This is a genomic window from Pseudoalteromonas sp. C2R02 (assembly GCF_018860845.1).
GTDB lineage: Bacteria > Pseudomonadota > Gammaproteobacteria > Enterobacterales > Alteromonadaceae > Pseudoalteromonas.
The window spans coordinates 1-57671 of record NZ_JAHKQC010000020.1 but is presented as its reverse complement, the minus strand read 5'-3'; the positions used below and the strand labels follow the sequence as shown (position 1 = coordinate 57671).

Below are 57671 nucleotides of genomic sequence, written 5' to 3'. Positions count from 1 at the left end.
TATTTATCAACTTTTTTCGAAATGACAATACACCTTGCAGTTCATTAAATCCTTGCTGTCTTAACTTGGCAAAGTCCTTCGCCGACACTGTATTACCACGCTTTGGCACAATATACTGCGCGACTGGGCTTTGAAGTTGGCTATTTGCTTGTTGGTATTGCTGTTTACTTGCGTGATTTAAAATTAAAATACTTAACAGAGTACTTGTGGCTATTGCTAGGCTAAAAATAAAGCCAATATTGAGTAGTGCATTTTGCTTATATTCCGCAAATTGAACCTGAAATATGAGCGCCAGTTGCTTCATAAAATTAAGCCTTCTTTGCTTCTAAGGCATGTACCTGTAATAGTTTACCACTGACCAAGCGGTACATAACATCCATTTTTTGTGCGACTTGTTGGCTATGCGTTACGACTAATAGCGCAGTATTATAGGTTTTTGCCAAATTAACTAATAAATCCACCACAATGTTACTATTTTTAATATCGAGATTGCCTGTTGGTTCGTCCGCTAATAACAGTTTTGGTTTCGCAGCCAATGCACGGGCGATTGCCACTCTTTGGATTTCGCCGCCAGATAAAGTTGCAGGGTATTTTTCTAGTAAGTGATCTATAGATAAAGACTCAGTTAATTTTGTAATATGTTGTTGATCAAATTTATTAGCTAACTTGGCACTAAAAGCAATATTATCTTTTACATTTAAGCCTGTTAGTAAATTAAATTGCTGAAAAATAATGCCTAATTCATTTTTACGGATCAAACTTAATTTTTTATCTGAAAGGTTTTTAATATTAGTATCAGATAAATAAATATCGCCCTGCTGAATTGGTTCTAAAGCACAAATTAAATTTAAAAGGCTCGTTTTACCACTACCGCTGTCACCCATTAATGCAAGAGACTGCCCTTGCGCTAACTTTAGATTAATATCAGACAATATCTCTCTTTCATTGGTACCGTCATTCACTGAGTGATTAAGATTTTTGATATCTAGCATCGTACTAATTCCTTTTATATCAGCTTTAATTTAAGCCTAATGCATATTGCTCTGTTTCAAGGTTCATAAATAATACCAATTCTATTAAGTTAGTGATCTAATATAAATTAGGATAAATTTTCAAGAGCAAGGCGCTTGATTGACCAATAGCTGGCTATTGGGATTGAAAGCAACGCGGCTATTGTATATTTAGACCATTTAAATTGCTCACATATTTATTGGAATTGGTATAAACATATCTTCTAAAGACACTTTAAATACAGCTGATATTTTAAAGGCGACTTCTAAAGATGGAGAATACTTAGCAGATTCAATTGCTATTACAGTTCGACGACTGACACCTATGACATCAGCTAATGCCTGTTGAGTCATTTCATTATGATGAAACCTAAGCTGGCGTATATTATTTCTAATACATAACTTTGCCATCATCAAACTCCTTTACGAAATAGCCTAACTTGTTTAACACAGCTTATAAATTCTGATAATAAAAACGCTAAAACTAAAATATGAAGTGGCAAAAAAGGTATGTTTTGATGCAAACCTATTGCCCATGCATTTGACTCTAAAGCATACTGCGCAACGGCTATTACAACGCCAACCTTTAAAATCCAATTGCTATAATAACTGCCTCTTAACTCTATTAAGGCTTCTCGTTCATCAAGCGATTTTTTTGCATTTTTGTAGTTGATAATTGTCAGTATCGCAAAAGAAACCGACATAAGTATTACTGAGAACATAACCACTTTAAATAATAAACTAATGATCACTGTACTATCTGCTAGCTGAAAACGCGTAAACCGAGAAGTTGTTCCAAGTAATAAGAAAAAATAAGCACAGTTGCAGTTAGCTCTAACCATAAGTTTTTCTCTTGAAAACTGCTATTCATAAGATTTATTCCATTACCTATCAAATGTTAAATGTACCTAATTTGATGTTAAGTTTACTTTACATGGAAATATATTCCTAGAGCTAATAAATATCAAATATTTTGACCATTTATATATTGATTAGGATTAGCATAAAACTTTTAATCATTTGAAATTGATAGAAATAATATAAAAGGAAGAATTTAGCTTAATATAGTTAAATTTTTGGATTAAGAATATATAAATAGATTTTTCAAGATATTGATAAATTGAGTTTTAGATTTAAACGAGGAATTTGACTTTAACTTAAAATAAATGGCGGAGTGGACGGGACTCGAACCCGCGACCCCCGGCGTGACAGGCCGGTATTCTAACCAACTGAACTACCACTCCGCAGTGGTATTTATTTTTGAATATGATTGGTTTTATTCATCTTAAGACAAATGGCGGAGTGGACGGGACTCGAACCCGCGACCCCCGGCGTGACAGGCCGGTATTCTAACCAACTGAACTACCACTCCGCAGTGGTATCATATTCAAGTAATGTAAGTAAATGGCGGAGTGGACGGGACTCGAACCCGCGACCCCCGGCGTGACAGGCCGGTATTCTAACCAACTGAACTACCACTCCGCAAAATCTTACTTTACTTTTAAATTTAGTTATATCAAATGGCGGAGTGGACGGGACTCGAACCCGCGACCCCCGGCGTGACAGGCCGGTATTCTAACCAACTGAACTACCACTCCGCTGAGATATAAACAAATTTAATGTCTTTCGACATTTGATAAACCGAAGTTTATCACTCTACCAATTAACTAAGTTAATCATCACGCTGTAGAGTAAAACTTAACATTGTAGATAATGGCGGAGTGGACGGGACTCGAACCCGCGACCCCCGGCGTGACAGGCCGGTATTCTAACCAACTGAACTACCACTCCGCAAAATCTTACGATGTTATATTTATTATTCTATCCTATTGGCGGAGTGGACGGGACTCGAACCCGCGACCCCCGGCGTGACAGGCCGGTATTCTAACCAACTGAACTACCACTCCGCAAAGGAATAAAATAAATGCCTTTCGGCGTTGTAACAATAAGTGTTGGCGGAGTGGACGGGACTCGAACCCGCGACCCCCGGCGTGACAGGCCGGTATTCTAACCAACTGAACTACCACTCCAGCTTATTCTTAATTTGTTACAGTGCAAATGTTGGCGGAGTGGACGGGACTCGAACCCGCGACCCCCGGCGTGACAGGCCGGTATTCTAACCAACTGAACTACCACTCCGCTATATTTGCTTTCCGACTTGGTCTCCCTTGCCAGCGGCGTGAATAATACGAATGAGGCCCTTTAGAGTCAACACTTATTTTCAATTTTCTGCATTTTTTAGTCATCTGAGATAGAAAGGTTTAAAATTTCATCGCTATCGTTTGATTTGCGACCATTTTTTGATTTTTCATTTGAATCATCAAAACTAAACTCTTCCTCTGCTGTGCTTTTTTTACTTTTAAATTTGAAGTTAAACTTAAATAAAGGCTTCTTTTGCACCACTAATCGAAAAAATAACCCACCAAGTATTAAAATAACCACATTTCCTATTATGATTATTGAAATTAACTTACTGGTTTCTATTTCTGACGCTTGTTGCTGCTCAATTAATTCATTATTTATTTCATCAAGTTTCAAATCACTTTGGGTTGGAGGGATTATTTCAGCTTTTTGTTCTTCTTCTTCAATTGGTGGCTCAATTCTAAAAGTATAGTTTTCTAGTGTTGTCATAAACTCTCGACCATTTATATTTGTACCAAAAGCCGACAGCTCTACCGAGTAATTCCCCCAATCATAATTCATTAATCTAATTTCTCTGTTAGCGGTATCATTTGCATCAATTGAAAAAGCCTGCTCTTCATTATTAGGGTAAAAGATTTTCCCTTGGAATAAGACAGTGTTTGGATCAACCTGAGTATTATCGATCTTTATTTTTAGTACATGTTCTGATTTTTCTTCTTTTGCGAGCTCAAGTTCATAGGTAAACGGTGCTTCCTCAAGCATGACTGACTCATGCACTAAGCGTCTTTCGACTAAAGGTGTAATTAAATAAAATTCAGGGCGCCATTGGCCACTTGCAAAGTTTAGTTTGAACTCCCCAGTAAATACCGCATCTCCTGGGTACTCATCAAACCCTTTACCATCATCTTTAAATTCCGCAACCCTAACGGTTTTAGCACCAAAGTTTTTATACTCACTATTATTAGTACTGACAAAATCAACATCAAGGGTAACAACGTCTCTAAAATGCCCTGAAGTGATAGGCGCACCGCCATTTGTTAGTTTCCCTGTTAGTTTAATCGTCTCGCCTTTAAACATCAGTTCAGGTAGGGGATCAACATGAAGTTCTATTTCACTTAATACAAGAATTTTACTTTCGGGAAGAATATCGCCAACAGCCTGCCATGGCCCTGGCATAGGTTTTTTTATTTTAATAATGTCGTAGGTTAAATCATCATACCATTCAATTTCACCTGTCACGCCTTGAGTCGCATACATTTTACTGCCGTCAGGGCGAATTAGAATAACGGGTGAAGAACCGCGTTTTCTAAAAAAGAGCAAAGTAATCTCATCAACTTTATGATCTATTCTAAAGCGGTTATTAAAGAGTTTAACCTCATTTTCACCGGCATCTCTTTGAATTACTTCTAAAGCCTCTTCGGGCTCAACAGCAAATACAAATGGGCTAATTAAACATATTAATAAACTCATTATCGCTTTCATACACACTTCCTTATAGGCGCCATAACAACCATTTGTTTTTTAATGCTATATGATATTTTTAATACTCATACCTTTATGACGCCATATCTTTAATAATCTATTACACGGTTTTCTAAGTTTTATTGACGCCAAAGACAGGCATCACCTACTACATCTAATCTTGACTCATGCTCAATTAATTCTTCTGCTGAAGCTCTTATTATATTTAATGGTGCTCTATCAGCAGATAAACGAATGATTTCACCCTCTTTACCTTTTTTAGCACCATCCATACCATAGTTAATATTTACCTGACCACCTGTCATGGCTAAATATACATCGGTTAGAATTTCAGAATCCAGTAAAGCCCCATGCATGGTACGTTTTGAATTATTGATATCGTAACGACGACATAAGGCATCCAAGTTATTCTTTTGCCCTGGATGTAAATCACGTGCCATTTTCAGGGTATCAATTATTTTGCAATACTCTGCCGTTTTGGGGTAACGGGTATTAAGCATAGCAAATTCATGTTCCATAAATCCGACATCGAACGCTGCATTATGGATCACTAACTCCGAACCTTTTATATAATCAAAAAACTCCTGGGCGACTTGGTGATAGCGTGGTTTATCACGCAGAAATTCATTAGTAATACCATGTACATCTATAGCTTCATCTTCAATTGGGCGATCAGGATTAATATAAACGTGAAAGTTATTCCCCGTCATACGTCGATTGATAAGCTCTACACAACCAATTTCAATGATCCTATGACCTTGTTTTGGATCTATTCCTGTGGTTTCTGTATCAAGAACTATTTGTCTGTGGTCCATATCGCCTATTACTTCATTTATGTTATTTTACAACTTATAAGTATTCTATACCCAAACACGCTTAATATGCGAATTTCAGTATGGTTAAACTTAAATATAATCAAACAAAAATAATAGGTATTGTGTGCAAAAAAATGTAGAAATTTATACCGATGGCTCTTGCTTAGGCAATCCTGGGCCAGGCGGTTATGGTGCCATCCTGATTTATAAAGGCCATATTAAAGAATTAAGCCAAGGATATACCTTAACTACCAATAATAGAATGGAGCTATTAGCCGCGATTGTCGGACTTGAAGCTCTGACAAAACCTTGTGTTGTATCATTAACCACAGATAGTCAGTATGTAAAACAAGGTATAGAGTCTTGGATGCAAGGCTGGAAAAAACGAAATTGGCAAACGTCAAATAAAACACCGGTAAAAAATGTTGATTTATGGCAGAGATTAGATCAAGTTAATAGCCAGCATGATGTTTCTTGGCATTGGGTTAAAGGTCATACTGGCCATGAACAAAATGAGCGTTGTGATGATTTAGCAAGAGATGCAGCTAATAGCAAAACATTATTAGCCGATTTAGGATACCAACCAAGTTAACATTTAAACCGAGTTACGGCTCACTATAAAGTAGAAAATTATGAGTATAAATATAGAGGCTTTTTTTCATCAAGATACCGCAACCCTTTCTTATGTGGTATTTGATACAAGATCACTAAAAGGCATGATCATTGATCCTGTGCTTGATTTTGATATTTATTCAGGCAGTTTGAGTTATACTACAGCCAACCTGATGCTTGATTATATTGATTCCCATCATCTGGATATCGACTGGGTAATAGAGACCCATACTCATGCAGATCATGTCACATCTTCACAGTTTTTTAAAAATAAACTAGGTGCTAAAATTGCGGTCAGTGATGCTGTAACACAAGTACAACACACTTTTAATGAAAAAATGGATTTAAAAGTACAGTGTAATGGCAGTCAATTTGATCACCTTTTTGTAGATAATGAAGTTTTTAATCTAGGTGATATACCGGTTCGTATTTTAGCAACACCAGGGCATACTCCCGATAGCATTTGTATATTAGTTGATGGCAATGTGTTTGTTGGCGATACTTTATTTATGCCAGATGGCGGTACTGCAAGGTGTGACTTCCCTGATGGCAATGCGAGTCAGCTTTATCACTCTATACAAAGAATATTTGAACTTGGCGACGATTTACAGTTGTGGATGTGCCACGACTACCAGCCTCATGGCCGTGAACTTGTATATAAAACCACAGTCTCAGAGCAAAAAAAATATAACGTACATTTAAAACATAATACCAGCCAGCACGACTATGTATCATTAAGAGAGCAAAGAGATAATACCCTAAGCGCCCCCAAATTATTACTCAGCGCCATTCAAATCAATGTTAATGCAGGCATATTACCTGTGGATGAAAATAATAAGCTTAGCTTTATAAAAATCCCTTTAACAATTGCTTAAAGTGCTTTTATAAATGAATCAAACCACACTAGAGCGGGTTTTTCTGGCTCAAAGTCTTCACACGCATCTATTTCTAAGTTTTTAATACATGCTTTAGCTTGCAACTCTTGCAACAAGACATCTATTTTTTTTCCTGCGCCACAAAAAGTATCGTCATAACTACTATCGCCTAATGTAATAATGCCATAAGGGATATCTGTTAATAACGGGAATTGATGCTTTAATTCTAAATATAAAGCTTCTAATTCTGCAGGGATATCTCCCGCTCCTGTAGTTGAAGTCACAAACAGTATATGGGAAGCATTTTTCACATCATTTATTGTGCCCGGTAAAAATACCTCAGATTGATGCTTTGTAGACTTTAATGAATCAGCTAAAGTAAAAGCGAGCTCTTGCGCACCGCCATAAACTGAACCAACAAAAATACTAATTTGTGACATATCATTATCCTTTTTTACTTTTGGCGATAATCCAGCTCTGAGTCAGACCAATTTAATTGTTTGAAAATTGATAATACCTCTTCCCCTAAGCTAGCTTCAATATTTATCTGAACATCTGTATAGGGATGTTTAAAACTTAAATTTGTAGCAAATAACATTAAACGTCTTAGTTCAAAGTGCTCTCTAAAAAAGTGGTTATGACGATTATCGCCATGATTTACATCCCCGATTATAGGATGCGTCAAGTGGTTTAAATGCCTTCTGATCTGATGTTTACGCCCTGTTTTAGGGTAACATTCAACCAGTGAATAACGAATACTTGGGTATTTGCCAAAAGGAATATCTAAACTCGCTTGTTTTAAGCATTTAAAATCAGTAATCGCGCTTTGTGCTGGTTTATCTTGGTTTGCATGTTTATCTGCTATTTTATCTAGTTGCTCTTTTAATGGCTTATCTAGCAGTCTATGTTCAGGCGCAAAACCTCTTACCAGTGCTAAATAGCGTTTTTGTACTTGATGCGCGATAAATATTTCATTCATCTTACGTGCTGACTCAGAACTTAAGGCAAATAAAAGTACACCTGAAGTAGGACGGTCTAATCTATGAACAGGATATACATGTTGCCCAATTTGATCGCGTAACATTTGCATTGCAAATTGCGTTTCATGTTTATCTAAAAAAGATCGGTGAACTAATAAACCTGCAGGTTTATCTATTGCTACAAAATATTCATCTTGATACAAGATAGTTAACTTTGGTATCTCCACTTCTTCTTGTATCATTTCTTTATTTATCACTTCACTCATGTTTACTACTTTTATTTAATGGCTAAGTATTATCTTTGCTGATTATAACAAGTTATTGGCACGATCAAACAAACTCATTATAATTGCAATCAGTTTATATTTTTAAGGTTAAGTAATGGATAGCAATATATCAACATTGGCAGATTTATTAGATGCAGCTGGTACACAATGGCGTGCGTATGACATTGGTCGCCGTATCACTAAAATTAATAAAGAAACTTTTTCAAAAATTGAAAATGCCCAAATCCCTTATCCTACTCCATTACAAAAACATGCATTAATCGCCATTCTATTTTGGGATAAAAAAGAAACTGAAGAACCCTATATTTGGTTTTTAAAACTGCCTTTGGATGAAGAAAGTAAATTAGTTCAAGCCAGCAGAGATCACTTTGCGAGCATGGTACTTGAGGCCTTAGGTACACAGTTGACCGGTCAGCAAGATGGCCAACAACTCAATAATAATCCATATGTATTTACGCCAAATGCCAATAAACGTGCCGCATTTAATGCTTTAATGAAAGTAGAAACAAATAAACCTGCCTCTATTTATTATGAACCAGCACAGCTTTACTTTAGTGGTAAGTTAGGGTTTACAGACTGGGAATCGCTTTCTCTTCAAGGTATTGCTGACTTTGCCTTTAGACTAGATAAAACAGAAAACCTAACAAGTCTCATTAATACGTTTGCAGATTTACCTGTAGAGGTATGCTCTCCTCTTGCGTCTATGTTAGAAAATGTTGAAATTTCAACAGCGCTTACTGAAAAGTTGGTTGAACTGGCTCATATCGCAATCGAAAATAAAGATGTACCTGCATTAGTAAACTACCTAAGATGTTTATCTCATACTAAGGCACAAGCATTATTAAACGGTTTAATTGATACCATTTTAAACTCAGAGTTAGCTACTAACCTTGATATCATTTTGACTATTACAGGTCGTACTTGGCAATGTCTTAGCGAGCCAAAACGTTTGCATTTATTTATGGATGCAGTGGCACATATAGCAGACTACCCAGAATTATTTTCAGGTATTTTTGCTGATTTAGTTGCTATTCCAACGGTTCGCCCTCAGTTATTAGCATTATTGAGAGTTGAAAATCGAAGTGATGCGTTAGCACATGCAATTGGTAAACTTTTTTCATAAGTTAAAAAAATAGGATTTTTTATGGCGTCACTTTGGTTAATTATGACAGTATCAGCTGTTATTTATTTTTTTTGGTTAAATCGAAAAATAGCAGAGGCTGCTCAAGCTCATGCAAAAAATCAGGCTGAAAAACTGCAAGTTCAACTATTAGATGTCGCTTGTAAAAAGCAAAGACTAGGACTATTACGCACAGGAAAGCCAGGACTAAAAAGTATTTTTATTTTTGATTTTTCAAGTGATGGGCAAAGCCGCTATCAAGCAGAATTAACAATGGAAGATATTAAGCTTGTTGATGTATTAGTACCACCTCATAAAATTTAAATCTTTTTAGAAGCGTAAATGATTTATTTTTCTACAAAAAGAACTAAGGCGTAGCTTAATGCTACGCCCCAATCTTATTTTTCCATCCATGTATAAGGTTTTCCACTCACCTTTGGCGATTGCCTTCCCTTAAGTATCCATAACAAAGGTTTTATCCATAAAACCTATCTAAGTCATCCAGACTCTATTCCTTGCCTCATCCTGAGGTGTCCTAACCTTCCATGCCTATCCCTGATATTTTGAGTCTTCCTAACTCATCCTAATTGCATCATGCAAATATCCATAACATCCTGTTAAGTGTTAAATCATTTAACACAAAGTACGTCCTTAAATCCCTTTCCTTTATATCCCTGTGACATCATCCTGATATCTGTCTTTAATCCTTTCCATGACATTGGCTAATCCAATTAACCGAGTATTAAATCATTTAATACTTTACCATCCTGGTATTCCCTATCCTTCTCCTTTGTTTCCCTGTGACATCATCCTGATATCTGTCTTAGTTCCTTTCCATGACATTGACTAATCCAATTAACCGAGTATTAAGTCATTTAATACTTTACCATCCTGGTATTCCCTATCCTTCTCCTTTATTTCCCTGTGACATCATCTTGATATCTGTCTTTAATCCTTTCCATGACATTGGCTAATCCAATTAACCGAGTATTAAATCATTTAATACTTTACCATCCTAGTATTCCCTATCCTTCTCCTTTATTTCCCTGTGACATCATCTTGATATCTGTCTTAAATCCCTTCCCTGACACTTCAGTCATTTCCTATGACCTGCTTGCTTCCTACAGGACTAATATTAAGTGAAATATGAAATAAAATTAGCTTAAAAAGCTAATTTTATTTTTGTCTTAACATTGTAAAAAATAATAAGAGACTAACTATCAACAACTTAACCTAAAAACATCAGTGAAAGATACGGAAACAAACGTCCTAACCTACGTTAATGTAGGATATATCTCACACTGAAACTTCCTTTATGCCTAAAGCGTGAAATTATATTAAATGCTCGATTTTAGTTTGAATAACAAATCACCACTGATATTGCTGAACTCAAGCTGTTTAATTTGCTTAAAGCCATCAGTTATAAACAAAGCCTTTAAGTCATCACGAGTCACATAAACTGCCAGTCCTAAAGTATCCTCATCTGTTTTAACGAGATCATCTAGCGCGCGTAATAAAAAACTACCAAACCCTTGTTTTTGCATACTTGGTGCTACTGCTATAAATGCAAGGAAATGATAACAATCATATTCATCCAGTGATTGTCTAATAACTTTTTCTTTCTCAATAAGCTGTTGGGTCGTTAAATAACCTGCGCTCAGCATCAATTTTAATCGCCAATGCCACACTCTTTGTGCTTTCATTTTACTTCCTGATTTAAAAACACAGGCTACCGCTTTTAAAGTATCTCCTTTAAATAAACCCACTAAAGGTTCATGGCTCTGCCAAAAGCTGTTGAGCTCTTCTCTGATCAACGCTCTTAATTTTTTTTCATATGTTGCAGGCGTGCTTGTAGATGAGTTTAAAATCTCCATTAATAGCGGATCATCATGATATGCCTGATAAAGTAAACTCGCTGCGAGACTTAAGTCTTGCGCTGTAAGATAAATTGCTTTTAGAGATTCATTTGGTGTATGTATTGTTGCCACTGTATCCATGATTGATTCCATTGTTATTATTATGTTCTATATTTATATAGAACATAATTAAAAATTGGGAAATAAAATGGATACAAATTTGCACAATTTAACAAATTTATTTGCGCAACTTGGTTTAGACAACTCAAAATCTGGTATTAATTCATTTATTGCAGAGCACCAACTGGCGAGTGCAACTCATATCAGTGAAGCGCCATTTTGGAATAACGGCCAAGCGAATTTTTTAGCGGAATCATTAGCTGAAGATGGAGATTGGAGTGAAATAATAGATCAGTTTGATACTTTGTTAAGAAATTAACAAATCTGCGATATCAAGATAAATCGAATTGAAGTACCTTGATATCAAATACTTTATTTATAAATGGTTTGAAATTGACGCACCATCACCAATAGCAACTAATTTATTATCTTTAAACTTTAAAAAGTGACATTCATCTTTTGTTGTTTTGCTATCTGAATCTGTTCTATGGGTACGATAGAACAATACTTGTGTATGTTCTGAGTTTTTATTATAAACTTCATAAAAATCAGGCACCCCTAACTTCCCTTTAATTAAATCAATAGATTGGCCTAGTTCTAAATTACTGATCATCGATCTATTACTATCTTGTCTTACTTCCCAACTATCTTTTGAATAGTGATCCGCAGCACCATCAACAGCAATGACACAACCCGTTAATGCTAAAGGTGATACTAAAAGTAATGCGGTTAATATTTTTTTCATTATAAGTTATCCAATAAATAATTTGATTCAGGAAATAATTAAACAAAATCAGTGCCAACATTTAAAGCTTTGTTTTTTATAAATAAAATTTAATAGTTTTAAAAACGACTAGTTATATCATTATGTTCACGCTAAAATTTAGCTAATTTGACCAATTTAACTTTTTAAGAGTCCCTTATGGAACAATTTGTTATTGAAGCAATAAAAAAAATACTCGTACAAAATAAAGTACCTTCTGTCGCTTTAATAAAGGGAAAATTAAGCCAAACTGTGCCTATGCCTATTATTATTTCTGTTTTAGGTCGATATAAAAACGACCCTGATAATTTTAAAATTGACGAGCAAAAACAAAAATCCCAAGAACCGAAAAAAAATGAATCACAAACTCAGTTAGATAGAATCGAAAGCAAGTTAGATCTGCTTTTAAACTTACTTCAAGACTCAAAAAAAACAGGTAATTCATAAATGTTTGTTGTTGATTTAACTTTTGATTGCTACCAAGATACAACTTTAGAAGCCGCTGAAAAAGCGATCATTCGCTTAGTAAATGCACTGCGTTTTAATGGTCAAATTATTGGGGAAGAATTCCCTACTGTATTAAAAGATGGTTATTTCCTTACGCGCGTTATGTGTCCTGAGCAAGATTCATTACACCCGCTCTACCATAGCCCGTTTGTAAAAAGTAGCTTAGAAAAATTAAACGATGTCGGTTTGTTACAGCCAAAAACTAAAGTTATAGGTCAAGATATTCATGCTAATGGCGCCGCACCGAGAGATGAATCAAGTAGTTATATTATTTATACCACTTATGTCCATACTTGCAGCCCAGTATATTGCGGCGATGACTTTATGCCAGTTCCTCTTTATAAACTTCCAGCCATTGCAAATGGCGATTATAAAGCCTTAATCAAGTGGCAAGAAGACTGGCAAGCGTGCGATCAAATTCAAATCAATGGTGCGACACGGTGTGAGTTCTCTGCAATTAAAGAATTAGCAGATATCAACAGTGATTTATACCGCCGAGGGCAAACATTAAGAAAGCGGATCAGCGCATTAACTAAAAAACCTGTTTATTATTATTTATATCGTGTGGGTGGTTTAAATAAAATTGCAGAGCAAACAAGAAAGTGTCCGAGCTGTGATGGTGATTGGCGTTTAGATGAACCTTGGTTTGGATTATTTGACTTTAAGTGCGATGATTGCGGCTTGGTCTCAAATATTTCATGGGATCACCAATAAAACCTTCTTTGTGATTTTTGCCTACATTAAATATTTGTAGGCAATGTCCCTATTTAGCCTTCCATAGATTAATTTTATCTTTAGTTTGATCTATCAATGATTGCAATTGTGCTGCATATACTAGCGCATCATTTAAATTACCATCATTAAGGGAATGCTCTACATTCTTAGCCATTTCAGCTAAAGTTAACGCACCAAACTGGGCTGCATTAGATTTTAAGCTATGGGCATGTCTTATGGCACTTTCATTATCATTATGGATTGATTGTGCTAACTCTTGATTTAAACGATCGAATTCACAGTAGCAAAAATCTAAAGTGTCATTAAATTGCTCACCCAATAAAGACTTCATTCCTAAAAGTGCATCTTCATCAATAACCTGATCGCCCATAAATATTCCTTTTATTGTTAGGTGAATACGAAATGCAAAACAAAGTAACCTTAACTACAGTGTAAACATACTTGTATTAAAAACCAAATTAAAATCCATTGTTAGTTTCATTTTAGAAGTTTAAAATACCTTTACTTAGAATGAACTATAAATTTAAAATCCTATGTCTAGAGCCACTTGCGCACTTTGTCATTACCCATTAAAAACCTGCGTTTGTGAAGCGGTGTCTAACATAGACTGTCAAACAAAAATTTATGTTATGCAACATCCAAGCGAAGTAAAAGCGGCAAAAAACACAATTAGGCTAGCACAATTATGTTTACCTAATTTAACCGTTTTTGTTGGTGAAGAGTCTGATTCTTTTAAAGAAATACAAAGTTTACCCGCAGAAAATACTTTTTTATTATATCCAGATGACAATGCGGTTGAAGTTGAAAAATTAGACCTAGAAAATAGTCAGAAAATAAACTTAATTATTTTAGATGGCACATGGAAAAAAGCGTATAAATTAAAAATGAAAAACCCTTGGTTATTAAAATTTAAAACACTGAGCTTTGCTAATTTACCTGAGAATCAATATATAATAAGAAAAGCAAAAAGAGCGGACAGCCTGTCATCGCTAGAAGCAATCGCATATACTATTGAAGTGCTTGAAAATGCAGATACCCAGCCTTTGTATAATGTACTAAATAAAATGATGGGTAGCTTTATTAAGCACTAAGCTGTTTGCTTATATCGCTGCAACCATTGAAAATAATCACTAAAAGGCATAGGTTTACCGAAATGATACCCTTGTGCTATTTCACAACCATATTGCTGTAATATATTTGCGATATTTTCATTTTCAACACCTTCAGCAACAACAAATGCGCCTAAACTTTTAGCCATTTCAATGGTTGTTTTACAAATTGTTTGGTCTCTTTTACTTTGATCTAATTCCATTACAAATTGTTTATCTATTTTAATCTCATTGAACCTGAGCTGACTTAAATATGCTAGTGAAGAATAGCCTGTTCCGTAGTCATCTATTGCTATTTGAACACCTATTTTTTTAAAGTCATTTAAGACAATATTTGCATCTAATGAATCACTCACTGTCGCTGACTCAGTAAGCTCAATCACTAAGGTTGATGGATCTATCTCAAGCTCCGCTAATAAAGAGATAACCTGAACAGGTAAGTCTCTTTTTGTTAAGTCTTGCCCTGAAATATTAATTGAAGTTTTATGATTAGGAAAAACTTCGAGTATACTTTTATGGTGAAGGAGCGCTTGCTCAACCACCCATTCAGTCACATCATTAATTAATCCGGCGGATTCTGCGATTGGAATAAACTCATCAGGTGGTATAAAGCCTATTTCGGGATGTTGCCAACGCAGTAATACCTCACAGCCATAAATGTTATTATTTTTTAATTCTATTTGCGGTTGAAAATAGAGAGATAATTCATCATTCATTAACGCTTTTCTTAAATCGGCCGCTAATTTAAGCTTCTTTTGCACAAATTGACTGCCATCATTTTGGTAAATATGCCAGTGTTCTGCACTTTTACCGGCCAAGTCAACCGCTTGTAGAGCCCTTTGTTGTAACTCTTCAACATTAGATGCATGTAAAGGGAAGCTCGCAATGCCAATATCAACATTGCCCACTAAATATGTGCCTTCTAAATAGATGCCACCTTCTAATGCTGCATTAACTAAAAAAGCATATTGTTCAATTAAATCTGTCGTAATTTCATCGTATAAAATCACAGCTAAAGAATCATCATTAAACCGCGAGATATGGTTGATTTTAGCTCCATTTTTATTATCTATACTTGCTAAATCTAAGCCTGATAATTGTATATTCAATTGTTTTGCAACTTCAGTTAAATAATCATTGGCATGCCTAATACCAAAACTTGAGCGTGCATCAGCATAAGTCGTTGGTTTGATGATAATTAAGGTATGCTTTTTTTTATCTTCTTGCAGTTGAGATAATTGTTTTTGTAAAACTAAACGATTGGGCAAACCTGTGACAGGATCATGGGTAGAAAAATAAAGTTGCTTTAATTCTTTATCTTTATAGCGCTCAGAAAAAGCAAAAGAAATTAATAAAATTTGAATAATAATTGCTAGAGGTTCTAATTGATAAATAATACTCTCATGCAAAATCACCCTATAATTACCAACTAAACTCATTAAATCCAACGTAATTATAGGTATCCAGCTCATTAAGAAAATACGATTATATCTATATTGTGCGTTATAATTTGTGACTAAAATAAATATTATTGATGCATAAATAATAGATTGCCCTAAAAAAACGCCAATTTTAGGAACGTAAAAGTTAATGAATAAAAGCCCCACTAAAATGCAATTTACTGTAATGCCTATTTTCCAAACTTTATAATTGTGTTTATGCATCCTAAAAAAATTAACTGTAAATAAAATCGCACTAATACCATTCAAATAAAATAAAACAAGGTTATTTTTAAGCAAGGCAATCAATTGAGGGGAATAGAAAAGCGCAGTTAATCCTTGATCTGATAGCAATATAATGAGATTAAGTAAAAGGTAACAACTGTAATATATAAAAGTGCGGTCTTTAGTGCTGCGATAAAATACTAAATTATAAAAACACATTATGAGTAAAATCCCAATAAACCCGCCCCACAGTGTATGTTTAAAATATAATTCATCTGAAACTGTGCTTGTTGGGCTAATACTTAAATCATTATTTTGAATTGAGTCTATAGGGGGTATTGTAGGAATGAGCGCTTCAGCATGACCAGGCAGGCTAAAAAATAAAAAGATACTGACAAAACAAACTAAAAGCAACCGTCCTTGTAAGGCCATATTCGTACCGATAAAAACATCCTTGATACAAGTATGGAAGCTTTATAAAAATGCGCCATGTTAAACATGAGAAAAAGTGAAACTTTTTGTGTTTTTTTATAAAGCTTATTATTAATGAATAATATGATTATGATTCGTCATCACTAATTCGACTTGCAACAGCACCCGTTTGATCTCTATATTTTGCATCTTTACGCGCATTATAAGGCTTCTCTGCGGGACTAGACATAGTTTCAAAACTCAGCGCACCGATTTTCATTTTTGGTCTTAAAGCTAAAGGTAATTTACCTGAATTATAAAATTCTAAAACAATATTACCAGACCAACCAGGATCAATTCTGTGCGCAGTAACATGAACCATTAATCCTAAACGCGCTAAAGAAGAGCGGCCATCAAGCCAGCCTACGATATCAGAAGGCAATGTAACAGATTCAAATGTCATGGCTAATGCCAGTTCACCTGGGTGTAAATAAAAAGCTTCATTATCTTCAATGATAATTTCATCACTCATGATTGCTTCCATCGATTTATTGACCTCATCTTTTGGTCCACTTAAATCAATGTAAGGCATAGCATGTTCTTTAAAAACTCTAAATTTATTACCAAGCCTTAAGTCAACCGTGATACCTGAAATCATCTCATCTGTCGGTTGAGGTACTATTTTAATGTGCTCTGCTTGTAAACTTTCTTTAATGTGAAGATCTGATAATCTCATTACTACTTTTAACCTTTTTCTTTTAAAACAGCCTAACAGGCTATTAATTCTTAAAATTTAATCATCTGTAATAATGATTTCAACTGTATCTTTATTTATTTGCTGGTAATAAAGTTGGCTTGCCACTAGCCTTGCAGCTTTGCGATAATGTTCACCTATATTCGATGACACATCTGCAGCAATCATTTTACCTTGCTCACCATATTCTCGAATATCTAATTGTAATGGAATTTCAGCTAATAAGGGTACACCATACCTATGTGCCATTTTTTTACCACCATCTTGACCAAATACGTGGCTTTCATTCCCGCAGTGACCACAAATAAAATGGCTCATATTTTCAATTAACCCTAAAATAGGCACTTTCACCTTTTCAAACATGGCAATGCCTTTTTGCGCATCGGCAAGCGCGAGATCCTGTGGTGTTGTAATAATAACGGCACCACTTGCGGGGACTTTCTGCGACATTGTTAATTGAATATCACCCGTCCCTGGTGGCATATCTACAATAAGGTAATCCAGTTCACCCCAATCTGTTTCATTTAATAATTGGCTCAAAGCACCTGATGCCATAGGTCCACGCCAAACCGTCGCACTTTCTGCTGGTACTAAAAATCCAATTGATTGAGATTTAATGCCTTCTTTTTCAAAAGGCAGCATAGTTTTTTCATCTTTAGCTTGAGGTTTTTCACCCTCAAGGCCTAATAAGATTGGAATAGAAGGTCCATAAATATCAGCATCTAAAATGCCAACTTTTGCGCCTTCACATTTTAATGATGCCGCTAAGTTAACTGCTGTGGTTGACTTCCCAACACCGCCTTTCCCTGATGCAACAAGTACGACATGTTTTATTTGATGAATTTTTGCGGCTTCTTTTAATTTACAGGTAAGAGATAGCACAACTTTTAGCGATAACTTATCAGATAAATAATCTTCTAGATGTACTTTTTCACCTGCTGCCGGAAAGTTTAATTCTAATGTTAATTTGATTGCGGTGATCACCAAGTCTTGTTTTTCTAACTCCAATTCTAAAATTGAACTGCAATCAAGCAAGCCTATTGGGAATACATCACTACGATAATCTTCAAGAGATTTTTGTAATAAAACTTCAAAATCACATTCCTGTGCTGTTTTTTTATGCTGTTTTTGTGATTTTGAATGATTAAATAACTTATTTAAACTAAACATGATGAGAAATTCGAGTTTCGGTAATGAAAAATGCCGCTAAATTATGTAACATTCACGGTATTAAAACCAGTCTGTGCTTAAAATACTTATAAATTACATTTTTAAGTCTCAAAGCAAATTAAATAACATACGGTAAAAAATTTATGGCACCTAGAAAAATCCTCATCACAAGCGCGTTACCTTACGCGAATGGCCCTACTCACCTAGGTCATATGTTAGAATATATTCAGACTGATATCTGGTCTCGCTTCCAAAAGTTGAGAGGCCATGAAACATATTATGTATGTGCTGATGATGCCCACGGTACGCCAATTATGCTAAACGCTCAAAAACAAGGCATAACACCTGAAGAAATGGTTGCTGCTGTTAGTTTTGAAAGACAAAGAGATTTTGCTGATTTTAATATCAAATTTGATAATTATCACAGTACACACTCAGAAGAAAATAAAGAACTAAGCTCATTAATTTATACACGACTAAATGATGCTGGCTTCATCAAAAAGCGTACTATCGAGCAGTTATTTGATCCAGAAAAATCTATTTTCTTACCAGATCGTTTTGTAACGGGTACTTGTCCAAGTTGTGATTCGATAGATCAAAACGGTGATAGCTGTGATTCATGTGGCGCAACTTATAGCCCAACCGAACTAAAAGACCCTAAATCAGTTATGTCTGGTGCTACGCCAGTACTAAAAGATTCAGAGCATTTCTTCTTTGACTTACCGGCATTTGAAGGCATGTTAAAAGAATGGCTACATTCAGGCTCTATCCAAGAAGAAATGGCAAACAAGCTGCAAGAATGGTTTACTGATGGCCTACAACAATGGGATATTAGCCGTGATGCACCTTATTTTGGTTTTGAGATCCCAGGTGAGCCAGGTAAATACTTTTACGTTTGGCTAGATGCACCAATCGGTTACATGGCAAGCTTTAAAAATTTATGTAATAAAACAGACCTTAATTTCGAAGAGTTTTGGGGCGAAGATTCAAAAGCTGAGCTATATCACTTCATTGGTAAAGATATTATCTATTTCCATAGCTTGTTTTGGCCTGCAATGCTTGATGGTGCTAAATTCCGTAAACCAACGAATGTATTTGCTCACGGTTTTGTAACAGTGAATGGCGCTAAGATGTCTAAATCTAAAGGCACATTTATCAAAGCCCGCACTTATTTAGATCATTTAAACCCTGAATACCTACGTTATTATTTTGCTGCAAAATTAAATTCTGGCATTACAGATTTTGACCTTAATTTAGAAGATTTTGCACAGCGTGTAAATTCAGACCTTGTTGGTAAAGTTGTCAATATCGCAAGTCGCTGTGCTGGCTTTATCACTAAGAAGTTTGATGGCAAGTTAAGTGATACCATTTTAGACCAAGCTTTATTGACTGAATTCCAAGACGCTTCTGAATCAATTGCAAATAGCTACGAATCTCGTGAATTTGGCCGTTCCATTCGTGAAATCATGTCACTTGCTGACAAAGCAAATCAATTTATTGATACTAATGCACCTTGGGTATTAATTAAGAACGAAGAGACTCAAGAGCAAGCTCACCAAGTATGTTCTTTAGGTATTAACTTATTCCGTTTATTAATGGTTTACTTAAAACCTGTATTACCGCAAATGGCTCAAAACGTAGAAGCATTCTTAAATGAAGAGTTAACTTGGGAAAGTGCTAAAACACAACTAACAGGTCATGAAATCACTAAGTTCAAAGCGCTGATGCAACGTGTTGAAATGGACAAAGTAAATACTATGCTAGAAGAGTCTAAAGAAAGCTTAGAAGCAAAACCACACACAGTACTAGAATCAAATGGCGAACTTGAAAAAGATCCTATTGCTGATGAAATTGAGTTTGATGATTTTGCAAAAATTGATTTACGTGTTGCTTTAATCGCTAAAGCAGAACATGTAAAAGGCGCTGATAAGCTACTTAAATTAACACTTGATTTAGGCGGTGAAACACGCCAAGTTTTTGCTGGTATTAAATCAGCTTATCAACCTGAAGATATCGAAGGCAAACTTACGGTAATGGTTGCAAACCTTAAACCACGTAAAATGCGCTTTGGTATGTCAGAAGGTATGGTATTAGCGGCTGGACCTGGTGGCAAAGAAATACATATCCTAAATCCTGATGAAGGCTCTAAACCTGGTATGCGTATCATGTAATTGCTTATAATTTTATTTAAGCTTTTAAAGCACAGTTATAATCATTTGTAACTGTGCTTAATACCTTCGTATTAATACCATTTTATGATTTTACACCCCTACCTTAAATAAGTTTCATTTTTATTAAATTTACTCTGTAAAATAAATTTAAATCAGATAGTATGACCTTATAAAACTGGGACAAGCTTTCTTATCATAAGAACTAAAATTAAAAATCACTGTAATTAATTCATGATTTTAGGTGCCCCAAACGATATTAGACCTTATACTCTATTTGGGTATACAATAAAGCTTGATTCAAAAGTATAATAAAAATATAGGACCTTCATGTCAGCTCATTACGCACAAATAAAAGAAATATGTGATGCTCTTTATGATACTAAAGAAGGTTTATCTTTAGATCGTATTTTTGAACAAACGCAATTACCAAAGTCTGAAGTCATAATTCACTATAAAACGTGGAGAAGTGAAGCTGCAAATGACTCTGCTCAAGTCAACCTTGATCCCAATGTTAATAAACAAACTTTTAGCAATGAATTTTTAGATGCATTTAAAGCTGAAGTATCAAATCAAGCTGAAGTTTTAAATACAGCAACAAAACAACAATTAGAGTTCTCTCTAGAGATTGAGAGAAATACGGCTTCTAGTCTACAAGAATCAGAAAATCGCGTTACTCAACTCACTCAGCAAATATCTGAATTAGAAGCATCTATTACACAGCAAGAATCACAATATCAAGACACGATAGCTGATTTACAACAAACATTAGAAACAACTACAATTGAGCTGACAAATAATTACGAAAGTAAGATCACACAGTTAGATGAATCTAATAAAAGTAATATCAATGAACTGACTCAAAGTTTCGAAGCTAAGTTAAATACATTGACCCAAGAAAATGAATCCATCGCCTTAGCCTCTAAAGGCTTAGAAAACACAATAAATGAAATCAAAACGAGTTCACAGCAACAACTAAATGACAAAGAGCAAAGTTACGCGCTTGAATTAACGAATGTAAAAACTCGCTTTGAAAATGAAATTGCTTCAAATCAACAAATACATGAACAACATACATCTGAATTAGAAGAAAGCTTTAGCAATCAAATTTCAGATCTGACATCACAACATGAAGTGGTCTCAACATCTACAACTGAGCGTTATGAATCTAAGCTATTAGAGCTCAGCCAAACTTTTGAAACGCAATCAAATAAATTAAGCGAACAACATAATCAATCAACACAGCAACTTACCCTTGATTATGAAGCAAAAATAACAGAACTAACACAAAATAAAGAATCACATATTGCACAAGCGAAAGAATCATATGCGGCTGAAATTTCTCAATTAAATATCCAAGCTTCCACTATGACTGAGGAACTAAATAAAACCAGCCAAACGTTAAACGAAACACAAGTTGAGTTCGAAAATTTACAGTCTCAATTAACTGAATCTCAAAGTGATTTAAAATTAAAAACTGTCACTTTAGATGATGCACTCGAAGCCAAAACTCTTTTACAAACAACGCTAAAACAAACTGAAGCAAGAATTCACGATTTAAAAGAGCAAAATACAACAGCAAATGAGCATAACCAAAGTTTAAATGACACTTTAAAGGCCCAAAAAGAAACAGTAGAAAAAGCACAGCACCTTTCTGAGGCTGCTAAAACTGCTTTACAAAATATGAAGCAAGAAAATCAAAAATTAATAGAGCAAATGAGTTTCATTAGAAATAACTCGACATCTACTTTAGAAAGATTAACAAACAAGTCTGAGCAAGCGATTAGCAAAATTAAGACATTAGAAGAAAAGTTAACTAATGAACAAACAGCGAGCTATCACGCAAAATCAGAAAATGAGAGATTGATGGAGCAACTTGAATTTATCAAACAAAACTCAAGTACCACATTTGAAAGGCTTACTAAAAGTGCTGAGCAAGCTATGGCAAAGGTCAGAGTTTTAGAGAAAGAAAACTCCGACTTAAAAGAAAATTTAGCTGACTGCTAAAGTGACTTTATTTTAGTTGCAGGGTTACCCAGATAAAGGCTATCTGGGTCAACATCTTTACTAACAACACTGCCTGCACCTATTACGCTATTATCTCCAACGGTCACACCTGGTAAAATAATAACGCCTGCTGCTATCCAGACATTTTTTCCTATTGTAATATTTTGTGCATAGTTATATTTTTTTAATCGCGCTTGCGGATCAACATCATGAGATACCGTAAGTAACTGTACATTTGGCCCTATGAGTGAATCCTCACCTATACGAACCTCTCCACCATCTAATACGGTACAGTTAATATTAATATAAACCCGATCAGCTAAAAATATTTGATCTGCATAATCACAATAAAAACCTGATTCAATAAATACGTCGTCTCCACAACTGGCAAATATTGTTTTTAAACGCTTGAGATTTCCTTTACTAGGACTTTTACTAAATAAGCGGCAAATTTCGTGAACTTGCTTTCTTTTTTGAAGACGCTCAGGAGATAAGCTATCAAAACGCATTTTCATTTATATATTCTCTGATCAAAGGGGCGTAATTTAATCATGGATCAATACAAGCGTAAAATATTTTATCTTACTTTTTCCAAAGGTAACGAAAACATAACTCGCGTCATTACATTTTCTTTAGAATAAACCGTCACTATACTACTTAGAAAAACAAAAAAGCGAAGTTAAACTTCGCTTTTTTAATACAGTGTAAAATCTATTAAAATTTAACCGTTACATAACTCTTTTAATGCTTTACTCGGTTTAAAAACTGGCACATGCGAACCTGGAATTGTCATTGATTCCCCAGTTTGAGGATTACGACCCTGGCGCTCTGGACGATAATTAATTGAAAAATTACCAAAACCTGTCAATTGTACTATTTCACTTTCATATAGTTGCTTAGTGATAGTGGCAACAAAAGCATCATAAAACTGCTTTGCTTGTACTTTAGTGATATCTGCATCTTTAGCAATTTTTGCTATTAGTTGTGTTTTGTTCATTTATCTTATTTAAACTAAAAATTTTGCAGAATAATAACAGGTTTACTTTAATTGAAATGTTGTTTTTTTGTAGTATTTTAAAAGTGTATAAATCTTAAACTACTCTCATAATTTAAGTGCTCACTAAACATGCAGTAAGCACTTATCTAAGCTATTTAACTAGTATGAGTGAATCAAATACATCAGCAGTAATATAACCTAAGTTTTTATCACCATTTTTAGGTTTTATTTTAGTCGAACCCATAAAGTGTTCACGTTCTTTGCTGCCATCATTATCACAATAAGCCAACATAAAACCTAACTCTTTACCTAACTCAAGTTTAACTGGCTTTATGGCTGTGTTGTCACTGTATTTATCATTGTAAATATCAATTGCTAACTCCCAAGTCATTTTATGAGGTGCTACTTTGCCCCTTTGCCACTTACTTTTTATATGATCATTGAGTAATACAAAGTTTGTAGTACCATCACTATGATTCTTTCCTATATCGACAACTTGGTTATCCAGAGCAATATGGTAGGCAAACGCATTGTAATTAAACTGATGATTTCCGCCTGATTTATTTTCATCTATAAATACTTCTAAACAATCATCATCCCAATAAAAGTGTTTAGGATCGCTATGTTGATCAAATAAAATATCATCTGTTATTTCAGCTAATAAATATAATTTTTTATCATTCCACATCAGTTTAAATCGACCACTAAAATCATCTTTTGTGGGCACTTTTCCCAGTATATGTTGATTTAATGGATACCACTTAGCTTTATCCCAACTCGATTCATCAGCGATACCATTGATAGTTATCAGCTCTTTGGTATTTATTGCTTCTAATGCGATGGCCTGAAATGACACTATAAAACATATAAAAATGTATTTTTTAAAAATTTGATACAACATATTCTCCCTCCAATAACTTGACCTGAATTGTCTCTACAGTCTTTGCGACCGATAAATTAGCATCGATCTCAGTCACATCAGATTCATTTACTGTTGATTCTAAAGCGGCATATTGGCTTGCTAATAGTTTACTACAAAAAAAATGGTTTTTGCGTTTATCTAATCTATGGTGAATATCTTTAAAAGGCGCGTATAAATGAAAGTAACAAATATCAAAAAACAGCATCCTAAACATATTTCGGTGCTGTTTTTTTAAGCCCGAGAATGCCAAAACCACACCTTGGTCATTAGAATGATTATCTGCTAAATAGTTTTTTATTTTATTAACCCAAGGTAACCTCATTTCATCTGATAAAGGCGTACCCAGAGACATAAGTGATTTAGCTTCACTTGAGTGAAAGTCGTCAGCATCTATAAATGACATACACAGATGCTGTGCGAGTTCTTGTGCTATTGTTGATTTTCCACAACCACTGACACCCATCACTATGATTAGTTTTGGATGTATTCCCATTAACTTAGTCATCAATAGCATCCTTTTTATTCTGATTCTCATTAACAAGGTAAGGCGTTATGACTATTAATTTATGCTGTTTACCTTCAGCAATATTTGTAATTTTATTAGTCCCTAACTCAATGCTATCTAAAACTAACTTAGTTTCTAGCACTGTATGCGATTGTATTATTTCAACATTAAACACAGCCCCCTGAAAATGACGTATCACCTTAATATTAGGCCAGTGCTTAGGTAATTGAGGTTGTACAACTAAATCTCCTTTATCACCTTTTAATCCGCATAACCCTTCAATTAAACAGCGATAAAACCAAGCAACTGTGCCTGTATTAAATAATTGACTAGAGCGACCTGCCATTTGTGGAAGTTGATAATATGCACCACGGTAATAATTAGGAATAAAAATAGGCAACTGCCCACGTTGAGTTTCATCAGTTTCACTTGGCAGCATTTTCATCAATACATCAAATGCTAAATCAGCTTGACCTTGTGAATACAAACTAAACGCATAAAAAATAGCGGCATGATTATATACCGAACCATTTTCTGCAACGCCAGGTGACTTTTGGGTAATCCGTCCAACATCATTACGCATTTTTGTATAACTAGGCGCTAACATCATGACACCATATGGCGTCATCAGCTGTTTATTAACTTGAGTTATTATCTTATTTATTTGTTCATCATCTGCGGTACCGCTTAGCATAGCCCAACTTTGAGGATTAATAAAAATACGCCCTTCTACGTCTGAATTAATACCAAAAGTGACGTTATCGTCGGTTATGCCTCTGGCAAACCACCGCCCATCCCAAAAATACTGATTAATTGCGTTATTGATAGCTTTAGCTGCATATCTAAACTCATTTACCTGGCTTTGATTAACCTCTTTGAGATCTTCACAAATATCACACCAAGTATTTAATGCATAAGCAGTTGCCATAGATAACCAAGCCGATACGCCTTTACCTTTAAAGCCCACCATATTCATGGGATCGCACCAATCTCCTTGTGCTATAAAACTCAAACCCCGTTCATCTGTTTGATTTAATAAATACTGCATAGCTAAATCTATATGCACCTTAACGATAAGTAACTCTTCACTATCAGCAAATCCAACTAGTTCATTCAATAAGTTATAATCATTTGTTTCATCTAAATAAGCTAATAAACAAATAGGTAGCCAAACACTATGATCAGCATGGGGGATTTGGTTGATATATTTAAGCTTGGCATCTGGATGCAGTAAAATACCATCTGGCATTTCACCATTAATTGTTTGTTGTGATAAAGCAGTAATAAATGCCTTTCTCGTATAACTTGGATCGATATAACACATACCCATTGCGTCTTGCAGGTAATTACGTGTTTGAGGATCTGTGCTTAATCTATTTACATCACCATGATAGAACATTTGCCTAGGCAGCCAATGGTTTATAAATTCATTAAAAGAACTATCTGGCGTTTCAATATCAATACAGCCTTTTGCTTGATTAATATAATCTAAATATAATTTTTTCTGTGTGTCAAATGCAAATGGTTGCTCAAAAAACTTGTGTTTTATTGCTGCGATTTCATCTTCATTTTCTGCTGGTCCAAATATAAATTTAAATGACTTTTCTGCCTGAGCATTTAACTCTATTGAATACTGTAAAGCTGCTAAGGGTGTTTCATATACTGCGTTTGAATTATCTAAGTTTACTTGTTGAATCGCATCTGGATTATGTAAGCCGCCCTCACCTTCAAAGCTATTTTGATTAGCACACCAAGCTGTTGGTTTAATATCTGCAATTAAATAGGTTTTGTCTTTGAAATTTTGTTGTTTGAAATGATCTTCAACTTTTTGATATGGCGTAATGCTTGATGCAATAATGCCATTGAGTTTTTCATTAAATATTGCTGATTGATTCATCCACGACATATAACCAATAGAAAAATAAGGGTATATGCTAATATTTCTTTTTATACCTGTTAGGTTTTTAACTCTCAGTTGCCAAAGCTCTACGACATCATTTTTAGTTAAGCTCAACACCAAAGTAATTTCTAAACCATTTTTCTTAATTGTCCATAATACTTCACTGGCGGTTACAATGAAGCTGAATTGTTCTAACTTGCTTCTAACCGGTTCATAAGGCACAGAAAATAATTCATTGCTTGATTCATCTTTTATATAAAAAAATCTACCCGGATGATGTGTATAATAATGATGCTCGGGTTGCATAAATGTTTTGGCTTCATTATTTGGCCCATTTGAATATTTAGCAGGCTCAGGCTGCATAAACTGTGAAACAGCATAACCTCTGCAGTTCATCTGAATCATCATTTTACTGTTCCACAAGAAACCGCCTGCATTAGGCATACTAAGTGGGGAGTCTAATGCCACTTTATATTGCGGTGACATTTTTAACTTTGGTTCAACAAACGACATCTTCACTCCTTAATTTAGTATTTAATGCATTTTGTACTGCTAACATTTGTTCATTTTTAAGTGGATATAAACGAATAATAAAAACTGCAATCAATGCAAAAACACCAGGGATCAAAGTCATTAATAAAACAATGCTCTGCATGGAATCTCCTGATTGTATTTGATTTGCCTCATAACCCATTAAAGCTAATAACCAGCCCATCAAACCTCCAGCGAGTGCGCCTCCTAGTTTTTGTGCAAATGCTGCGGCAGAAAAAATCATCGCTGTTGCACGACGACCTGTTCGCCATTGTGAATAATCAGCGGTATCTGCATACATAGAAAATACCAAAGGAGATTTTGGGCCTAATGCCAAACCAATTAATATCTGCAAGCTAAACATTAAAAATAAGTTATCTTTGGGCACAAAATAAAAAACTATAGATAACAAACCAACAATCAGCATCAAATATTGTAACAACCTAGTTTTATCAAAGTATCTTGTTAACAATGGTGTTGCAGCAGCCCCAAAAGCAAGAGACAACATATAAGCCATAGCGAAACTACCAATTAAATCTTCTCGCCCGGCATAATACTTAAAATAAAAAGTCCCCGAACTGCCACGTAATGTAATGGTTAGCATAATGATTAATGCCAGTGAAAATAGAACTAGCCAAGGCTTATTATTCAACAAGTCTTTAATATCTTGGACAATAGGTGTTTTTTGATCTTTAGGTGGGGAAATACGTTCTTTCGTTGTGAAAAAGGTAATGCTAAATAAAATAGCCGATATGAAACCATATAAACCCATAGTGCATTGCCAGCCAATAACCTCATTACCAGCACCAAATACTTCACTAAAATAACTAACCAATTCAGGGGTTAAATACGCCACTAAAGTACCACCAGAAAAAGCACCAATAAACCTAAAACTGGTTAATGTGGTTCGCTCTTGCGTATTTGCTGTTACAACCCCTAATAAAGCACCATATGGCACATTTATAAATGTATAAGCCAACATCATAAAGATATAAGTACCATATGCCCAAAGTAGTTTCCCTGATTCATCAAAGTCAGGCACAGTAAAGGTCAATATACCCGCAGCACATATTGGTAAAATACCCCATAATAAATACGGTCTAAACTTGCCATATCGTGTATCTGTTCTATCAGCCATCGCACCCATTAATGGATCTGTAAAAGCATCGATTAATCGGGTCACTAGCATCATAGTGCCGACAGCTGCAGCAGATAAACCAAATATATCGGTATAAAATATAAATAAAAACACATCAAAGATGCGCCAATAAAAATTTGATGCAACATCGCCTGCGGCATAACCCATTTTCTCTTTTATCGACAGTGGTGTTTGCATGAGCGTTTTATTTTTAATCATTCTATTCATCCCTACCAAACTAAAAAAGGAATTATTTACCATCGAAACCAAAAATGAAAGCGCTTACACGAAATAAATTGAAGTATTTTTATACAGACTTCCTAAATATTAAATTATCAGAGCCTATTTCAGAACGATTTAACGGAAAATCAATAAAAGAACAAAAAATATACTCAAATATAAATCAAGAAATTAATAATCAAATACAAACACTTAAGATAACAAAATAGAAACACAAAGAAGCAAAATGTAACTAAATCGTAAATTTTTAATTGACGTAAGTAACAATTTAAATTAACTTTATGTAAGCGCTTACAAGTTACGTGCAGATTTAAATAACTACAAATGAAAGCGCTTACAATGAATTTTGCAATATGACCTATAATAAAATTAAATCAGGGGATTTATATGAAGCATCAAATTTTTAGTAAAACCAAGTTGGCAACCAGCTTATCACTTATTTTAAGCGCCGCATCGTTCACTCCAGCATATGCAGCAGACGAAAAATCAGTTGAAGATATTGAAGTCATCGCAGTAACGGGTATGCGCTCAAGTATTAAAGAGTCAACTAGACTTAAAAGAGATTCTGCGGGGGTTGTTGATGCGATTTCAGCTGAAGATATTGGTAAGTTCCCTGATACTAACTTAGCTGAATCATTACAACGTATTACAGGTGTATCTATTAACCGTTCAAATGGTGAAGGTTCACAAGTAACAGTACGTGGTTTTGGTCCTAACTTTAATATGGTGACTTTAAATGGCCGTGCTATGCCAGCAGCTTCGTTACCTGGTGGTGGTGGTTCACCAAACTCTCGTGCTTTTGATTTTGCTAATCTTGCTTCAGATAGTATTAAATCTGTTGAAGTATATAAAACAGGTAAAGCAAATATCGCAACAGGTGGAATTGGTGCAACAATCAATATAAATACCTCTAAGCCACTTGATAACCCAGGTTTACAAGCAAGTTTTGGTGCTAAAGCACAACATGATACTACAAATCGTGTAGGTGATGATGTTACCCCTGAAGTGTCTGGTTTATTAAGCTGGACTGATGAAGAGGAAGTATTTGGCGTATCAGTTACAGCAAGCATGCAAAAACGTAGCAGTGGTACCGTAGGTGCGTACACTAACCAATGGCGTACATCTGAATTTGATGGCTCAATTGCACAGCAACCGACAGAACCAGAATCTGGCGCTCCTGTTATTATAAATAATGGCCCTGCTATTGGCCAAATGTATTCTATGCCTTCAGATTTGCGTTATACAATTGCAGATAGAGAACGCACACGTACGAATGCCCAGTTTACTTTTCAATTTCGCCCAGCAGATTCTATAACAACAACACTAGATTACACTTATTCAAAGCAAGATTTAAATGAGCAAAGAGCAGAACAATCTATCTGGATGGATACGTATAAAAGTTCACTCACTTTTGACGATAACACAGTTAAAACGCCTGTTTTGTATAATGAAGAGCGTCGTGAACAATTACCACGTGATTTAGGTTTAGCGGTTCAAGAACTCAATCAAGTTAATGAAAACAAATCAATTGGTTTTAACTTAGAGTATGAAGCATCTGATTATTTAACGATTGTATTTGATGCTCACGACTCATCTTCTGAAGCCGCTCCTGATGCAGGTTATGGTAGTTGGGTTAACTTTGGTATGGGCGCAAATATAGCCAAAGGTCAAGGCGTTGATTACACAACAAAACTACCTACTATGTATGTTGATTTTGATGATTGTGCGCGTACTAATCTAAATTGTAACAATACTTTAGATGCATCAGATGTCGGTAGTTCAATTTTAGATATGAACTATGCATCACAAAGAACTGATATCACGCAAGTACGTTTAGAAGCGCAATATGACTTTGAAGATAGCAGCATTAATTTTGGTATTGAATCTCGTTCTATGGAAAGTCATTCATTACAGTCATTAACGCGACATACTATGGGTAACTGGGGTGTTGAAAACCCTGGTGAGATCCCTGATGGTTACCTGACACCTGTTGATATGTTAGCTGAATTTGATGATTTTGATACCAATGGCGGATTTAGCCAAGGCTTTACTGGTAGTGCATCTCAATTAGGTAAATGGGCAGCTGGCGAATATGGCTTTGATTTTGCTGCTGATGGCGCATATGCTACAAACCGTACGATAAAAGAAGATATCACGGCTGCTTTTGCACAATATAGCTATTCTGGTGACTTTAATGGTAGAGCTTATAACATTATTGCTGGCCTACGTTATGAAAAAACTGATAGCACTTCAACTGCTAATATCGACTTACCCAATGCAGTGGCATGGGAAGGTAATAATGACTTTAACGTAAGGTACGGCAGCGATAAAGAAAACTTCTCATTAGATAATAGCTACAACCATTTATTACCTAATTTAGATTTTGACATTGAAGTTGTTGATGATGTTAAAGCACGTTTTTCTTATAGTAAAACAATTGCTCGTCCAACTTATAACGATTTAAGCTCTGCAGCAACAGTGAGCGGTCCAGGTGCGCCAACGCTTATTCCAGGAGCATCTCCTGCAACAGCAAGTACAGGTAACCCAAGCTTAATCCCACTTGAATCAGATAATATCGACCTATCACTAGAGTGGTACTTTGATGATACAAGTTATATATCTGCAGGTTACTACCAAAAGAATGTTGAAAACTTTATTGGTATTGAGCCAGTTACGCAAAACTTTTACGGATTAAGAGATGCGACTTCTGGTCCTCGCGCACAAGCGGCTATCGCTGAACTTGAATCTATGGGTTTACCTATCACTGATTCAAACTTATTCCAAATGGTAGCAGCTACTGAAAATGGTGTTGCATTTGACTCTATGAGTTATGAAGAATTTGAAGCAGCATACGATGTACTTCCAAACAGTGATGATCCATTAATGGATTTTGTTGGCCAAACACCGGTCAACAACAAAGAAGCTAAAATTGATGGTTTTGAATTAGCTGTTCAGCACTTCTTTGGTGAAACAGGTTTTGGCTTCCAAGCTAACTATACTACTGTTAATGGTGATATTGGTTTTGACGTCAATGCACCAACAAGTGTGACACAATTTGCATTAGTAGGCTTAAGCGATACTGCAAACTTAGTGTTAATGTATGAAAACGATGACTTCCAAGCGCGTATTGCTTACAACTGGCGAGATGACTTTTTAGCAAATGGTGCCCGTTACCAAAACGAACCTGAATTTATCGAGTCATATTCACAAATTGACTTTAACGTCTCTTACAACGTGAACGAGCAATTATCCGTATTCTTCGAAGGCATTAATATTACAGAAGAAAATAGCAGAAGCCATGGTAGGACAACAGCCCAAATGTGGAACCTAGAACAATTAGGTGCACGTTATGCGCTAGGTGCTCGCTACTCATTTTAAGGATAAATAGCTAACAAACCCTAGCTAAGCCGCTGAATTAAACTCATTCAGCGGCTTTTTCGGTTAAATTTAATGAGAGTCAGTTATATGAATAAACCCATTAAAAATATTGTCATAGTTGGTGGTGGCTCCGCTGGTTGGATCACAGCAGGTTTACTTGCAGCTGAACATAGATTAAAAAGTGATAATTCCATTAATATCACTTTAATTGAATCTCCCGAAATAAAGTCTATAGGCGTAGGTGAAGGTACTTGGCCATCTATGCGTAATACATTAGACAAAATAGGCATTAAAGAATCTGATTTTATAACGCAATGTAATGCATCTTTTAAACAAGGTTCTAAATTTGTGAACTGGCAAGGCACAAAGAAACATGATGTGTATTACCACCCATTTATGACTCCAGAGGGCTACACTCAAGTTAATTTACATCATGCATGGCAACAATTGGGGACAGATAAGCATTTTGCAGATACTATCAATATGCAAAGCCATATTTGTCACCAAGGGTTAGCGCCAAAACAAGCTTCTACGCCAGAGTATGCTGGAGTGACTAATTATGGTTATCATCTTGATGCAGCTAAGTTTTCGCACATGCTGCAAGCACATTGTATTAAGGTATTAGGTGTAAAACATGTTGTTGCTCATATTAATCAAATTAATAATGATGAAAATGAATACATAGCTAATATAGAAACTGCAACACAGGGAAAGATATCTGGAGATTTATTTATTGATTGTAGTGGGTTAAATGCCTTGCTGATTGATAAACACTATAAGGTCCCTTTCATTGATAAAAAACATATCCTTTTTAATGATAGTGCTTTAGCAGTGCAAGTCCCTTACTTAGACCCCGATGAAGATATTGCCTCTGCCACTGTATCAACCGCACAATCAGCAGGCTGGGTTTGGGATATCGGTTTATCAAATCGTAGAGGCATAGGTTATACCTATTCAAGCAAACATACATGCGATACTGAAGCAGAAAAAACACTTAAAGCCTATTTGAGTGAAACAATAAGCAATGAAAAAATCAAAAGCGTAAATATTCGTAAATTAAACTTCAAACCAGGTCACAGAGAAAAATTTTGGCATAAAAACTGTGTTGCTGTGGGTATGTCATCAGGATTTTTAGAACCATTAGAAGCCTCTGCACTTGCATTAGTTGAACTATCAGCCAATATGATCAGTGAAGAGCTGCCAACAAACTTTGAACATATGAATATCATAGCCAAACGCTTCAACGACAGATTTGAATACCGTTGGCAACGGGTCATTGAGTTTTTAAAATTACATTATGTGATCAGCAAGCGAGCTGACTCAAAATATTGGCTTGAAAATAAAGCCCCTGACAGTATTCCTGAGCGACTAAAAGAATTACTGACTTTATGGCAATATCAGCCGCCAAGTATTCATGATTTTGTACAAAATCAAGAAGTATTTCCATCCGCCAGTTATCAATATGTACTTTATGGGATGGGATTTAAAACGACTGAATACCCAACAGATAAAACATTTAATAATATTGAATTAGCAAAACGTTATTTTAACCATAATCAAGAAACCAAATTAAAATACCTGAATGCCCTGCCCTCTAACCGAGAACTCATAAACCATATTAAAAATAATAAATTTCAGAGTGTAGGTTAAAAAGGTTAATGTTTACAAAGCCCCTAAAAAGAGAGGTGAAAATTGAATACATCTAAAATACAAAAAGTTGTTATTGCTGGTGGCGGAACAGCTGGCTGGATGAGCGCTGCAGCTTTAAGCAAGCTATTAGGTAAAAACCTAGATATTACATTAGTGGAATCTGATGAGATCAGCACAGTTGGTGTAGGTGAAGCCACTATCCCACCTATAAGAACGTTTCATAAGTTACTAGGTATTAATGAACAAGAGCTTATGAAAGCCACCCAAGCTACATTTAAATTAGGTATAGGCTTTGAAAACTGGGGACAAAAAGACGATAGCTATATTCACTCATTTGGTATGACTGGCAAAGAGTGTTGGGCAGGCGAATTTCATCATTTTTGGCTACATGGCAAACAAAAAGGCATTGCCTCAGATTTTGGTGATTACTGTTTAGAGCTTCAAGCCGCAAAAGCAGCGAAATTCGCGCTATCTCAACACACACCATTAAATTTTGCGTACCACCTAGATGCGACTTTATATGCTAAATATTTAAGAGATTTTTGCGAAAAATCAGAAACAAATCCCGCAGGTGTAAATAGGATTGAAGGTAAGATTTCTCAAGTAAATAAACATGCTTGTTCAGGTAATATTTCAGAGTTAATACTTGAATCAGGACAAATCATTGAAGGTGATTTATTTATAGATTGTACAGGTTTTATCGGTTTATTAATCGAAAAAGCCCTGCATACAGGGTACGAAGATTGGTCACATTGGTTACCATGCGACAGCGCTGTGGCAGTACAAACAAAATCTGTCAGTCCAGCTATTCCATATACGCGCTCCATTGCCCATGATTCTGGTTGGCAATGGCGCATTCCTTTACAACATCGCGTAGGTAACGGATTAGTTTTTTGTAGCCGTTATATATCAGATAATGCAGCTATAGATACCTTACTTAGTAATATTGAAGGAGAAACAATTAATCAACCTAGAGTGATTAAGTTTAAAACTGGCAGGCGTAGAAAAGGCTGGAATAAAAACTGTATCGCATTAGGTCTTGCAAGTGGCTTTATAGAACCATTAGAGTCCACCAGCATACATTTAATTATGACTGGCATTATTCGCTTAATGCGACTATTTCCATTTGATGGTATTACTCAAACAGGTATAGATGAATATAATTCAAAGCTAACCAGTGAACTCAATAGTATTCGTGACTTCATAGTATTGCATTACAAAGTGACCGACAGAGAAGACTCTCAATTTTGGCAACATTGTAAAAACATGGAAATACCGGAATCATTGCAACATAAAATTGATTTATTCAAAGAAACTGGTCGTGTATTTTTAGATGATGGCGATATATTCAGAGTCGATTCTTGGACACAAGTGATGCTTGGCCAAGGCTTAATGCCCCAGCAATATCATCAAATAGCCCAAGTGATGGGCGATAACGAGTTTAAGCAGTTTTTAGCATCATTAAAATCATCAGTCGATAATGCAGTAGAACAGCTACCTGATCACCAAGCGTTTATTGATAAATACTGCCCTGCTAGCTAATACCAACTAAATTAACAGGTAAGCAGCTTCTATAGCTGCATTCTTCCTATTAAATCAAATTTCTTTATTGCATACGTTTGCATAGTGCAGTCTTGTTTACTTAATTTGTTTATAGTGGTGTTAATTCACTGACATCTTAGGGTTAAAACGAGTCACTAATGAAACAATACATATATAAAAATAAAAAAATCCTCGCTTTAAGTTTATCAATCGCATTATTTGGCTGTACCGCTCAAGACACTTCAGAAAATAATTCCGCTACAGCTACTGTTCAAAAAAGTGAAACCCAATACAATACAGATTATTTAACACGGGACGTACGTGACGACATATTTTATTTTGTCATGCCTGATAGATTTTATAATGGTGATACCAGTAACGATATGGGTGATATCACCAAGCCAGAGTCTTACGGTGGTTTTAATCCAAAACGTAAAGGGTTCTTTCATGGTGGAGATATAAAAGGCTTAGAAGATAAACTAGATTACCTTGAAAACTTGGGCATTACAGCCATTTGGATGACGCCAATATTGCGAAACCAAGCTGTACAAGGTGATATGGCAGGTTATCACGGCTATTGGGTGTTGGACTTTACTGAAATTGATCCGCATTTAGGTAGCAATCAAGATTTAAAACACCTTATTGATGCCGCCCACAAACGCGGTATGAAAGTATTTTTTGATATTATTACTAACCATACAGCTGACGTGATTAAATTTAAAGAATGTCATGGTGAAGATGGCAGTAAATGGTCATTAGATTCTGGCTTATGTGAATATAAAAGCCAACAGCAAGTTAAAAATGGCGATAAATATACAGTGATAGTGCCTGAGCATTCTAAATCTATCAAAGTGCCGCAATGGTTAAATGATCCTAAGTTTTATCACAACCAAGGAGATTCTACTTGGCAAGGTGAAAGTGCTGTTTATGGTGACTTTTCTGGCTTAGATGATGTTGATACCGATAACCCAGAAGTTGTATCTGGCATGATAGATATCTTCAAAAACATTGTTACTGAATTCAAACCAGATGGTTTTAGAGTAGACACAGTAAAACATGTCAACACCGAGTTTTGGGCTGACTTTTCTCCCGCGATTATTGACCATGCTAAATCTTTAGACATACCAAACTTCCACATATTTGGTGAGGTTTATAGCGGTGATGTAGAAGTATTAAGTCACTATACAACAGCAGGAAAAATGCCTGCCATTTTGGATTTTGGTTTTCAAGGTGCTGCTTACGACGTATTTATCAATGAAACCGGCACAGATAAGTTAAAAACCTTATTTGATAATGATGACCATTATAATGATGGTGATAGTCGTGCAGATATGAACCCGACATTTATCGGCAACCATGATATGGGTCGATTCGCACACTTTTTATCAAAATCTAAAACGCCTTTAGACGAGCAAACACAACTTGAAAAAGTAAAGCTTGCCCATGCACTGATGTATTTTTCTCGCGGTATCCCTGTAGTTTATTATGGTGATGAACAAGGGTTTGTCGGCAAAGGCGGTGATATGGATTCTCGCCAAGATATGATGCAATCAAAAGTAAAAACCTATACTGAAGATAAGTTATTGGGCACAGAGCTTACAGCAGCAAATTCAAACTTTGATGAATCTCACCCTTTGTTTAATGAATTATCACAATTAGCTAAAACATTTAAATCTCATAAAGCGTTAAGACAAGGTGTACATCATAACCGAGCTGTTACAACTGATGGCCCAGGTTTATATGCATTTTCAAGAGTTGAATTAGATAATCCAGTAGAGTATTTAGTGTTATTTAATACATCAAATGAAGCTATCAAAACTAAACTAGATTCAACAAGTGATATATATTCTGATATAGCAACTAATGAAGTTATAAAAGCAAGCTCTCAAAATAAACTTACAATAAACTTAGCACCATTAAGTTATCGTATTTTTAAAGCTGATTCATCAATAAAACCTACTAAATTAGGCCAACTGAATTTAATAAAATTTAAAAATGGGGATAAAATTCAAGGTGATATTAATTTAAGCTACCAACTTGATAAAATGAAAAACGCTATTGTTCCAGTATTAGAAATGACAACTGAAATAAGCCTTGATGGCAGTGAGTTTACTAAAGTTTCTTTTGATAATACCTTACCATTGACTGCACAATTTGATGTAAGTGATTATGCTAATGGCAGTACTGTAAAAGTAAAATCTGTAGTAACTAACTTTGCAGGTGAAACGTCAAAGCTAATTTCAGAATTTACCATTAGTAAGTAATCTAAACGACAGATTAGTAATATAACAGACGCCACAAAAAGCCCACTTTAATTATTAAGGTGGGCTTTTTTATATCAGCCTATTTATAACTACTTACTTTTTATTTGCTACAAATGTTTTATTAATTATCTTCCAGTTATCTTCGCGTTTATACATCACTAAATAATCAATATAATGGGTTTTAGGTGTTTCAAAATTAAGTTTTACCATTGCCATTTTATCGTCAACAATATCAACCGATAATACTTTGGCTTCCCATACATCTTTAGTCGCTTTTTTAAAAAAACCTGCAAACTCTTCAAGCCCAACAGTTCTTATTGTTTCTTTGCCTGTTTCCTTATTTTTACTAATCATTTTCACATGCCCAAACTCTAAATCGAATGCCTTGGATAACATGGCTTGATCGCCCTTTGCTGCGCCATTAAAGTAAGTATAGGCCGTTGCAACAACCGCCTCATACTCAGAGCCTGTAACAGGTTTAGCACTACTTGCCATAGAGGTGAAGAAAATTAGACCTAGTGTATATAAAGATATTTTTTTAATTATTGGTTGCATTTTACTCTTTTCCTTTAAGCGATATTTCAATAGTTGTTTCGAATTTATTACTTATTTGATATGAGAAAGTTTAAAAAGTAAACGCCTAAAAATGTAATAAAATATGTGCTCAATAATAAATATTTCTCGGTTACAATTTTATTGCAAACTGTGCTCGCACTTTTTATGTTCTCTTCTAAACTGAAGGTAAGCGCCTGTTCACTCAGTACATCATCCTATAAAAATAAGAGAGCGTGTATGCCAAATCCAATGCAACAAAATCACATTACAACTTACATGTTCAATTTTGGTTATATTAGAATTGTTTCTAATAATATTGCTGAAATAACAGTTAACGACAATATTGAAATAGATTTAGAAATGGTTGAAGAGTTTGATAATTTCCTAATGGCACAGTTTAAGGAAAATTTTGGCTTAGTAATTAATAAAATAAATAGTTATACGTTTTCATATGAAGCCCAATTATGCATTTTATCTTTATGTAATCTCAAAGCCATCGCTTTAGTTTATTACTGTGATAGCAAAAAACAATTAGCTCCACATGTAGAATCCCGCCGTGAAAGCGATAAACTCAATGTTAAAGCCTTTTCTGGATTTGAAATGGGTCATCAAAGTGCGCAGAAATGGTTAAATGAAGAACTGAATAAATAAAGTTTATTTAGGCTAACTTAAACGCGGCTATGTAAAATCAATAAGTAAAGTTTGACTATCTAATTTTTTGAGGTTGCTTCTTTAAGTAAAGCTGGCAGCCAAAATCATCGTGATATGTGCGATCATATGGGCAACTATGGCACATTCTAAACCGTGCTTCCAATATAAATAACCTGCGATAAATCCAAAAGTGGCATTACCTAAAATAATATATGTTACCAAAGAAACTGTAACTTCTGGTGATAATGTAAAAGCGATGGGTAAATGACCCAAACCAAAAATTAAAGCTGAAACTACAATTGCGGTAATATAGTTATGAGTACGAACGTCAGAGCCATTATTTTGCGTTAAACGATATGACCCCCAGACTAAAAATGACATTAATCCCCAACGAATGAGTAACTCTTCGGTGATGCCACCATATAAAACTTTGGTATACCATGCGGGAGTGAACTTTGCTCCTGCAATCAAAAATTCAGGCGGTAGAGAGGGGGATAAAATCCCAAGGAACAGAGTTATACAAACACCGCCTAATACCCCACCTATAAGAGCTGGAATAATTTGTGGCTTTAACGCTTTTATAATATTTTGAGATTGCGTTAATGCAACAATAACAGGGGAACTTAAACCGACTTTCTTAGAACAGACTGAGCCAAGCCAGACCATACAAAGTAGCAAAATTGAAGACTGTAAAACTGAAATAACTTGAATCAACTCTAATGACATTGGAAGTGGGGCTGATTGAAGTGCTAATACCTTTGGAATTAAAGGGATAATCGATACGATCCCTAAAAAACCAAGAAAGAATAAAAATATATTAGGGTTTCTGTTCTTTATAATATCCATTTGCTATTACTCCTTAATTTAGCTAGCAGGTTATTACATAAAACTTTAATAATGCAATTAACCACTAGAGAACAAAACATTGCAATACAATGATTTTGTTTGTAAATTAAACAGTAACATTTTTATGATTTTGAAACAATTGTACTATTTCATTTGCTAAATTGACCTTCTATACCCTGAAGGCCAAAGTTAATAGCTATATCTACACTAATAACAGTTACTACTGAACATAACTAAAGCTCTCAACCAATCGAATATCATCAACTGAAGCACCTAGCATTATTTGAAATTCGCCAGATTCAGCTAACCAATCATTCGTTTTAATATCCCAAAATGATAAATCTCTTTTTGTCAGTTTAATACTTACTGTTTTAGATTCACCCGGTTGTAAAAATACTTTATCAAAGCCTTTCAGTTCTTTTATAGGTCGCTCTACACTTGATTTTTTATCGTTTAAATAAAGCTGAACAATTTCAGCGCCTGCTACTTTACTGGTATTGGTCACTTTTGCAGTGACTGTTAAACTCGTATCCCCACTCAGATTTTTTGAAGATAGCTTCAAATCACTATAGCTAAATGCACTGTACGATAATCCATGACCAAAACTAAATATCGGTTTTATATTTTGCTTTTCAAACCAACGGTATCCTATAAATACGCCTTCTTTATAAAGTGATTCAACTTCATTGTAATCATCAAGTGCAATCGGCGCGGTATCTTCTAAGCGTTCAGGTAAAGTAATTGGCATTTTACCATTTGGATTAATATCTCCCATTAATATATCTGCAAAAGCATTACCTGCCTCCATGCCGCCGTACCAACCCCAAACAATACTATTTGCTTGTTTAGCCCATGGCATTTCAATCGCTGAACCTGCAACCATAAATACCACAGTTTTTGGATTAGCTTGTATCAATTTTGTTATGATTTCATCTTGGCTATTTGGGAGCTTCATATCTGGTCGATCGATTGATTCTCTATCATCACCATGGCTTAAACCACCAAAATAAATCACGGCATCTGCTTTTTTAGCAGCCGCTAAATACTCTGCTTCTTCACTAAATAAACTCCCTGGTGCATCCCAGCCTAAAGTGAATGAGTCTGAACCATCGTAATTAATTTCAAATGCATAATTTTCGTTATCATTTAAATGAACGGACTTAGCAATTACCTCGCCATTTTTGCTTGTATGTACTACCACCAACTTGCCATTGATTTTCAACTTAAAATCACCTTTGGCTGCGATTTTAAGTATATGTTTACCTGCTTTAAGCGGTTTAATATTCGCTTTCATTGTTACATGAGACGTTTTCTGACTATCATCTGAATCAAATTTTGAATCAACAATCCATGATTCATTGTTCAGCATCGTCCGTGCTTTATCATCATAATATGAAATATTCCAAGCTGGTGTACCTGTCCAATGACGACTTGCAACATAATCACTGGCAATCGGTGCTAAAACACTGCTTCTTGCCCGCATTACTTGTATATTTACATCTTTTCCAAGTTTATTTTTGAGCCCTTGTAAGGGTGTAATTTCATATAAAGATTTAACTTCAGAAGAGCCTCCACCTGTGCCATGTTTTTTATCTGCATTAGGACCTAATACCAGAATGTTGTTAATTGTATTTTTATCTAAAGGTAAAACCGCTTGATTATTAACTTTTTCATTTTTTAATAACACCACGCCATCAGCGGCAATCTTACGGGCATCTAATTGATGTTGTTTGGTATTACGCTCACCTAGTTTACGATTTTTATCCATCGTGCCTATGGTATGTTGCACACGTAAAATGCGTCTTACTTTGTCATCAAGTGCAGCTTCAGGCACTTTGCCTGATTTTATCATTTTGAATAAAGGATCCGCCAAAAAGTAGTCACTGTAATTGGCCACATCTGTGCCCATTTCTAAATCTAAACCATTAATGGCTGCATCATAGGTATTAATATCAACATTCCAATCCGTTAATAATACTCCTTTAAAACCCCACTCTCCTTTTAAAATATCCATGACTAAATGTTTACTTTGATTAGCATTGGTGCCGTAATATTCATTATAAGCGCCCATAATGCCAAGTACATCAGCCTCTTTAACAGCAGCTTCAAATGCAGGTAAATACACTTCTCTTAATGTTCTTTCATCAGGTTTTGCATTAACACCGGTACGGTTAAGCTCTTGAGTATTTAAAGCGTAATGCTTAATCGTCGCCGCCACATCATGTTTTTGAATGGCTTTAATTTGTGGTACTGCTAACTTTGCCGCAAGGATAGGATCTTCGCCCATATACTCAAAATTACGACCATATAAAGGCAAACGCGCTAAGTTAACACCTGGGCCTAAAATAAAATCTTTTTCACGATGGCGTGCTTCACTGCCTAAAACGTTGCCATGTAATATCGCTATTTCAGGATCCCAGCTGGCAGCAACAGATGTTAAATGCGGTAAATAAGTAGAATAATCATCTGTCCAACCTGCCGAATCCCATGTATGACGCTCAATTTGATGGCGCACACCATGGGGGCCGTCTGATAACCACATTTCTGGAATACCAACACGTTCTATGGCATTTATATGAAACTTACCGCTGGCATGCACTAAAGACACTTTCTCTTTTAAGGTTAACTTTAAGAGCAAAGCTTCAACATCAGTTTCTATATTGTCTCTTTTTTGATGCACTTCTTGCCCAGCAATTACAGATAAGCTAATCGAAGCTGCGATAAATAATGATAGTTTTGTTTTTTTATTCATTTTATTACCTAAAACTTTTATGTACCTATAAAAATATGGAAGCCTAAATAAGCAGACGGCTTCCATATCGAGGGGTAATTACTGACAACTAATTGATGCTTTTTCAGCACCATAAGGATTTAATGCTATTTGGCCGAAACTTAACTTAGCTTTACCCTGTGAACTCAATGAAAAAGGGCTATATACCTTGCCTAAATCTAAGTTCTTATTTTCAAAGCATTTAAGGTCGATACTTATTTTATGCCATTCATTAATTACTACTTGATTAAGATTTTCAGTAATATCAAAATCGCTTTTACAACTATCAGAACAAGTCATGCCCAGTTTAATATCAGCTAAAATGTCGCTCCCACGCATAAACTCTACCGATAAAGTGCCATTTGTTTCACTGTATGCTCTTAAGTCTTTCGGAAAATCACTTTTAAGCATCACACTTCCAAGCCCTTTACCATTAAAAGTAATGGTACGGCTATCTTCTTGTATCAATCTATCTTGAGTTTGAATTGTGACAACAGCATTATTTTGTACACTTGAAATCACAGGCATAGAGCTTGTTTTATCTGATATGAGTAATTTCCAAGGTGCTTTTGGGGCTCGCTCAAAGACCACTAAACTTTGTAGGTCTTGTTCTGAATAGTTAATTGATTCATTTAAATTATCAGCGAGTGTATCTACATCTTGATAACTTAAGCCGTAACCATAAGCAAATAGTGGTTCATACTCTTTATCATTTTTATTGATTGAGGTTTGATCTGGTGATTTAGGCCAAGAAAATGATAGTTTACCTTTAAAGTCCTTGTTCACTTCATCGTTTGAATTGCTAAATAACACATCAGCAATGCCTTGACCTTCTGAGCCTGGTAACCAAGCAGCTACAAATGCATCTGATGCATTAAGCTCTGCATTAATCCATAAAGGCCTACCACTTATAAATACAGACACAACTTTTATGCCCTGACTTTTAAGCTTTTTGAGTACTGCTAAATCAGTTTTATTGCCTCTTTGATAATCTAGGTTATCAATATCACCATTACCTTCTGCGTAAGGTTCTTCACCAAATACAACAATGGCAACATCTGGTTTTTGTGTGTATTGACCTTTTTCACTTAACTCTATTTTTCCAGCACCCCCTTGCATCGCTGACTCAAAACCTTGATAAATTGAAGTACCACCTGGAAAGTCTTTATTTTCATTACCAGTACCTTGCCAAGTTATACTCCAGCCACCAGATTGCTTACCAATATTATGTGCGCCATTACCGGTAACTAAAATATTTTGATTAGGAGATAAAGGCAGAATGTTATCTTTATTTTTTAGTAAAACTAATGACTCACTCACAGCTTGGCGTGCTATTTTTCTATGTGCTTTAGCACCTATTAAGCTTGTTTTGCCCGACAACAAACGTTTTTTAGGACTTGGCTTATTGAATAATCCAGCGCGCATTTTTACACGCAAAATACGCGTAACAGCATCATCAATACGTGACATGGCTATCTCACCACTTTTAACCTGTGTTATGGTATTGTAATAAAGCGGTTTCCACGCATCTGTTGGTACCATAAAAATATCTAATCCTGCATTCACCGTTTGGCTACAGCTTTCATTAGTACATCCAGGGATCTGGCCATGACCATTCCAATCACCTACAACTAGACCATCAAAGCCCATTTGTGTTTTCAATACATCCGTAAGCAAGTATTTGTTACCATGATTTTTTTCACCATGCCAACTGTTAAATGATGCCATAACAGTTTGTGCGCCAGCAGTTAACCCGCCAACATATCCTTGACCATGAATATCAAACAAGGTTTGTTCAGTATCTATATTATTGCCTTGATCATCGCCTTCTTGCGTACCGCCATCCCCTAAAAAGTGTTTAACAGTGCCTATTACACGATGTTCAGCTAAAAAGTCCTTATCAACAGTACCTTGTAGACCTTTAACTATTGAAGATGCATAAGCTTTTACAATATCAGGATCTTCTGAGTATCCCTCATAAGTACGGCCCCATCTATCATCTCTCACAACAGCGACAGTTGGTGCAAACACCCAATCTATACCTGTGACCATGACTTCGGTTGCAGTAATCGTCGCTATTTTTTCAATTAATTCAGGGTTATTCGCAGCACCTAATCCAATATTATGAGGGAATAAAGTCGCGCCAATGACATTGTTGTGACCATGAACCGCATCCGTGCCCCACATAGTTGGGATATTTATGCCATCTAATGAATCATCAATAGAAGCTTGATACATATCTTCTGCTAATTTAATCCAATCAGCGGGGGTTGCATGTTTATTATTATCCGGAAATGCTCCGCCACCGTTGAGATATGAGCCAAAACCATATTTTCGCATGTCTTCAACTGTAATATCTCGAATTTCAGGTTGGATCATTTGTGCAACTTTTTGCTCTAACGTCATCTTATTAAGCAAAGCTGTGATCTTAGATTCCATCTTGAGATCTTTTTGTACTGCAATATTGAGCTTTGGCCATATGTGAGAGGTTTTATTTTTTAACTGATTTTTAGCCATATCATGCAAAGCATCTGTTTCATTACTACTACATGCCAATAGCCCAAAACATAAAGTGGTTGCTAAACCCGTTGAGTACACTAATTTATTTTTTAAGTATTGCATTAAGATTTACTCCCTTTTAAACCGTAATAAGCAATGAAAACAAAACACAATAAAGGCAATATAAAAGAAATTTGTACGCCAGCTACATCAGCTAAAAATCCTTGTAATAAAGGAATAATGGCACCACCAACTATGGCTAAACATAAAATGCCTGAGCCTTGGCTAGTATGTTGTTTTAACCCTCTTAGGGCTAAACTGAATATCGTAGGGAACATAATTGAGTTACATAAACCAATTAGCAAAACAGCCCACATAGCTAAACTACCTGATGCCAGGATGGCTATCAGCAATAATAAAATGGCACAACACGCATTAAAAAACAGAACGAAACCCGCATCTATTTTTTGCATTACAGCAGCACCTATAAAACGTCCTACCATAGCACCACCCCAAAAATAAGTAAGATAATGTGCCGCTTCTGACTCTTCTAAACCCGCTATCGCGTCCATCGCCATAAAGTTAATTAAAAAACTGCCAATGCCCACTTCTGCACCGACATATACAAATATGCCAATTGCACCTAAAACCAAATGTTTATATTGCCAAGCTGAACCCTCATTTGTTTGTTCTCTTGTATCAGGTTCTGAGATTTGTGGTAATTTCATAAAGGCAAAAATAGCCGATAAAACAAGTAAAGATGACGCCAATAATAAATATGGCATCTGCACAGCTTGCGCTTGCATCAGTTTTTGCTGTTCAATAGATTCAAATGATCCAGATGCAATGCCTAAAATAAGTAAACCACCAAAAAATGGCGCTATTGTTGTGCCTAAAGCGTTAAATGCTTGTGTCAGTGTTAAACGTGAAGAAGCCGTTTTTTCATCACCTAAAATACTCACATATGGATTTGCTGAGACCTGTAATACGGTGATCCCTGACGCTAATACAAATAATGCAGCTAAAAATATAGGGTAGCTATGTAAGGATGCAGCGGGATAAAATAAGCCACAGCCAATACTGGCAATCAATAACCCAAGTACAATACCTTTTTGATAACCTATTTTTTTAACAACCACACCTGCAGGCATAGAAACTAAAAAATAAGCACCAAAAAAGCAAAATTGAATTAACATTGCTTGAGAATAAGATAAATCAAAAACATTTTTTAAATGCGGTATCAAAATATCATTTAGGCAGGTAATAAAGCCCCACATAAAAAAGAGTGATGTCAGCGAAATTAGCGCAAAGTTATAATTTTGCGATGAATTTTCACCTGCCTGATTTTGTGTATTTGTTACTCCTACCGGACTAACCATAAGTTTCCCCTCGTTCACTTTTTTATAACACCTTAAAACGTGAGCCTTTTTTAATTATTTTCTATTAAAAACTCAGTTTTATTGGCTTACTAACGTATTAAAAAAACATAATGTTAAAAGTATTGACCTTTATTTAATAAACCTCTAACCTTTATGTAAGCGCTTTCATTTATATCACAGATAAGATTAAGCGCAATATATTTTACAAAAAATGTAAGCGCTCTCATTTTAAGTTGTAGTATCTGACGACGTAATCATTATGTGTGTAAAAGTGAATTTAAACTGGAACTCAAAAAATAAGAATTTGGCTTAATATGAAAATATCGTTACCGAATAATTCAAAAATGAACTCTAAAGAATTTACGTTTGGCGTTGCTACTGCTTCGTTTCAAATAGAAGGTGGGGTTAATGATCGCCTACCTTGTATTTGGGATACCTTTTGCGCAACAGATGGAAAAATAATAGATCAATCTAATGGTGATACTGCTTGTGATCATTTCAATAAATGGCATCAAGATGTTGACCTGATTGAATCTTTAGGAGTAGACGCTTATCGTTTATCAATTTCTTGGCCTCGTGTTATTAAACTAGATGGTTCTCTAAACAAAGCCGGTGTTGATTTTTACACCAAATTATTAGATGAATTGAAAGCACGTAATATTAAAACTTTTGTCACTTTATATCATTGGGACTTGCCACAACATTTAGAAAATAAAGGCGGTTGGTTAAATAGAGATACCGCTTATGCTTTTGAACAATATGTTGATTTAATAACTAAAGCCCTTGGCAATCGCGTTGATTCTTATGCAACCCTAAATGAACCATTCTGTAGTGCTTATTTAGGTTATGAAGCAGGCATACATGCACCAGGTATAAAAGGTAAAGAGTTTGGTAAAAAAGCAGCACACCATTTATTGCTTGCCCATGGCTTGGCAATGCAAGTATTAGCTAAAAACAGTCCAAATACACAAAATGGCATTGTTTTAAACTTTACACCAGCTTATGCAAAAACTGATTCGCAAGCCGATATCATTGCAGCACAAAAAGCGGATGATTATTTTAATCAGTGGTATATCAAACCAATCATGGATGGTGCTTACCCTGATTTATTAAATGAATTAGCACCAGAAAATCATCCAGATATCCATGAAGGTGATTTTGATATTATCTCAACACCACTGGATTTTTTAGGGATAAATTATTATACCCGTGCTGTATATGAAGCAGATAAATCAGAGTTATTTAAAGAAGTACCGCCTAAAGATGTCGCTATAACAGATATCGGCTGGGAAATTTATCCTAAGGGCTTTAGTAACTTATTAGTGTCATTAAATGAAACTTATTCTTTACCGCCAATTTATATCACTGAAAATGGTGCAGCTATGGCTGATAAACTGATAGATAATGAAGTGAATGATATCGACCGAATATCATATTATCAAAGCCATTTAGATGCTGTTAATGATGCTATTGAGCAAGGCGTCAATATTCAAGGATATTTTGCTTGGAGTTTAATGGATAACTTTGAATGGGCTGAAGGTTATACTAAGCGTTTTGGCATTGTTTATGTTGATTATCAAAGTCAAGTACGTACCATCAAGGCTAGTGGTTTTGCATATAAAAACTTTATTAACCAAAGATCATAATCGCTGAGGTAATCATGCTTACAATTAAAGAAAAAGTAGCCTACGGATTAGGCGATACCGCAAGTAATATCATTTTCCAAACAGTAATGATGTTCCTCCTTATTTTTTATACCGACGTTGTAGGCCTATCTCCTGCAGTTGTAGGAACTATGTTTTTGGTTGTTCGTATTTTTGATGCGATAACAGATCCATTAATGGGCGCGCTTGCAGACAGAACTAAAACAAAGTGGGGGCAATTTCGCCCTTACCTTTTATGGTTAGCAGTGCCATTTGGTATTTTAAGTGTTCTCGCATTTACCACACCTGATTTATCCGATACCAATAAAATCATATACGCTTTTATTACTTACACCTTATTAATGATGGTTTACACCGCTATTAATATTCCTTATTGCTCACTAGGTGGCGTATTAACAGCTGATCCTAAAGAACGCGTATCAGTGCAAACCTATCGTTTTATTTTTGCCATGTTAAGTGGTGTATTAGTTGCCGCATGTACTATGCCGATGGTTGAATACTTTGGCCATGGTGATTCTGCTAAAGGCTATCAAATGACAATGATAGTAATGAGTGTTTTTGGCGTTGTATTATTTTTATTATGTTTTGCTGGTACTAAAGAAAGAATAGCAGCACCGATGAATCAAAAAGTTTCATTTAAAGATTCTATGAAACAGCTATGGCTCAATGATCAAGCAAAATTATTATGTCTTGCAGGTGTATTTTTATTAACCGGCCAAGTATTACGCTTCACTTTAGCTGTGTATTACGTAAAGTATTTTCTTGGACGTGAAGACTTGATCACCACTTTTATGACTATTGGCATGGTAGGTAGCTTATTAGGCTGCGCAGTTGCACAACCTCTAGCTAAACGTTTTTGTAAAATAAAATCATATATTAGCCTGCAAATCATTGCTGCTATTATTTGTATTTCAAGCTTTTTCATTGCCAGTGACCAAGTAATATTAGCCTGTGTTTCTTTCTTCTTTTGGAAGTTCTTTTTAGATATGGCGACCCCATTACTTTGGGCCAAAATGGCTGATGCGATTGATTATGGTCATTGGAAAACCGGCGTTCGCATTACTGGCATGGTTTATTCAACCATTATCTTTTTTATTAAGTTAGGTGTTGCATTTGGTGGCGCATTAGCTGGATGGGCGCTAGCTTATTATGGCTATCAGGCTGACGTGGTTCAAACTGAAGAAACGACTCAAGGAATTTTATTATCTTTCACTTTATACCCAGCATTGGGCTCACTTATTGCGGCTGTAATCATGCGTTGGTATATTCTAGATAATAAAAAAGTTGAGCAAATACACCAAGAGCTCAATGCCGTAACAAATTAGTTTTTATGATAAAGTAACCCCAGTAACAGGGTTACTTTTTGTTTAAGGAAAGAAATGGCAACAATTTATGAAGTGTCTGAATTAGCAGGTGTCTCTTTAGCAACCGTCTCTCGTGTAATGAACAAAAATGCGCGAGTAAGTGATAAAACCAAAGAGAAAGTCTTAGCTGCAATGAAACAGCTAGATTACCGCCCTAATTCTATTGCACAGTCTTTGGCATCTAACTGCTCAAACAGTGTCGGTATTTTAGTATCTGAATTAAGTGGTTACTTCTATGGTGCGATGCTGAGCGGTATTGAATCAGAGTTAAGAGCAGCACATAAACACGTTATTATTGCTGCAGGCCATGCTGAAGAAGCAACTGAAATAGAGAGTATTGAGTTTTTAATTGGCCGTAACTGTGATGCTTTGATCTTACATGTTGAAGCCGTATCTGATGAATATTTAATTAAACTAAGCCAAGGTTCAATTCCAATTGTTCTCATAAATAGATACATAGAAGAAATTGCAGATCGTTGCATCAGCCTAAACAATGAACAAGGTGGTTATTTAGCAACCAAAGCTTTATTAGAGCAAGGTCATACAGATTTAGCGATGATTTCAGGTCCTCTTTGGAAAGAAGATGCCAAAAATCGTTTAAATGGCCATAAAAGAGCGCTTGAGGAATTTAATGTATCTTTTAATGAATCTTTACTTGTAGAGGGTGATTATAAAGAGTGCGGCGGTTCAAATGGTATGCAGCGACTCCTTGATAAAAAAATAGCTTTTACGGCTGTTGTTTGTGCAAATGATGAAACAGCGTCAGGTGCTATGACAGTCGCGAGAGAGCATAAACTACATTTACCCGCAGATATATCAATTATCGGATTTGATAATACAATTTTTGCGCGTCACTTATACCCCAAACTTTCCACTGTTAACTATCCTGTAGATCAAATGGGTAAAATGGCAGCAACTTGGGTGCTAAAGTACGTATATAAAAATGACAACTTACTGATAGATAACTTATTCAAACCTGAATTAATTACACGGGATTCAATCTCAACTTTAGACAATACTTTAAATCCTGAACTAAAAATATCTTAATCTTCGAGGTGCCAATAGCACCTTGAACTAACATTTAAAAAACTGACCTTAAACCTAGCCTTAAACCATCTGTATTGCATTTTATTTATTAAATCTGTATCTGTTTTGCTTTTTAATTCACTTTATACTCATACCTGAGACATAAAATCCAGGATGAAAATAATGACAATTTTAATTGAAACACCCCGCTTAAAAATGAGAGAGTTCACGCTAGATGATTTAGATGCTGTATATGCTTTTTCAATAAATGAAGATGTAACTAAATATACTGGTGACTTAGGTATGGTGAAAACGAAACAAGATGCAAAAGATGTGATAATTAACGTTTGGCAAGCCGAATACAAAAAATACGGTTATGCACGTTATGCTTTATTGTGTAAAGAGACAGATAAAGTAATCGGTTTTTGTGGTATTAAATACCTTCCAGAAGAGCAGCGACCAGATATCGGCTACCGCATGTTGCCTAAGTATTGGGGCAAAGGTTTAGGCTTTGAAGCAGTTAAAGCAACGATGGATTATGCAACAAATGTATTAAGGCTTGATAATGTTATAGCAGAAGCTGTTGATGAAAATATTGCTTCAAATAAAATCTTACTTAAAGCGGGTTTTACTCATGTAGATACATATGAGCGTGAAGGGTTTACATTAAACCGTTATGAATAAATTATTCCCAAAGCTCAAATCTTGTAGGCTAATGCTTAATGAGGTTCAATCTCAGGATGATAAAGATGTATTTGAAATACTGTCAGATGAAGAAGTTGTAAAGTTCTATGATTTAGAAGCCTTTAACCATTTAAGTCAAGCGAGTGAACTTATAATAGATGATTTACAAAAATATCAAAATGGTACACATTTACGCTGGGCAGTGAGGGAAAAATGTACTTATGAATTTATCGGGAGCATAGGTATTAAGTATATCGATGACAATCATAGTGCGATTTTAGGTTATGAATTTAAAAAATCAACTTGGGGCAAAGGCATTGCCACTGAAGCTTTAAAGCAGGTTATTCATTTTTTGTTAAAAGATGACATGCAACAAACATATGAAAATAAAAACATAAATCGAATTCAAGCTTATACAATGCAAGGTAATCTGGCTTCTGAAAAAGTATTAACTAAACTTGGATTTCAAAAAGAAGGCTTATTAAGACAACATGGATTTTGGAAAGGCCAATATCATGACCTTAATATTTTTTCTATTTTAAAATCAGATTTTAGCTCATAATTTATTGCAGATAATTTATAGCGCACCTTCATCAATTAATATTTGGTGAATGTGCTGGGCTAATTTTTGATAACCTAATTGATTAAAGTGAATTTGATCTGATTTATATTCATTATTTTTTAATAGATCAGTGACGATATCTTCTATTAATACAACATCATATTTCTTAGCTAAGTCTTGATAAAAATCAGCAGGACTTAAAAATAAGCTTTTAGTGGGTACCGCTAATAATATCAACTGAATATTATAGCTTTGTGCTATTTCAATCATTTTAGCTAAATTTGACTGTGTTAGAGCAAGTGACTTATTACGTAAAAAATCATTCCCCCCTTCAAGTAATAAGATTAAATCAGGCTGATGTTCTATTAAGGTATTTTCAAACCTTTTTAAGCCTTGTGCTGTGGTTTCTCCTGAAATCCCCCCATTAATAACCGTTAAACCGCTCAAGTTGGCTAATACACTTGGATAATTATATTGGTTGGCCACACCTTTACCTGACGTTAAACTATCACCAAAGGCTAATATTTTACTGTCTGATGTAAGCTGATTTAAGGGTACTTCTGAGCACCCTATTAATATAAAAATTAAAAGACCCGTTATTACTTTAATCATTATTTTTCTCCAACTAAATGTTAATCTCTAATTTTTATACTTGCGATCACAGGCGCGTGATCTGTACTGTGACTATCAATATCATATTCAGGGTTTATTAAATGCCTATCATAAGTAATATAAGAAGACACTTCGGCTAAACTTGCACTATTATCTGTATTAAATTCATTAGACAATAAAATATAATCGAGTACAGAGCCTTTAGTACCAAAATAATGAGAAGGAGCTCTTACTTGGCTGTTAGCCGTTTTATTTTGTGATTTGATATATAACGCATACGCATCACACAATTGGTAATAGCTAAATGATTTATCAATTGCATAATCGGGTAAACGAGACAAATCAGTCATTTTGATATCTGCATTATGAATATCACTGCGCTGTACATTAAGCGCATTCAAGATTGCAGAATCTAAAGTATCGTTAAAATCTCCCATGAGCATCATAGCATTATTGGTATTATCACGCCTTTGCAGCATGGCATGAAATAACAAAGACACTTCACTGCCCCTTTGCATATCTGATTGCCAACGACCTAATGCTTGCTTAGCAAGTAATGCAGCACTTGTAGATAAGCCTTCTAAGTTGCCCTGCTCACATGTTAAATCTGCACGTTTAGATTTTAAGTGCACAACATAGCAATCACATAAACCTATTGTAGGTAGCTCAATCGTCGCTCTAAGCACTTTTCGGCTAAAATCAAAGTTTTTCAAGCCCATATTCACTGCTAACTCATTAGAAGCAGTCACCGATTGGGTATTCATAATTGGAAATTTAGAGGCTATAGCAACAACGGGACTTGAATAAATAAAGTCATTTTCAATATTAGGTTCATCAATAAAAGCAAAATATTTATAACCTAAATTTTCACATAAAACCTTTAAATCATTGATACTGAATACTTCTTGAAAACCAACAATATCTGGTTGCTGCTCTTTTAAAAGCCCACTGAACCAAAGTTGCTTTTTTTGCCATTGTTCTTGGCTATAAATATTCTCAAAATCATAATAAGCATTTGGAGGGCTCAAGTAATTGAAAAGATTAATACTTGCTATTTTAAATTGAATTGTTTTTTCACTCTCTGTATCTAATTTAATTAAGCTAAATGAATGATGACTCGTCACTAAAAATGTTCTAAAAAAATAAAACTCTTAACAGAATAACTTTTATTTATAATGCTATCAAAAGAAAACGCTTAAATTAGAGACTTTTATTCCACAAGTTTTGATTTTTAATATAAGAAAAGTATTCATGTGGTTCCCAACAATGAGGAATAAATTCAGCCTCGTTTGTTCTATTTTCAAAGTTTGACCAAAGTTTTTTTAGGATCTCATTAAGCCTTTCACTACTGACTTTTTCTAATTTTTTACGGCAATTAGCATAAAATAAGTTATTTTCTGGATTCAAAATTAAATCATGCCCTGATGAAGTAAAGGTTAAATTTTTAGTAGCGGCTCTAAGTATCGGTGCGTGAGGGTTTTGTGGGTATATACCATTTACTATCGCATATTCAAATCTATCTAAATCAATACCATCCATATTTTTAGGAATATAAGTAACTCCAAACCCTGGCGGAAAAATTCCGAGTATTTTTAAAAGGCTATTTACTACAACTTGGCTATGACTGCCTTTTTCAGCACCTTTATTTAATAGCATAAATACTCTAGGCAAAGATCTATAATCAAAGTTTTTTCGCGTGCTTAAAACAACCGATACATATATTTGAGGGATTTTAATGACATTCCCGATCCCTTTTTTAGGATCTACGGAGCGCTTTAATAGTGCTAAGATAAACGACAGTTTATTATTTTCATGTTCATTAAATAGGGCTCTTTCTGATTTTTTATTCCCAATATAAGTCGCAACCCCAAGACCATGTTCTAAATAATTAATTGTTTGTTTATAGTTTATTTTTAGTAAAGCAAGACGCTCTTCATTATTAAGTGTTCTAAATTCATCTAAATTACCATCCTCACCTTTTAATATTTTGATAGCATCGGGGTGGTGATTACCGATATCAAGTAATAACGCCGTCATTAATATCGGAATTAGAACTTCATTTTGATATATCTCTTCGTCGGCTTCATCTAACGCTTTGGTTTGCACATCTTGGATATAAGCATTTGTGATAAGCTGATCCTTCATGAGTTGCTCAAACAATAACAAGCTCAAAATAGCACGGTATAAATGCTTACTTCTTTTATTTTGGTTATTAGCAGGTTTTATTGCTGTAGGTACCATCAATTGAATTGTGCCTAAAATACGCGCAAACTTATTATGTCTTTCATGACAATCTTTACCTTTGCATAAAGACAAAATGTCTTCACAGACATTTTTTATGGGTAATAATCTTGCTGTTCTTTGCTCTCTTTGTTTAATATCAAAATCTTTTAATTTATTTTCTAGCTTTTTTAAAGCCAACTTTAACTTGTCTGATTTAACATTTTCAGCCATTTTCTGTTTTACTTGCGTTATTTTCGCTTCAATACTGAGTTTTTCGGCTTCATTTTGCGCAGCAAACTCAAAGTAACTAGCCGCAACTTCATATATAGAATCTTTTAATGGTGTATTTGAAAAAATAGATGCAATTATCGTTTTTATTGTTTTAGTATAAACAGATTCTTTGACTATATTTTGTACCATAAATTACACCGAATAAGCTTTAAAAAGAGAAAACGACTCATAATGTCTAAAAGAATATGCACCTAAAGAGATTTAAGCAAGGTAGTATCAATTGTTAGGGTTCTATTTGATTTAACTGAAAAACTAAATTAATTTCTAAAGGTAATAATTAAATACTATCACTTTCGAATATAAAAGGAATAACAATGAAATTTGAAAACTTACTCAATTACCTAGACATGGGTGTATGTGTTGAACAACTACAAAGAGAAGCATTAGTTGATTTAGTTGTGCTCTTTATCGAGATAGATGGTGTTATTGATGATGCTGAACTTGCTTATACTAAAAAGTGGTTAAAAACTCTAACTTGGACTTCTCAAATGTGTACCGATACTTATTTACATGATGTGAGTGAAAAATGTAAATATGCCATAAAACATAATCAAATTAACGATTTTATCCTTCAAAGAAGTCACAATATCCATGATAAACCACTACAACTTGAAGCTATCAAACTAGCTGAAGGTGTATCGCTCGCTGATGGTGTATTATCGCCGATAGAAGAGCAAGCAATTGCATTTTTAAAAGTTTGCTTTGAAAAAGAAACAGCTTAATTACTAATTCAGGTTACTCATGAAATTTACATTTTTAGGTACTTCAGCCGGTGTGCCTACTAAAAAACGTAATGTCACAGGTTTGGCAATTGGTTTAGAGCGAGAAAAAACGTGGTGCTTAATTGATTGTGGTGAAGGCACACAACATCAATTATTGCATACGCCCTATTCTTTAGCCGCATTAGAGGCCATTTTCATTACTCATGTTCATGGTGATCATTGTTATGGTTTACCAGGTATATTAGCCAGTGCGGGTATGGATGGACGTCAAAGCGCTATAAAAGTCATTGCGCCAGCCAGTATTAAAGAGTTCATTGATGTCACTCTCAAAACGACAGATTGTTTTATTCCATATCCTATAGAATTTATTGCAACTGAAAACCTTAAAGCGCCAATTGAAGTTGCGGGTTTTGAAGTTGAAGCATTTGAATTATTGCACCGCGTGCCTTGCCATGCTTGGCGTTTTACTGAATCAAATTTAGCCCATAAGCTCAATATAGAAAAACTAGAACAAGAAAATATTCCAAAAGGTCCTATATGGGGCAAGTTATGCAAAGGTGAGACTGTTACACTAGATAATGGTCATAAATTAATAGGTAAAGATTATTGGATTACAGATCATAGGGTGAGAAAAGTCATCGTTGCAGGAGATAATTGCAAACCGGAACTATTATCCCAAGCAGCACATAATATTGATGTATTGATCCATGAAGCAACCTATACGCAAGAAGTGTCAGATAAAGTAGGTCCCTCACCTATGCATTCAAGCGCCAAAGAAGTGGCCCTCATGGCGAATTACATTAATTTACCGAACTTAGTTTTAACCCATTTTAGCGCTAGATATTCAGATTTTGGAGACTCTTCTATTGATTTGATCCGTCAAGAAGCTGAAGATAATTATAATGGAAAATTATTTTTGGCACAGGATTTAGAATCTTACCACCTAAAAAAAAATGGCCAACTATGCATTGACCATTAATCAGTTTTTCATTATCGCTTATTTTTTAATAATCCCTAATTTTAGTCTCTTATCTTACTCTTTAGGTTTTTCATCCCAATTTTCATCTAATGTGATATTAGACAAACTACTCACATCTGATTTATTTTCAATTTTTAGAGACTTATCAGTATTACCTAATGTTGGATTTTTTGGTGTCTCTTTTGAATCAGCAGCCCAAGTAGGATCTAGTGACAGATTCGAAAATAAATCACTGCTTTCACTTACTTTATGTGACGTTTGTGCTTGTTTTAAGTCATCAACATTTTGGATATCCAATTCAACAGCATCATGAGATAAATCATTTTCTAAGTTGTTTGAATCATCAAGCTCAGATTCTAAATAAGAAGCCAACGCATCATCAGCTTGTTTAAAATCATCGGCACTGTGGACTTCCACTTCAAGAGTATCATGAGATAAATCGTTTTCTAAGTTGTTTGAATCATCAAGCTCAGATTCTAAATAAGAAGCCAACGCATCATCAGCTTGTTTAAAATCATCGGCACTGTGAACTTCCACTTCAAGCGTATCATGAGATAAATCGTTTTCTAAGTTGTTTGAATCATCAAGCTCAGATTCTAAATAAGAAGCCAACGCATCATCAGCTTGTTTTAAGCCATCATCACTTTGAATATCAACTTCGAGTGTCATTTCACTAACATCCTCAGAACTAGACTCAGACTCTAAATAAGAAGCCAACGCATCATCAGCTTGGTTTAAGTCATCAACACTTTGAATATCAACTTCGTGTGTAATTTCATTATCATCTTCAGAACTAGACTCAGACTCTAAATACGAAGCTAAAGCATCATCTATTTGTTTTAATTCATCATTACTTTGAATATCAACTTCCTGTGTAGTTTCACTAACATCCTCAGAACTAGATTCAGACTCTAAATAAGAAGCCAAAGCATCATCTGCTTGTTTTAAGTCATTATTACTTTGAATATCAACTTCTTGTGTAATTTCACTAATACCATCAGAACTAGATTCAGACTCTAAATACGAAGCTAAATCATTATCAGCTTGGTTTAGGTCATCTTTGCCTTGAATATCAACTTCGTGTGTAATATCACTAATACCATCAGAACTAGATTCAGACTCTAAATAGGAAGCTAAAACATCATCTGATTGGTTTAAGTCATCTTTGCCTTGAATATCAACTTCCTGTG

Annotated in this window: 51 protein-coding genes and 8 tRNA genes (1 of these 59 running past the window's edge); 22 read left to right on the top strand and 37 right to left on the bottom strand. The window is 35.0% G+C overall.

Annotated elements, in window-relative coordinates; all coding sequences use genetic code 11:
• The 14 genes from KO527_RS06075 to dnaQ all read right to left on the bottom strand — a co-directional run.
• Positions 1-304, bottom strand: the 5' portion of a protein-coding gene (locus KO527_RS06075; RefSeq protein ID WP_216039455.1) for an FtsX-like permease family protein. Its footprint begins 2093 nt before the window's first position; the window shows 304 of its 2397 coding nt (coding positions 1-304); its start codon is at positions 302-304; its stop codon lies off the left edge, out of view.
• A 4-nt stretch (positions 305-308) separates the two neighbouring features.
• Positions 309-992: an ABC transporter ATP-binding protein gene (locus KO527_RS06070; RefSeq protein WP_216039454.1), complete on the bottom strand. Its 684-nt coding sequence runs from the start codon at positions 990-992 to the stop codon at positions 309-311.
• Positions 993-1199: 207 nt separating this feature from the next.
• Positions 1200-1421 (bottom strand): helix-turn-helix transcriptional regulator, encoded by a 222-nt coding sequence (locus KO527_RS06065; RefSeq protein ID WP_216039453.1) that lies wholly within the window; start codon positions 1419-1421, stop codon positions 1200-1202.
• Positions 1422-1423: 2 nt separating this feature from the next.
• A complete protein-coding gene (locus KO527_RS06060) occupies positions 1424-1852 on the bottom strand; it encodes a hypothetical protein (RefSeq protein WP_216039452.1) in 429 nt (142 codons plus the stop codon).
• 325 nt (positions 1853-2177) lie between these two features.
• Positions 2178-2254: transfer RNA gene (locus KO527_RS06055), tRNA-Asp, on the bottom strand.
• Between the two features lie 51 nt (positions 2255-2305).
• Positions 2306-2382, bottom strand: a tRNA-Asp gene (locus KO527_RS06050).
• Positions 2383-2415: 33 nt separating this feature from the next.
• Positions 2416-2492, bottom strand: a tRNA-Asp gene (locus KO527_RS06045).
• A 39-nt stretch (positions 2493-2531) separates the two neighbouring features.
• A tRNA-Asp gene (locus KO527_RS06040) sits at positions 2532-2608 on the bottom strand.
• A 116-nt stretch (positions 2609-2724) separates the two neighbouring features.
• Positions 2725-2801, bottom strand: a tRNA-Asp gene (locus KO527_RS06035).
• 39 nt (positions 2802-2840) lie between these two features.
• Positions 2841-2917: transfer RNA gene (locus KO527_RS06030), tRNA-Asp, on the bottom strand.
• A 46-nt stretch (positions 2918-2963) separates the two neighbouring features.
• Positions 2964-3040: transfer RNA gene (locus tag KO527_RS06025), tRNA-Asp, on the bottom strand.
• A gap of 32 nt (positions 3041-3072) precedes the next feature.
• Positions 3073-3149: transfer RNA gene (locus KO527_RS06020), tRNA-Asp, on the bottom strand.
• A 99-nt stretch (positions 3150-3248) separates the two neighbouring features.
• On the bottom strand, positions 3249-4634 hold the full coding sequence (locus tag KO527_RS06015) for a TIGR03503 family protein (RefSeq protein WP_216039451.1): 1386 nt from the start codon (positions 4632-4634) through the stop codon (positions 3249-3251).
• A gap of 119 nt (positions 4635-4753) precedes the next feature.
• Positions 4754-5449 carry a DNA polymerase III subunit epsilon gene (gene dnaQ, locus KO527_RS06010; protein ID WP_216039450.1) on the bottom strand — a complete coding sequence of 232 codons (696 nt, stop codon included), beginning with the start codon at positions 5447-5449 and terminating at the stop codon, positions 4754-4756.
• A 124-nt stretch (positions 5450-5573) separates the two neighbouring features.
• Between dnaQ and rnhA the strand changes: the two genes are divergently transcribed.
• Together rnhA and KO527_RS06000 are read left to right on the top strand one after the other, a co-directional pair.
• Positions 5574-6041 (top strand): ribonuclease HI, encoded by a 468-nt coding sequence (gene rnhA / locus KO527_RS06005; RefSeq protein WP_216039449.1) that lies wholly within the window; start codon positions 5574-5576, stop codon positions 6039-6041.
• A 40-nt stretch (positions 6042-6081) separates the two neighbouring features.
• A complete protein-coding gene (locus KO527_RS06000) occupies positions 6082-6936 on the top strand; it encodes an MBL fold metallo-hydrolase (protein ID WP_216039448.1) in 855 nt (284 codons plus the stop codon).
• On the opposite strand, the gene KO527_RS05995 is transcribed toward KO527_RS06000, so the two are convergent.
• Positions 6933-7376: a flavodoxin domain-containing protein gene (locus KO527_RS05995; protein ID WP_216039447.1), complete on the bottom strand. Its 444-nt coding sequence runs from the start codon at positions 7374-7376 to the stop codon at positions 6933-6935. The genes KO527_RS06000 and KO527_RS05995 overlap by 4 nt on opposite strands.
• Before the next feature lie 14 nt (positions 7377-7390).
• Entirely contained in the window at positions 7391-8182 is a 792-nt protein-coding gene (gene truC / locus KO527_RS05990; RefSeq protein WP_252733472.1) for a tRNA pseudouridine(65) synthase TruC, read from the bottom strand.
• 115 nt (positions 8183-8297) lie between these two features.
• On the opposite strand from truC, the gene KO527_RS05985 reads away from it, so the two are divergent.
• On the top strand, positions 8298-9326 hold the full coding sequence (locus KO527_RS05985; RefSeq protein ID WP_216039446.1) for a DUF3549 family protein: 1029 nt from the start codon (positions 8298-8300) through the stop codon (positions 9324-9326).
• A 21-nt stretch (positions 9327-9347) separates the two neighbouring features.
• A complete protein-coding gene (locus tag KO527_RS05980) occupies positions 9348-9647 on the top strand; it encodes a DUF3301 domain-containing protein (protein ID WP_216039445.1) in 300 nt (99 codons plus the stop codon).
• 1013 nt (positions 9648-10660) lie between these two features.
• Here the strand turns inward: KO527_RS05980 and KO527_RS05975 are convergent.
• Positions 10661-11320: a GNAT family N-acetyltransferase gene (locus KO527_RS05975; RefSeq protein WP_216039444.1), complete on the bottom strand. Its 660-nt coding sequence runs from the start codon at positions 11318-11320 to the stop codon at positions 10661-10663.
• A 67-nt stretch (positions 11321-11387) separates the two neighbouring features.
• Between KO527_RS05975 and KO527_RS05970 the strand changes: the two genes are divergently transcribed.
• Positions 11388-11618, top strand: coding sequence for a DUF2789 domain-containing protein (locus KO527_RS05970; protein WP_216039443.1), 231 nt, complete (start codon positions 11388-11390; stop codon positions 11616-11618).
• Between the two features lie 57 nt (positions 11619-11675).
• Here the strand turns inward: KO527_RS05970 and KO527_RS05965 are convergent, their stop codons facing one another.
• Positions 11676-12044, bottom strand: a complete 369-nt coding sequence (locus KO527_RS05965) for a DUF3192 domain-containing protein (protein WP_216039442.1) — start codon at positions 12042-12044, stop codon at positions 11676-11678.
• A 177-nt stretch (positions 12045-12221) separates the two neighbouring features.
• Here KO527_RS05965 and KO527_RS05960 point away from each other — a divergent pair, with 177 nt between their 5' ends.
• Entirely contained in the window at positions 12222-12509 is a 288-nt protein-coding gene (locus tag KO527_RS05960) for a hypothetical protein (RefSeq protein WP_216039441.1), read from the top strand.
• On the top strand, positions 12510-13283 hold the full coding sequence (locus KO527_RS05955) for a Zn-ribbon-containing protein (RefSeq protein ID WP_216039440.1): 774 nt from the start codon (positions 12510-12512) through the stop codon (positions 13281-13283).
• Between the two features lie 49 nt (positions 13284-13332).
• Here KO527_RS05955 and KO527_RS05950 read toward each other — a convergent pair whose 3' ends face one another.
• Positions 13333-13674 carry an Hpt domain-containing protein gene (locus KO527_RS05950; protein WP_216039439.1) on the bottom strand — a complete coding sequence of 114 codons (342 nt, stop codon included), beginning with the start codon at positions 13672-13674 and terminating at the stop codon, positions 13333-13335.
• A gap of 163 nt (positions 13675-13837) precedes the next feature.
• Between KO527_RS05950 and KO527_RS05945 the strand changes: the two genes are divergently transcribed.
• Complete coding sequence (locus KO527_RS05945; protein WP_216039438.1) at positions 13838-14395, top strand: tRNA-uridine aminocarboxypropyltransferase; 558 nt, start codon at positions 13838-13840, stop codon at positions 14393-14395.
• Here the strand turns inward: KO527_RS05945 and KO527_RS05940 are convergent.
• The 3 genes from KO527_RS05940 to apbC form a co-directional block, all read right to left on the bottom strand.
• Entirely contained in the window at positions 14392-16509 is a 2118-nt protein-coding gene (locus KO527_RS05940) for an EAL domain-containing protein (RefSeq protein ID WP_216039437.1), read from the bottom strand. The two genes, KO527_RS05945 and KO527_RS05940, sit on opposite strands and share 4 nt — an antisense overlap.
• A gap of 127 nt (positions 16510-16636) precedes the next feature.
• Positions 16637-17224, bottom strand: a complete 588-nt coding sequence (gene dcd, locus KO527_RS05935) for a dCTP deaminase (protein ID WP_216039436.1) — start codon at positions 17222-17224, stop codon at positions 16637-16639.
• 57 nt (positions 17225-17281) lie between these two features.
• A complete protein-coding gene (gene apbC, locus KO527_RS05930; RefSeq protein ID WP_216039435.1) occupies positions 17282-18412 on the bottom strand; it encodes an iron-sulfur cluster carrier protein ApbC in 1131 nt (376 codons plus the stop codon).
• A gap of 143 nt (positions 18413-18555) precedes the next feature.
• On the opposite strand from apbC, the gene metG reads away from it, so the two are divergent.
• Together metG and KO527_RS05920 are read left to right on the top strand one after the other, a co-directional pair.
• Positions 18556-20583, top strand: coding sequence for a methionine--tRNA ligase (gene metG, locus KO527_RS05925; protein WP_216039434.1), 2028 nt, complete (start codon positions 18556-18558; stop codon positions 20581-20583).
• Between the two features lie 327 nt (positions 20584-20910).
• Positions 20911-22587, top strand: coding sequence for a hypothetical protein (locus KO527_RS05920; RefSeq protein ID WP_216039433.1), 1677 nt, complete (start codon positions 20911-20913; stop codon positions 22585-22587).
• Here the strand turns inward: KO527_RS05920 and KO527_RS05915 are convergent.
• The 6 genes from KO527_RS05915 to KO527_RS05890 all read right to left on the bottom strand — a co-directional run bounded on the left by KO527_RS05915 (position 22584) and on the right by KO527_RS05890 (position 28799).
• Complete coding sequence (locus KO527_RS05915) at positions 22584-23102, bottom strand: sugar O-acetyltransferase (protein WP_216039432.1); 519 nt, start codon at positions 23100-23102, stop codon at positions 22584-22586. The genes KO527_RS05920 and KO527_RS05915 overlap by 4 nt on opposite strands.
• 206 nt (positions 23103-23308) lie before the next feature.
• Positions 23309-23584, bottom strand: coding sequence for an HU family DNA-binding protein (locus KO527_RS05910; protein WP_042144759.1), 276 nt, complete (start codon positions 23582-23584; stop codon positions 23309-23311).
• A gap of 151 nt (positions 23585-23735) precedes the next feature.
• Positions 23736-24485 carry a CBM9 family sugar-binding protein gene (locus tag KO527_RS05905; RefSeq protein WP_216039431.1) on the bottom strand — a complete coding sequence of 250 codons (750 nt, stop codon included), beginning with the start codon at positions 24483-24485 and terminating at the stop codon, positions 23736-23738.
• Entirely contained in the window at positions 24466-25011 is a 546-nt protein-coding gene (locus KO527_RS05900; protein ID WP_216039430.1) for a gluconokinase, GntK/IdnK-type, read from the bottom strand. Before KO527_RS05900 ends, KO527_RS05905 begins: the two co-directional genes overlap by 20 nt.
• A complete protein-coding gene (locus tag KO527_RS05895) occupies positions 25004-27424 on the bottom strand; it encodes an NdvB protein (protein WP_216039429.1) in 2421 nt (806 codons plus the stop codon). Before KO527_RS05895 ends, KO527_RS05900 begins: the two co-directional genes overlap by 8 nt.
• The gene (locus KO527_RS05890) at positions 27411-28799 is read right to left on the bottom strand and encodes a glycoside-pentoside-hexuronide (GPH):cation symporter (protein WP_216039428.1); all 1389 of its coding nucleotides are present in this window, start codon (positions 28797-28799) and stop codon (positions 27411-27413) included. Before KO527_RS05890 ends, KO527_RS05895 begins: the two co-directional genes overlap by 14 nt.
• A gap of 408 nt (positions 28800-29207) precedes the next feature.
• Between KO527_RS05890 and KO527_RS05885 the strand changes: the two genes are divergently transcribed.
• The 4 genes from KO527_RS05885 (at position 29208) to KO527_RS05870 (ending at position 37654) form a co-directional block, all read left to right on the top strand.
• Complete coding sequence (locus tag KO527_RS05885) at positions 29208-32198, top strand: TonB-dependent receptor (RefSeq protein ID WP_216039427.1); 2991 nt, start codon at positions 29208-29210, stop codon at positions 32196-32198.
• Between the two features lie 87 nt (positions 32199-32285).
• A complete protein-coding gene (locus KO527_RS05880) occupies positions 32286-33848 on the top strand; it encodes a tryptophan halogenase family protein (RefSeq protein WP_216039426.1) in 1563 nt (520 codons plus the stop codon).
• Positions 33849-33890: 42 nt separating this feature from the next.
• The gene (locus tag KO527_RS05875) at positions 33891-35390 is read left to right on the top strand and encodes a tryptophan halogenase family protein (RefSeq protein ID WP_216039425.1); all 1500 of its coding nucleotides are present in this window, start codon (positions 33891-33893) and stop codon (positions 35388-35390) included.
• A gap of 158 nt (positions 35391-35548) precedes the next feature.
• Entirely contained in the window at positions 35549-37654 is a 2106-nt protein-coding gene (locus tag KO527_RS05870; RefSeq protein WP_216039424.1) for an alpha-amylase family glycosyl hydrolase, read from the top strand.
• A 93-nt stretch (positions 37655-37747) separates the two neighbouring features.
• Here the strand turns inward: KO527_RS05870 and KO527_RS05865 are convergent, their stop codons facing one another.
• Entirely contained in the window at positions 37748-38209 is a 462-nt protein-coding gene (locus KO527_RS05865) for a nuclear transport factor 2 family protein (RefSeq protein ID WP_216039423.1), read from the bottom strand.
• Positions 38210-38446: 237 nt separating this feature from the next.
• Between KO527_RS05865 and KO527_RS05860 the strand changes: the two genes are divergently transcribed.
• Entirely contained in the window at positions 38447-38860 is a 414-nt protein-coding gene (locus KO527_RS05860) for a hypothetical protein (protein ID WP_216039422.1), read from the top strand.
• A gap of 81 nt (positions 38861-38941) precedes the next feature.
• Here the strand turns inward: KO527_RS05860 and KO527_RS05855 are convergent, their stop codons facing one another.
• The 4 genes from KO527_RS05855 to KO527_RS05840 form a co-directional block, all read right to left on the bottom strand.
• The gene (locus KO527_RS05855) at positions 38942-39706 is read right to left on the bottom strand and encodes a CPBP family intramembrane glutamic endopeptidase (protein ID WP_216039421.1); all 765 of its coding nucleotides are present in this window, start codon (positions 39704-39706) and stop codon (positions 38942-38944) included.
• Between the two features lie 220 nt (positions 39707-39926).
• Entirely contained in the window at positions 39927-42458 is a 2532-nt protein-coding gene (locus KO527_RS05850) for a glycoside hydrolase family 3 C-terminal domain-containing protein (RefSeq protein WP_216039420.1), read from the bottom strand.
• Positions 42459-42536: 78 nt separating this feature from the next.
• Entirely contained in the window at positions 42537-45098 is a 2562-nt protein-coding gene (locus tag KO527_RS05845; RefSeq protein ID WP_216039419.1) for a glycoside hydrolase family 3 N-terminal domain-containing protein, read from the bottom strand.
• Positions 45098-46354, bottom strand: a complete 1257-nt coding sequence (locus tag KO527_RS05840; protein WP_216039418.1) for a sugar MFS transporter — start codon at positions 46352-46354, stop codon at positions 45098-45100. Before KO527_RS05840 ends, KO527_RS05845 begins: the two co-directional genes overlap by 1 nt.
• 314 nt (positions 46355-46668) lie before the next feature.
• Here KO527_RS05840 and KO527_RS05835 point away from each other — a divergent pair, with 314 nt between their 5' ends.
• The 5 genes from KO527_RS05835 to KO527_RS05815 all read left to right on the top strand — a co-directional run bounded on the left by KO527_RS05835 (position 46669) and on the right by KO527_RS05815 (position 51654).
• Positions 46669-48000 carry a GH1 family beta-glucosidase gene (locus tag KO527_RS05835; RefSeq protein ID WP_216039417.1) on the top strand — a complete coding sequence of 444 codons (1332 nt, stop codon included), beginning with the start codon at positions 46669-46671 and terminating at the stop codon, positions 47998-48000.
• Positions 48001-48014: 14 nt separating this feature from the next.
• Positions 48015-49343 carry a glycoside-pentoside-hexuronide (GPH):cation symporter gene (locus tag KO527_RS05830; protein WP_216039416.1) on the top strand — a complete coding sequence of 443 codons (1329 nt, stop codon included), beginning with the start codon at positions 48015-48017 and terminating at the stop codon, positions 49341-49343.
• A gap of 54 nt (positions 49344-49397) precedes the next feature.
• A complete protein-coding gene (locus KO527_RS05825) occupies positions 49398-50429 on the top strand; it encodes a LacI family DNA-binding transcriptional regulator (RefSeq protein ID WP_216039415.1) in 1032 nt (343 codons plus the stop codon).
• Between the two features lie 162 nt (positions 50430-50591).
• A complete protein-coding gene (locus KO527_RS05820; protein ID WP_216039414.1) occupies positions 50592-51092 on the top strand; it encodes a GNAT family N-acetyltransferase in 501 nt (166 codons plus the stop codon).
• Positions 51085-51654 carry a GNAT family protein gene (locus tag KO527_RS05815; protein WP_216039413.1) on the top strand — a complete coding sequence of 190 codons (570 nt, stop codon included), beginning with the start codon at positions 51085-51087 and terminating at the stop codon, positions 51652-51654. Before KO527_RS05820 ends, KO527_RS05815 begins: the two co-directional genes overlap by 8 nt.
• 15 nt (positions 51655-51669) lie before the next feature.
• Here KO527_RS05815 and KO527_RS05810 read toward each other — a convergent pair whose 3' ends face one another.
• The 3 genes from KO527_RS05810 to KO527_RS05800 form a co-directional block, all read right to left on the bottom strand.
• Entirely contained in the window at positions 51670-52266 is a 597-nt protein-coding gene (locus KO527_RS05810; protein ID WP_216039412.1) for a GDSL-type esterase/lipase family protein, read from the bottom strand.
• A gap of 20 nt (positions 52267-52286) precedes the next feature.
• Positions 52287-53390 carry an endonuclease/exonuclease/phosphatase family protein gene (locus tag KO527_RS05805; RefSeq protein WP_354668605.1) on the bottom strand — a complete coding sequence of 368 codons (1104 nt, stop codon included), beginning with the start codon at positions 53388-53390 and terminating at the stop codon, positions 52287-52289.
• Positions 53391-53466: 76 nt separating this feature from the next.
• Positions 53467-54909 (bottom strand): hypothetical protein, encoded by a 1443-nt coding sequence (locus KO527_RS05800; RefSeq protein WP_216039411.1) that lies wholly within the window; start codon positions 54907-54909, stop codon positions 53467-53469.
• Positions 54910-55094: 185 nt separating this feature from the next.
• Here KO527_RS05800 and KO527_RS05795 point away from each other — a divergent pair, with 185 nt between their 5' ends.
• Together KO527_RS05795 and KO527_RS05790 are read left to right on the top strand one after the other, a co-directional pair.
• Complete coding sequence (locus tag KO527_RS05795) at positions 55095-55502, top strand: hypothetical protein (RefSeq protein WP_042144714.1); 408 nt, start codon at positions 55095-55097, stop codon at positions 55500-55502.
• Positions 55503-55521: 19 nt separating this feature from the next.
• The gene (locus KO527_RS05790; RefSeq protein ID WP_216039410.1) at positions 55522-56481 is read left to right on the top strand and encodes a ribonuclease Z; all 960 of its coding nucleotides are present in this window, start codon (positions 55522-55524) and stop codon (positions 56479-56481) included.
• A 54-nt stretch (positions 56482-56535) separates the two neighbouring features.
• On the opposite strand, the gene KO527_RS05785 is transcribed toward KO527_RS05790, so the two are convergent.
• On the bottom strand, positions 56536-57671 hold a 1136-nt coding region (locus KO527_RS05785), incomplete at its 5' end, for a hypothetical protein (protein ID WP_216039409.1).

Coding starts and splice junctions, on each gene's coding strand:
- KO527_RS06070 (WP_216039454.1), bottom strand. CDS start 992: ATGCTAGATATCAAAAATCTTAATCACTCAGTGAATGACGGTACCAAT.
- KO527_RS06065 (WP_216039453.1), bottom strand. CDS start 1,421: ATGGCAAAGTTATGTATTAGAAATAATATACGCCAGCTTAGGTTTCAT.
- KO527_RS06060 (WP_216039452.1), bottom strand. CDS start 1,852: ATGGTTAGAGCTAACTGCAACTGTGCTTATTTTTTCTTATTACTTGGA.
- KO527_RS06015 (WP_216039451.1), bottom strand. CDS start 4,634: ATGAAAGCGATAATGAGTTTATTAATATGTTTAATTAGCCCATTTGTA.
- dnaQ (WP_216039450.1), bottom strand. CDS start 5,449: ATGGACCACAGACAAATAGTTCTTGATACAGAAACCACAGGAATAGAT.
- KO527_RS06000 (WP_216039448.1), top strand. CDS start 6,082: ATGAGTATAAATATAGAGGCTTTTTTTCATCAAGATACCGCAACCCTT.
- KO527_RS05995 (WP_216039447.1), bottom strand. CDS start 7,376: ATGTCACAAATTAGTATTTTTGTTGGTTCAGTTTATGGCGGTGCGCAA.
- truC (WP_252733472.1), bottom strand. CDS start 8,182: ATGAGTGAAGTGATAAATAAAGAAATGATACAAGAAGAAGTGGAGATA.
- KO527_RS05985 (WP_216039446.1), top strand. CDS start 8,298: ATGGATAGCAATATATCAACATTGGCAGATTTATTAGATGCAGCTGGT.
- KO527_RS05980 (WP_216039445.1), top strand. CDS start 9,348: ATGGCGTCACTTTGGTTAATTATGACAGTATCAGCTGTTATTTATTTT.
- KO527_RS05975 (WP_216039444.1), bottom strand. CDS start 11,320: ATGGATACAGTGGCAACAATACATACACCAAATGAATCTCTAAAAGCA.
- KO527_RS05970 (WP_216039443.1), top strand. CDS start 11,388: ATGGATACAAATTTGCACAATTTAACAAATTTATTTGCGCAACTTGGT.
- KO527_RS05965 (WP_216039442.1), bottom strand. CDS start 12,044: ATGAAAAAAATATTAACCGCATTACTTTTAGTATCACCTTTAGCATTA.
- KO527_RS05960 (WP_216039441.1), top strand. CDS start 12,222: ATGGAACAATTTGTTATTGAAGCAATAAAAAAAATACTCGTACAAAAT.
- KO527_RS05955 (WP_216039440.1), top strand. CDS start 12,510: ATGTTTGTTGTTGATTTAACTTTTGATTGCTACCAAGATACAACTTTA.
- KO527_RS05950 (WP_216039439.1), bottom strand. CDS start 13,674: ATGGGCGATCAGGTTATTGATGAAGATGCACTTTTAGGAATGAAGTCT.
- KO527_RS05945 (WP_216039438.1), top strand. CDS start 13,838: ATGTCTAGAGCCACTTGCGCACTTTGTCATTACCCATTAAAAACCTGC.
- KO527_RS05940 (WP_216039437.1), bottom strand. CDS start 16,509: ATGGCCTTACAAGGACGGTTGCTTTTAGTTTGTTTTGTCAGTATCTTT.
- dcd (WP_216039436.1), bottom strand. CDS start 17,224: ATGAGATTATCAGATCTTCACATTAAAGAAAGTTTACAAGCAGAGCAC.
- apbC (WP_216039435.1), bottom strand. CDS start 18,412: ATGTTTAGTTTAAATAAGTTATTTAATCATTCAAAATCACAAAAACAG.
- metG (WP_216039434.1), top strand. CDS start 18,556: ATGGCACCTAGAAAAATCCTCATCACAAGCGCGTTACCTTACGCGAAT.
- KO527_RS05920 (WP_216039433.1), top strand. CDS start 20,911: ATGTCAGCTCATTACGCACAAATAAAAGAAATATGTGATGCTCTTTAT.
- KO527_RS05915 (WP_216039432.1), bottom strand. CDS start 23,102: ATGAAAATGCGTTTTGATAGCTTATCTCCTGAGCGTCTTCAAAAAAGA.
- KO527_RS05910 (WP_042144759.1), bottom strand. CDS start 23,584: ATGAACAAAACACAACTAATAGCAAAAATTGCTAAAGATGCAGATATC.
- KO527_RS05905 (WP_216039431.1), bottom strand. CDS start 24,485: ATGTTGTATCAAATTTTTAAAAAATACATTTTTATATGTTTTATAGTG.
- KO527_RS05900 (WP_216039430.1), bottom strand. CDS start 25,011: ATGACTAAGTTAATGGGAATACATCCAAAACTAATCATAGTGATGGGT.
- KO527_RS05895 (WP_216039429.1), bottom strand. CDS start 27,424: ATGTCGTTTGTTGAACCAAAGTTAAAAATGTCACCGCAATATAAAGTG.
- KO527_RS05890 (WP_216039428.1), bottom strand. CDS start 28,799: ATGATTAAAAATAAAACGCTCATGCAAACACCACTGTCGATAAAAGAG.
- KO527_RS05885 (WP_216039427.1), top strand. CDS start 29,208: ATGAAGCATCAAATTTTTAGTAAAACCAAGTTGGCAACCAGCTTATCA.
- KO527_RS05880 (WP_216039426.1), top strand. CDS start 32,286: ATGAATAAACCCATTAAAAATATTGTCATAGTTGGTGGTGGCTCCGCT.
- KO527_RS05870 (WP_216039424.1), top strand. CDS start 35,549: ATGAAACAATACATATATAAAAATAAAAAAATCCTCGCTTTAAGTTTA.
- KO527_RS05865 (WP_216039423.1), bottom strand. CDS start 38,209: ATGCAACCAATAATTAAAAAAATATCTTTATATACACTAGGTCTAATT.
- KO527_RS05860 (WP_216039422.1), top strand. CDS start 38,447: ATGCCAAATCCAATGCAACAAAATCACATTACAACTTACATGTTCAAT.
- KO527_RS05855 (WP_216039421.1), bottom strand. CDS start 39,706: ATGGATATTATAAAGAACAGAAACCCTAATATATTTTTATTCTTTCTT.
- KO527_RS05850 (WP_216039420.1), bottom strand. CDS start 42,458: ATGAATAAAAAAACAAAACTATCATTATTTATCGCAGCTTCGATTAGC.
- KO527_RS05845 (WP_216039419.1), bottom strand. CDS start 45,098: ATGCAATACTTAAAAAATAAATTAGTGTACTCAACGGGTTTAGCAACC.
- KO527_RS05840 (WP_216039418.1), bottom strand. CDS start 46,354: ATGGTTAGTCCGGTAGGAGTAACAAATACACAAAATCAGGCAGGTGAA.
- KO527_RS05835 (WP_216039417.1), top strand. CDS start 46,669: ATGAAAATATCGTTACCGAATAATTCAAAAATGAACTCTAAAGAATTT.
- KO527_RS05830 (WP_216039416.1), top strand. CDS start 48,015: ATGCTTACAATTAAAGAAAAAGTAGCCTACGGATTAGGCGATACCGCA.
- KO527_RS05825 (WP_216039415.1), top strand. CDS start 49,398: ATGGCAACAATTTATGAAGTGTCTGAATTAGCAGGTGTCTCTTTAGCA.
- KO527_RS05820 (WP_216039414.1), top strand. CDS start 50,592: ATGACAATTTTAATTGAAACACCCCGCTTAAAAATGAGAGAGTTCACG.
- KO527_RS05815 (WP_216039413.1), top strand. CDS start 51,085: ATGAATAAATTATTCCCAAAGCTCAAATCTTGTAGGCTAATGCTTAAT.
- KO527_RS05810 (WP_216039412.1), bottom strand. CDS start 52,266: ATGATTAAAGTAATAACGGGTCTTTTAATTTTTATATTAATAGGGTGC.
- KO527_RS05800 (WP_216039411.1), bottom strand. CDS start 54,909: ATGGTACAAAATATAGTCAAAGAATCTGTTTATACTAAAACAATAAAA.
- KO527_RS05795 (WP_042144714.1), top strand. CDS start 55,095: ATGAAATTTGAAAACTTACTCAATTACCTAGACATGGGTGTATGTGTT.
- KO527_RS05790 (WP_216039410.1), top strand. CDS start 55,522: ATGAAATTTACATTTTTAGGTACTTCAGCCGGTGTGCCTACTAAAAAA.